We start from the raw sequence: 57,671 nt of genomic DNA, 5'->3' as shown, positions 1-57,671 counted from the left end.
ACACTCTCCAAGCAACAATACCTAATACCCTTCCAGTGGCTACTGGATATGAAGGATATCCAAATGTAAGTGTATATTGGGTTAGAGTGAGGACAAATAATCCAAAGGTTATTGGAACTTGGTCAACAAATGGAGGAACGTCAATTGGTGAAGGGGCTCCGACAGTCAAAATTTTAGGTTCAACCAATATACTAAGTGGTCAGGTTGCCACGCTTACTTTACAAACCGATAAGCTTGCGGGAGGAATAAGTGTGGTTTTAAATAACGGTAGTTCAAATGAAACAATCAATTTTAGTGGTTTGTCAATACCTATTGAAAAATACCCTATTACTACTACCACCTATACTGTTTTGAATGTTGCTAATGGTTGTAATATTAGCAGTACAATTGGAAGCCCCAATAGTGCCACTGTGACGGTAGGAGCCTGTCCACCAAGTCAAATAGTAACTATTACACATACAAGTGGGCAAGTTAAAAAATACGAAACAAGCGGGGCACTTACTGCTATAAATACGATTCAAAGTGGAGCAAATATTACTTATGACTCGCAGAAAGTAATTTTACTAAATCCAGGATTTCAAGTAAACAATAATGCCAATTTCAAAGCACAAATTGATGGCTGCGGAAATTTCTAAAATCATTATCGTAGATTCGTACGATATTTTTTTCAATTTTCTTTGAATCCTGTATCTTTAAGCTGGTAGAAAAACACCTCTTAAATGACCAATTTGCTATTATTAATCATTTGTCTTTCGTTGGGGGGAATCCTCCAACGAATAAAAGGCATACCCAAAGATACACACCATGCCCTAAATGCAATTATTATAAACGTGTGCTTACCTGCTCTAACTTTACTTTATACAACCGAAATTAAGTTTAATATGAGTCAGCTTTTGCCTGTACTCATGCCCTACATCCTTTATATTTGTTCTTTTTTATTTTTCAATGGAATTGCTCCGATTTTTAATCTTGATAGAAGTAGTATTGGAGCATTAACTATTACGGCTGGCATTAGTAGTATTTCATTTGTAGGATTTCCAATTTTTGAAATCCTATATGGAAAAGCGGGTGTTCAAATAGGTATTTTAATGAGTCAAGCGGGCTCTTTTGTTGTTTGTGGAACTTTAGGAATCATTACAGCTTCTTATTATTCATCCTCTGAGCCTTCCATCAAAAAAATTATTACGAATATTTTTACTTTCCCACCGTTTATGGCTTTTTGTATAGCTGCCATATTTAATATTGCTGGCTTTCATTTTCCTGCAATCATTGCTGAAACACTGCAAAAATTAGGTAGTCCGTTTACCGTTCTTGCCCTAATTTCGGTTGGATTTCAGATTAACTTTAAGAGAGAAAACTTTACACAAACGCCGCTTTTATTAGGTTTATTTTTTAAACTATTGCTCGCTCCTTTGATAATCTTTGTATTATACCTTATTTTGCTCAAAGAAAATTCTTGGGTCGGTCAAATGTGCGTGGTTGCAGCGGGTTTAGGCTCCATGAATACCGCCTCAATTATTGCCATAAATCATCGTTTAAACCCGCCTTTAGCCACGATGATGATTGGAATCAGTATTCCGATTTCAATATTAACATCAGTTTGCATACATTTCTTAATTTCAAACTAAACCTAACACTCCCTTTACCTATTGGAGGATTAAACAATGAAAAAACTCTTTACAAATTTAACTTTTTGGGTATTAACTGCCATTTTAGCAGGCGTTTTATTAGGTCATTACAACCCCGAATTTGCCTTAAAACCCTTATTTGAAAAAGGATTTAAGCAAAATTTGTTTATATCAGAATTTGAAATAAAAAATACTTTTAGCGAATTTCTCAGTAGCATATTTATAAGTATTGTTAAACTTTTTATCAACCCAATTATTTTCTTGACAATCACTTTAGGAATCATTTCAATGGGCGATTTGAAAAAAGTGGGAAAAGTAGGTGCTAAAGCTCTTTTATACTTCGAAGTAGTTACTACAATCGCACTTTTAGTGGGTATTGTCGTGGCTAATGTAATTCGTCCAGGAGATGGTGTTGTTACTGACACAATTAAAGGAGGCGATATTTCGAAATACACCAAAAGTGCCAGTGAATTTAGTTGGTTAAAGTTCTTCTTTGACAATGTTACCCTTCAAGTATTAGTCATTGCCATTGCCCTTGGAGTTGGATTAAGTAATTATTCTGGAAGACAAAAAGTCGTTGATTTTCTCAGTCCAATTTCTAAAAAAGTATTTTGGGCTTTGCACAAAGTAATGCTTTTTGCTCCTATTGGTGCATTTGGTGGAATGGCATTCACTATTGCCAAGTATGGTATCCATACGCTTCTACCCTTAGCTAAACTCATGGGAACAGTTTATGTGACAATGGCCGTGTTTATCTTTGTAGTGCTTGCATTAATACTGAGATATTACAAAATTAGTCTGTGGGCCTTCCTCAAATTTATTCGTGAAGAATTATTGATTGTACTTGGCACTTCCTCTTCTGAAGCTGGTTTACCATCATTAATGGAAAAGCTAGAAAAAATGGGTTGTTCCAAATCGGTCGTTGGTTTAGTAGTACCAGCAGGTTATTCATTTAATCTTGATGGAACAACCATTTATTTATCAATGGCAGTAATATTTTTGGCCCAAGTTTTTAATGTTCACCTCGATTTCCAACAAATTCTTACCATAATCGGAATTTTGATGGTCACTTCAAAAGGTGCTGCGGGTGTTACTGGAAGTGGGTTTATTGTGCTTGCCTCTACTCTAACGGCAGTTAAAGTAATTCCAGTTGAAGGATTAGCTCTTTTGTTGGGTGTTGATAGATTCATGTCTGAAGCCCGTGCCATTACCAATTTCATCGGAAATGGAGTGGCTACTATTTGGCTTTCAAACAATGAAAAGGAATTCGACCGCCAAAAAATGAAAACTGCTTTTAGTCATATTTCTGACTATGAAGACATCATCAAGGATAATATCAATAACAAATAATTAGATAAAAGGCTTAGAAAGTGGGCAAAAACTGTTATTTGAGCAAAAAAAGGTTTTTTTTCTTTAACTCTAAGCCTTTTCAGCCTTACCTTCGCATCATCAAACAACCTTTTATTCGAAAATGAGTACTAAAAAGAATTTAAAAGAAGAAGCCCTACATTATCATGCTAAAGGCCGCCCCGGAAAAATTGAAGTAGTTCCGAGTAAAGAATACGCAACCCAACGTGACCTTTCTTTGGCCTATTCACCGGGTGTTGCTGACCCATGTATGGCTATTTACGAGAACCCAGAAGATGTGTATAAATACACCGCTAAAGGAAATCTCGTAGCTGTGATTTCCAACGGAACTGCAGTTTTAGGACTTGGAGATATTGGTCCGGAAGCAGGAAAGCCAGTAATGGAAGGAAAAGGACTTCTATTTAAAATTTATGCCGATATTGATGTTTTTGATATTGAATTAAACACCAAAGATGTAGATGAATTTGTACGTACTGTTAAAATTCTTGAACCTACTTTTGGTGGAGTAAACCTTGAAGATATTTCTGCTCCAGAATGTTTTGAAATTGAAGAACGTTTGAAGGCAGAGCTGAATATTCCCGTGATGCACGATGACCAACACGGAACAGCCATCATTTCTTCAGCGGCTCTTTTAAATGCTCTTGAATTAGTAAACAAAGATATTTCAAAGGTAAAAATTATTATCAATGGTGCAGGTGCCTCGGCCATTTCTTGTACGCGTCTGTATAATTCTTTAGGTGCTGAAAAGAAGAATATCTTTATGTTTGATAGTAAAGGCTTGATTCACCCAAGCCGCACCAATCTTGATGGTAAAAAAATTGAATTTGCCAACGATAATATGCCTGCCGAAACTACTTTAGCAGAAGCTTTAGTAGGTGCCGATGTATTTGTTGGACTTTCTAAAGGTAATATTCTCACTCAAGACATGGTAAAATCAATGGCATCTGATGCGATTGTTTTTGCAATGGCCAATCCTACGCCTGAAATTTCATTCGAAGAAGCCACGGCCGCTCGTGAAGATATTATCATGGCTACTGGACGCTCTGATTATCCAAACCAAGTAAATAACGTACTGGGTTTCCCATACATTTTCCGTGGTGCTTTAGATGTTCGCTCGAAAGTAATCAATGAGGAAATGAAATTGGCAGCGGTTCGTGCATTAGCTGAATTAGCTAAAAAACCGGTTCCAGATATTGTGAATTTAGCTTACGGAGAATCAAATCTTTCGTTTGGAAGAAATTATATCATTCCAAAGCCAGTTGACCCTCGCTTGCTTACCACAGTTGCACCAGCGGTAGCAAAGGCTGCTATGGAAACAGGTGTAGCGAAATTCCCAATTAAAGATTGGGAAGCTTATGATACACAATTATCTAAACGTTTGGGACAAGATAATTCGTTGAAAAAAGCTATCAGAACGAAAGCGAAATTGAATCCAAAACGTATTGTTTTTGCTGATGCTGAAAACTTAACCGTATTGAAAGCAGCACAAGAAGTACAAGATGAAAAAATTGCCACACCAATTTTGTTGGGAAATGTAGCACGAATAACTCAATTATTGGATGAAAATAACATTGATTTACCATACGCTGAAATCATTGACCCACGTGCTGATGAGCAAGAAGAGCGATTAGAAAAATTCGGTGCGATTTTCTTTGAAAAACGTAAACGTAAAGGTTATAATCAATTTGAAGCGAAACAATTAATGCGTAATCGCAACTATTTTGGTGCGATGATGATTGAAACTGGTGAAGCTGATGCCATGATTGGTGGTATGACTCGTAACTACCCTGAAACCATTCGTCCGGCATTACAAATTATTGGTCGTCAGGAAGGTGTGAAAAAAGTATCAGGAATGTATATCTTAATGAGCCGTTTTGGCCCTTTATTCTTAGCCGATACTACGGTCAACTTTAACCCAACAGCTGAGGAAATTGTTGAAATCACTGAATTAGCGGCCAAAGAAGTAGAGAAATTTAATATCAAACCACGTATTGCATTACTTACTTACTCAAACTTTGGTAGTGCAGATGGTGAAGATGCACAAAAAATGCAAAAAGCAGTGGCTATTCTAAAAGACAAGCATCCAAATATGGTTGTTGATGGAGAAATGCAAGCTCACTTACCTTTTGATATTGATTTATTGAAAGAAAATCATCCTTTCAGTGATTTGGTTGATGGAAGAGCAAACACACTCATTTTCCCGAATTTATCTTCTTCAAATATCGCTTATAATATTGTTAAAGAAGTTGCTAATATTGATAAAATCGGACCAATTTTATTAGGTTTGAAAAAGCCTGTACACGTATTACAATTAGGTAGTTCTGTGCGTGAAATCGTTGATATGGTGGCTATTGCGGTCGTAGGAGCTCAAGGTAAATAATTTGATTTCCAGAAATATTAAAGCCTTGCAAATGATATTTGCAAGGCTTTTTAATGACTCTAATAAGAACTCAACAAAAATATCTCTTCAAATGAATTAATTGCTGAGGAATTGGCTTTGAATTCCAATGTTCATGTATAACTAAGGCAGCTCCTAAAGCGGAAGCTTGGGCAATTTCTGAAGCAAATATTTGTTTATTCGCATACGATTCCGCCAATAAATTCATATAAATCTCATTATTCGAAAATCCACCATCTACATAAATCTGCTTGGGCTTACTCCAACCCATAACCGAATTTAATGAAGCTACTTGTTGTGCCACTAAATCAAGCATAAATTGATGATAAGCTTCTTCATAAGATTTGAATAAATTAAGATTTCTTTCTACGAATGGACAATCTTTCAATAAACCCACATCAACGGTTTCGGGTGTTGCTTGTTTGAACTTATTTCTCAAAAACCACACCATCTCGTGGTCATATTTTACTTGCTTATAGTAATCTATTTCCTTGCCAAAATACTCAGCAAGATGTTTGGTTTGACGTTCATGTTCGTTTCCAGCAAAAAGACGTGCAGCTTTTACAGGATTTCCTTGATAATTGAGATAGCAAAGACAGTCTTTTTGTAGCTCGGCATCAGTCAATGGTTCATCATTAAAAGGATTTAAACTTATGGCCCAAGTACCCGTAGAAAGCAGTATAAATCTTTCATCAAATGATTTCAAGTAAGGCACTAATGCAGATGAACTATCATGAATACCTACACCAACGGCAATACCTTCGATATTTGTTGCAACATTCGATACCGAAGGCTTTTGTTGAATTGAATGTATATGTTCTGATTCAAGCCAAGTATGATAATCTTTCTTCTGAAAGTCCCAAATGGCTGTATGACAACCAACACTGGTAATCTCTGAAAGAGGTTGTTTTGTAAATAAATAGCTACAATATTGAGGTAAATGCAGCGAATATTTGATTTGATGAAAAATGCTTGGTTTTGATTCTTTCAACCAATAAAGTTGTAATCCAGAATTCAACATGCCTAGTTCAGGAGATGCAGTTTCTGTAAAAACACCCGATGAATACTTATCTGTAAACGCTTTACTCATTTGGCGAGTAAACGGTTTAAGGTAATTATACAATGGTGTGAGCGGTTTCCCTTCAGAATTCAAATGAACCAAAGTAGCACCGTAAGCGGAAAAATTAAGACCAACTACCTCATAATCAGAATTTTGCTTAATACTTTCAAGCGTTTTTTTAAGCCAAGAACTTAGTTGAATTAAATCATCACAAGGAAAGCCATCGTCGTCTAAAACTTCTTCAAATTGCGATTGTTCTTCTTTTACTATTTGATAATCTTCATTAAAAAGAAGTAATTTCTTATTGGTTTTTCCAATATCAAAAACGGCACAGACTTTCATGAAATAAATTTGAAGCTTATATGAGTAGTTTTATTTCTAAAAAAATATTGCTGTAAAAATACAAATTTATATCATACCTACAAGCCTGTGCCCTACTGCTTTTAAACAAGAAAGCCCTACATTTTCTTTGCAGGGCTTTCAAATTAAACTTTAAAAAATTATAATCTAAAGTTTTTCAAATTATATGTAAAAGTCAACATAAAATATCTCGTAAGCACTTGATTACGAGCATCTTCAATGTAAGCCGTCGAAACATTTCTAGCAATACTATTATTTTGTTTCAAAATATCAAAAACATTTAGTCTAATTTCAGCAGCTTGTTTTTTCAAAAATTTATACCCAAAACCAGCATTCCAAAGTGTAAAGTTTTGATTAAACCCTGAACCTAGACCAGAATACGCCTGATTTAAAACTTCAGATTGTAGCAAAAATCCTTTTCCAAACAACCAGTTAATTTTGAAAGAGGTATTTTGGAAAACATATTTTGTATTGAGCGAAGTTTGTACTGAATTTCTGACAATACTGTAAGTTGGCGTGTATGAAAGCGTAAAATCAACTTTTTCACTCAAATTACTACTCAAAACAGCCCCACCATTAATTCCGTAAGTATTGGTGAAACTTTTTACGTTATTAATCATATTTGGATTTTTGGCATAACTTACCCCGGCACTTAAGTTTAAATTCGACTTAATTTTTGAAACAGGAATACCATAACTCATAAATGTTCGGGCATTTAATGCTCCGTCGAGGTTAATTGGTTTTGTTAGTTGAGAACCTTTAAAAAGTGTTATTCCAGGGGCTAAAATATAATCTTTATCTGCTATGAATGTTGATTGAACAATTGAATTATTCGCGTAAGTCAAATTCAAAAACATCATAATATTTTGAGCGGTTTTAGCATTTGTAATACCATATCTAAACGAAAGATTATGACTATAATCTTGTTTCAAATCTGGATTTCCTGTAGATAGCTGCGTTGGATTACTATTGTTAATTACTCCTTGTAACTGGGTAACAGATGGAGCATTGGTATTGGTACGATAGAAAATTCGAAAGTTTGCATTATTCGTAAAACGATAATTAAACATGGCATTTGGTAAAATACTATTAAATGCATACTTAACATCCTGTGCAATTGGATAGGTTTGTTGACTAGCTAATTGTGCATTTTGGTAGGCCGCTCCTAATGTAAAAAATCCTTTTTTACTTCTCAAACGATAGCTCATACCCGTTCGGTTCGTCAAATACGTATTATCAAAAACACTACTTAAAGAAGTTTTTAGAACACTATATGTAAACAGTTTTTCATCGTAAGCATTTACTTCTCTATCAGAATTACTAAGTGTGTAGTTCACATTATGGTCGAATTGGAGTTGACCCATTTTTCCAACTGGTTCAGTGTAAGTTACTCCAATTGACATACGATTACTATTGGTTTGTGAATTTGTTTGTTGATTAACCAACTGCGTTGTATCTCTTGGAGTAAAATATCTACTAATAGAGTATTGTGTTGTAATGCCCGTTTGGTCACTGACTGTACTTCCTAAATTGACTGAAAATGTACGTCCATTTTTGGCAAAACGATGACGAAATAATAAATCACCCGAAAAATTAAAACCATTATTTGAAGAGTTTCGACTTGTAGCATTTGTATTGATTGTCTGACTATTCAAGAAAGTTCGGCTCGAAAGCGTAGATAAGGCATCGTTTCCTTGCCAGCTAATTCTTGGCGTAAAAACAATAGAATTATTTTTATCAATAGTATATTCTAATCGCACGTTTGCACGATGATTTAGATTTTTATTTTGTGTAGTGCTAGTATCATGATACATTTGAGGTACAGAGCCCAAATATTCACGAGAAGTAATACTTTGATTACCATTGTTGGCTGCATTAAAGAAATAACTTGTTGAAAGTTTTACTTTTTTACCAAGATTATCACTATAATTTAAACCTATTGAAGTAGTTTTTGCGATTCCAGGTTGTTGACCGACCATAAAATTACCAGCATCACCACCGCCACCGCCACCTTGGCCACCGCCAGCACCTCGTGGCCCTGTTCCGCCACCTCCTCCACCTTGTGGACGCATACCACCTCCACCACCTTGGCCACCACCAAAACCACCCATACCTCCGCCACCAGAATTACCTAGTACGCCTAAAATATCTTGGTTAGAAAAGTTTTGTTGGTTAATGTTGTTAGATAAACCAATGATAGTCAAGCGTTGGTCTTTCTTGAAAAAATTAACACTTGCACCAGATTGATAGCGTTGGTCATCGCCTGCACCAGCATAAATTTTACCAAACTGCCCATTATTTTTATTTTGACGAGTAGTAATATTGATTGTTTTTACAGAATTACCATCGTCAAACCCTGTAAACTGTGCTTGTTCACTCAAACGGTCGAATACCTGAATTCTATCTACTACTTCTGCAGGTAAGTTTTTTAGAGCCAAAGCTGCGTCATCGCCAAAGAATTCCTGACCATCAACGGTTACTTTCTTTACTTCCTCACCTTGTGCTTTTACAACCCCATTTTCGATTGTAACTCCCGGCATTTTCTTTACCAAATCCTCAACCGTAGCATCTGGATTTGTTTTAAAAGCACTAGCATTATATTGAATTGTATCGCCTTTTTGTTCAACTCGCACTTGTTTTTCACGAACCGTCACTTCGCCGAGTTGACTAGCATTTTCTGATAATTTTAAAATCCCTAAATCTTTTAATCCATTTCCGAGCGATACCCTTGTTTCAAGATTAGCGTATCCAATTGAAGAAATTCTGAGATTATAGTTGCCAGTTTTTAAGTTGCTCAATTTGAAAGCCCCATTAACATCGGCCAAAACTCCTTTACGCAGTGTAGAGTCTCGTGCATTGATTAATAATATACTTGCTCCAGAAACACCTGTATTATCTTGAGCATCTTTGACAACTCCGGTGAGTTCTGAGTTCTGTGCAAAGACAGAAATACTAACTATTATCAAAGTAAACGTCTGAAGTAACAGCTTTTTCATATATTTTCAGCTAAAATCAATTTTAAAATCAAAACCTATGTTATCAATATTCAATTGATTAGACATATTGAATAAAGCTAAAGTTTATTCTAAAAATTGACTTAAACGACCAAAAGGAGAGTTGTGTAGATAAATCTTTTATAATTGCCCCTTTCTAATCATCAATTGTTTGATAAATCATGCGAGTGAACAGAGCTTCAGAGCCACCATCTAGTGCCGCTTGAGTTTGTTTCATAAGAATCATGATAATTTTTTCTTTTGGGTCAGCCCAATAATTTGTATTAAAATAGCCTCCCCAATTAAATCTTCCAGCACTTCCATTTCCTTTTAACTCACCTATTGGACTAATCACACTAAAGCCCAAACTAAAGAAACTTTCGCCTTTTGGCCCACCATATAAATCGCCCGTCTGATTGGTTGCTGTCAATAAATTCACGGTTGTTCTGCTCAAGAAACGTTTACCATTCATTGTTCCTCCATTAAGTAGCATTTGCAAAAAGGTAGCATAATCTTTTGCTGTTGAAGAAAGACCTGCTCCGCCCGAAAAGAACGTTTTTGCACCTGTAATTGGATAATTTGGGTCGTAAAAGGTTACAGGGAAACGCACCCAAGTCTTTAGGCTATCTGGTTTATGAATGTAAACTAAACGCTCTTTTTTTGATTCAGGAAGATAAAAATAGGTGTCGTTCATACCTAATGGTTCAAACAAATGCGTCCTCAAATATTCATCAAAAGGCATTCCCGATACGATTTCTATAAAATATCCTAAAACATCCAAACCCTCACTGTATGTAAACTTTTCACCCGGATTGTGGTGTAATGGAAGCTTAGCTAATTTCTTAATATTATCTCCAATTTTGACGGGATTAGTTGTGAATAAATCAACAATTCCTGCTTTTTTGTACATAGCCTTAAAACTTTCGTCACCATCAATAACGCCATAACCAATTCCAGAGGTATGAGTAAGCAAATGCCGAATAGTAATTTCAGATTTAGCTGGTTCGCTAGTATAGGTTGTATCAGAGAATCGGAATGATTTTAAAACACGAGGATTTTTAAACTCTGGAATAAACTTCGAAATAGGGTCGTCTAAAGAGAATTTACCTTCTTCATACAACATCATCACTGCTGTGGATGTAATCGCTTTAGTCATCGAGGCAATTCTAAAAATATCATCAACCTTCATGGGTCTTTTAGTCTGAAAATCAGCGTATCCGAATGCCTTTTGGTAAACAATTTGTCCATTTCGAGTAAATAAAGCCACCATACCGGGAAGTTTATTTTGCTCAACTAATTGACCCAAAGCGTTATCTATTCGTTTAAGTCTTTCAGAAGATATTCCTACTTCTTCAGGATTTTTAGCAACAGAAAGAGGTTTAGAAGATACCGAAGAAGTTAGTTGAGTTTGAGCATTTGATTGTATAAAAACAAGTAAAATGCTGAGCAATAGATAAATTTTTCTCATGAGCTTATGGGTTGAATAAGATAAATAATACTACTATTAATAATTATCAGAAAATATTAACACAAAAAAATAACTGAATAAAAATTCACTTACTCTCTTCTTCGGAAATTATCTAAAACTATTGCCGTTGCAATCCCCACATTGAGTGATTCTGCCTCTCCGAACCTTGGAATGGTTATTTTCTTAGTAATTAATTTTTCTACCGACTCTCCTATTCCATTGGATTCATTTCCTAAAACAATATAGCCACTGCTTGGGAATTGGAAATGATGTACATTTTCTGAATCTAAAAAAGTACCAATGATTTCAATATTCCCCTTTTTAATTAACCTTTCGAAGTATTTTGATAGTTCGGTATAGTAAATCTTAATCCTTGTAAAAGAACCCATTGATGCCGCAATAACTTTGGGGTTATAGAAGTCAACTGTTGAGTCAGAACAAATAACTTTTTTGATGCCATACCAATCGGCAATTCTAAGAATTGTACCAAAATTACCAGGGTCACGAATATCATCTAATACCAATACGAACTCATCTTTTTCAGCAGTAAGAGGTGCATTATGACGCATTTTTACAACTGCCAATGCCGCATCATTACTTTGCAGCGTTCCATTTTTTTCAAGTTCTGCTTGTGAAATCTGCTCTACTGATATTTTTTCAAGCTTTTTTTCGTTTTCTGCATAGAACTTAGGTGTACAAAGTAATAGTTCTATTTCCAAATCAGAGTTCAATAATTCTTGAACACTTTTAGCACCTTCTACTAAAAAACGTTGATGTTCTTGTCGATATTTTTTTATTTGCAGAGATTGAACGTACTTTTGTTGTTGTTTTGAAAACATTTTATTTGAATTTACTATTTTAGGGCGGTTGAAACTAAACTTTACTCAACTGACAAACAAGCAATTTATGATTTTGAAAGTAGTCTCATATCTTTTTTATGCATTGCAAACATTTTTTGATAGAAAACTCATTTACAAATCTTTAACTATTTGCTCTATTGTTTTGTTGGCTAGCTCTTGTACACCAAAAGTACAATTAGAGCGAGATGAATATCGTCTGAATAATTTTGAGTTCAAAGGTAATAAACAAATCTCAACTGAGGAACTCGACCTCCTTATTCCTCCTACGCAAAGACCTAATCGTCGAATTTTATACTTACCAGTAGCTCCTTATGTAGGATTTTATAATTTAGGCAAATCATTTTATCGTGACGAAAAAATTAATAAAAGACTAAAAAAATGGCAAAATAGATTAGAAGTATTACCTAATCCAGAAATCTACGATGCTAAAATTGAAAGAAAACGAAAACGCTTTCAAAATAAAATCAATATTTTTAAAGACAGACTGGAAACCAAAGAAAATTGGTGGATGAAAAATATTGGAGAAGCTCCTGCCATAATTACTGAAAATGCCATCAAACGCACGAGCAGTAGTATTCATGATTATTTATACAGCAAAGGTTATTTCGATAATAAAGTTAGCTACAAAATAGATTCAGTAAACACTAACAAAAGAGTAAAACTAACCTATTTGGTAGATGAGAAGAGTGGTTATCGAATTGATAGTATTAAATTCAATGTAGAAGATATCAAAATTGATTCTTTATTGAAAAAATATCAATCAACGAGTTTACTAAAATCAAATAAAAATATTGATTTTGGGAATATTGATGCCGAAAAGATTAGAATTGAATCATTTTTAAAGGAAAATGGCTATTTTAATTTTATCGCTAAAAACTATATCAGTGTTGAGATTGATACAACCGATTATATTAAAAGAGGATACAAAGTAAATCTAGGCTTAAATATCAGAAATCCGCTGCAAAAAGAACAACATGAGCAATTTACCCTCGAATCAGTTAATTTTATTTCAGCCGATGCTTCATCTGATAATTCACTTAAAATTGATACGACGAATATTGAATTAAATAGTATTAGATATACATTTATTGGCAAGAAATTTCCTGCGAGAATCTTAGATAAAAAAATTCTTATTCGCCCTAATCAACTTTTCAAGGCTTCTTTGGTGAATGAAACTAACCGCCAACTTTATGGTCTCGACCAATTTGCGTTTGCGAATGTAAGGTTTACTCAATTACCTGAAAATAAATTGAGGGCAGATATTATTGCTCCAACAAATCCAAAATATACCACAGCCTATAATTTTGACGTCAATAATATCAACAACATTTTGGGCGGTGGAGCTAGTATTTCGCTTCGTGCTCGCAACTTGTTGAGTATGCTTGAAACAACAGAGTTGGGTCTTCGTGCCAATCTTGAAGGTCAACCTGGTTTAGATTCTACCACTCAAAGGAGTCGTGAATTAGGGGCAAATTTGGCCTTAAATATTCCAAAAATTATCTTCTTGGGTAAAATTTCTAATTTATTAAGCCTAAAAAGCCCACGAACACAATTAGCCTTGAGTTTTAATAATTCTAAACAAAGACTATTTGAAAGACAGGTATTTCGCCTAACAGGAAACTATTCATGGCAACGCTCAAAATATGAAACTATTTTAATTTCTCCGTTTGATATTAACCTAATCAACACACCATTTAAAAGTGCTGCTTTTGAAGAAGTTTTAATCAATAATCCAAATCTAAAAGTACTTTATGACCCGCAGTTTGTTTCGAGTATTAATGCAACATATATCTTCAATAACCAGCAACAGGGCAAAAATACACGTGCAAAATATTTTAGACTATTTGTAGAATCGGGCGGAACTACCCTTAATTTCTTCCCAAATAAAAATCAAATCAAATTTATTGATAATATTTTTCCATTAGATACTCCAAAAAGGGCATATTTTCGATTCGTAAAAATAAATTTTGATTATAGAAGATACATTCCTATCAATCAACGTGATTCTTGGGCATTTAGGCTAAATATGGGTGTTGCTCATCCTTACGGTCAAAACCGAGCAATGCCTTTCGAGAAAAACTTCTTTATTGGCGGACCAAATAGTATTCGAGCATGGCAACCTCGCTCACTCGGACCAGGTTCGGCAGCAGGTACAACTATCAACAATCGTTTTTCACAACAACCCGGAGATATTATCTTAGAGTCAAGTGTGGAACTCCGAAAATATATGTTCAGATTTATTGGAAATTGGAATTTAGGGCTTTTTGTAGATGCAGGTAACGTTTGGAAATGGTATCAGATTGAAAGTAAATATAATCAAGCAAATTTTGATTGGGGAAGATTTTATAAAGAAATTGCGGTTGGTACAGGTGCAGGAATTCGTTTAGATTTAGATTATTTCGTGGCAAGAATAGACTGGGGCATAAAAGTTTTCGACCCTGCCAAACCAGTAGGGCAACGCTTTGTTTTAGACGAACTCAAACTAAGCCGAAAACAAGAATATTACCCAGCATTGAGATTTGCCATTGGATATCCTTTTTAAATTGCTAGAGTATGTGACTTTAGTCATTTTGAGTTTAGTAATGTTCGTATTTATTTGTAAATAAATCAAACTAAAATGACTACTTATTATATCGTCGGGGCAATTATTATTCTACATTTCTTAATAGGATTTGGCTATTTAATTTATAAAATTGGCGGACCAAAGAAGAAGAATTAATAAAAAAGACTTCTCTGATTGAGAAGTCTGAAAACAGCAAAATAAAATCTTTAATATATGAAAAAACTTTTCGTTGTATTGATTATCATTTTAGGCTTCAATAAAGCCAATGCTTCACTAACAGATAGTATAAAAGTTTTAGATTTTAAACCTTATAAAATCAATTATCCAAGTAGTTGGCGACTAAAAGCTAATTGTGCAGCCAATGAGTGCACGATTCTTGCACCGGGCGATACCCTTACATGGCCTGATACTTACACAGAAAGTATCAATCTCACTTTCAATCCATTACCTTCTGCCAGCTATACAGTTGACAAATACACGGCATTTTCTATTGATTATCTACCAAAAGTTGTAAAAAATTTCAAGGTGATAGAAAAAAAGAAACTAAAGTCAAATGTGATGCGTATCACCTACACTGGAGAAAAAGATACTTTTCAACAAACATGGAGGCAATATTTTTATGTAAAATCAAGTAAAGTTTATATTGTAACTTTTTCGGCCGAAAGTAAGAAATACAATTATTATCAGCCTTTAATTGAATCATTTTTGAATAGTTTTACGCTCAAATAAATTTAGGCACTTCTTTTTCGATAATTTATAATGGCTAGTGCATTAAAGAAAATGGCAAAAACTACAATTGCTGCAAATTCTGGTAGCATATCTGCAAAGCCACTTCCTTTGATAAATACAGAACGAATAACTTTCACAAAATACATCGGTGGATTACAATAGGCAATCACTTTTGCCCAACTTGGCATACTCTCAATAGGCGTGTAAAGTCCGCTCATGAGTACAAAGACCATCATAAAAAAGAAGGCAAAAAGAGTAGCTTGTTGTTGCGAATCTGAAAAAGTACTTAAAAGTAAACCTATTCCGAGCACACTTAATAGGTAAACACCTGAAAATAAATAAACTATCAAATAAGAACCTTGCGGGATAATTCTAAAAATAGCAAAAGCCACCAACATACCTATCGTTACGGTAATCATTCCTAATACCCAAAATGGTATAAGTTTACCTAAAATAAATTCGTGTTTCTTAATAGGAGTAACATTAATTTGCTCAATCGTGCCTATTTCTTTCTCTGAAACGATATTCAAACTTGCAAGAAAACTACCAACCATTGTAACCAAAATGGCCAAAATCCCAGGCACCATAAACAAATGATAATCAATGTGGGGATTATACCAATTAGCATTAGTAATCAGGATTTGTGGCATATCATTAAATCTAGGCATTCGAATCCATTCTTCACGAATTTCATTATTGAAATCATTGATAATTTGGGTAGCATAAGATGAACCCAAGCCTGCTTTGGTATTACTAACGGCATCGGCCGCTAAAGCTAAAGTTGCCTTATTTTCTTTGATTAAATTACGTTCGAAATGGGTAGGAATTGTTAAAATTAAATCAGTTTTTCCATTTCCAACATTTTCCAGAGCTTTAGCATATGAATTATCATATTGCACCAATCTAAAATAGCCCGATGAAGTAAGCTTTGTTATAAGTCTTTTTGAATAAGTTGAATGGTCTTGGTCAATTACACTAATTGACAAGTGTTTTATCTCATAATCGGCAGCTAATGGAATAATGATGAGCTGAAGAATAGGCATAATAAACATCATTCGGAGAATGGTTTTATCTCTAAAAATTTGCCTAAACTCTTTTTGTAATATAAATGAAAGATTTCTCATGTCAATGTTGAATTAGTTTCTTCAGACTTCGGAAGATTTTCTTTGAAGCCTAATCATTAATGAATCAAATTCCCCTAAGGATTACTCCAATCTAATCTTAAATTTCTTCATGGCTACTGCCAAATAAAAAACAGTCATGGCTACTAATATCAAGGTTTGTTTCCAGATAAACTTAATGCCTAAACCTTTCACCATTATACTACTAACAATACTGTAATACCATTTTGTTGGAACGAGATTACTTATGATTTGCATAGGTAATGGCATATTCTCCAGCGGAAACATGAAACCGCTGAATATCAAAGCGGGCATCATTAAACCTACCAATGATATAAACATGGCGGTTTGTTGTTTGTCAACCAAGTTGGAAATCAATAATCCGAGTGAAAGTGTAGTGAAAATAAACAAGATACTTTCAGCTAAAAGCAGGAATAGATTTCCTCTCAACGGCATTTCAAGAACAGTATAGGCTAAGAGCAAAATCAATAAAACATCAATAAAACAGAGCAAAAGGTAAGGTATTGCCTTCGTTATCACTACCATTAATGGACGCATAGGCGAAACTAGTAAAATTTCCATCGTACCTTTTTCTTTCTCTTTTACAATAGAAACTGAAGTCATCATTGCTCCCAACAGCATCAGAATTAAGGTCATTACACCGGGTACAAAGTTGAAACTACTACTTAGTTTAGGATTATAGAGCATACTACTTTCTACATTAATTTGATAAGGTAGTTTTTGCTCGCCAAACAACTCATTCTGATAATCACGTAAAATTGCCGAAGCATAGTTAATCATGATATTTGAAGTATTCGGGTCGGTGGCATCTCCAACTAATCTAATTTGTGCTTGATTGTAATGAAGTAAACCTTCACGGAATTTTGGTGAAAAAATGACAACCATTCGAAGCTCGTTTTTACGAAATGCTTCTTCGATTTGACTTTCACGCGTTAGATTTTTTGTCACTGAGAAATACCTACTTTGGTCAAAACGATCGGTTAACAACTGGGTAGTTTCATCATGAGATAAATCTAGAACACCAATATTTGAGTTTTTTACTTCGTTTGATAAAGCAAAACCAAACAAAAGCATCATCATGACGGGCATTCCAAGCAAAATCACTAAACTGCGAGTATCGCGAAGTACATGCCAAAATTCTTTGCGTATAAATGAAAAAAATAGTTTCATATTTTGATTAAAGGTCAACTGGAAAAACCAGTAATATTGTATGTATCACCTTTGGAGAAATTCAATTTATAAGGGATTTAATCTCCTCGCTTGGCTTGACGAGCTAGTTTCAAGAATACGCCTTCCATAGAATCGGTTTCAAATTGTTGTTTGAGATTATGTGGGGTATCAAGGGCAGAAATCGAACCATCAACCATTATCGAAACACGATTGCAATATTCAGCTTCGTCCATATAGTGAGTAGTTACGAAAACTGTAATGCCCGAATCGGTAGCTTCATAAATCATATCCCAAAATTGACGACGAGTGATTGGGTCAACACCACCCGTTGGTTCGTCTAAGAATACAATTTTAGGTTGGTGTAAAATGGCCGTTGAGAAAGAAATTTTTTGTTTCCAACCCAAAGGTAAAGAACCAACTAACTTATCGGCCTCCTTCTCCATTCCCAATCGATTAATCAAATCATTTCCTTTTTCTTTCAATTCTTTGCGGGAAAGTCCATAAATCCCGCCAAAAAACTCAATATTTTCTTTAACGGTTAGGTTTTCGTACAAAGAAAACTTTTGACTCATATAGCCAATGTGTCGTTTGATTGACTCATTTTCTTTGTAAACATCATAACCAGCTACCTTTGCCTCGCCCGAAGTTGGCGAAAGCAAGCCGCATAAAATACGCATGGCGGTAGTTTTGCCAGCACCATTCGCTCCTAAAAACCCAAATATTTCTCCCGATTTTACTTCAAAACTGATGGCATTGACGGCTGTAAAATCTCCGAAAGTCTTGGTCAACTTATTCGTTTTTATGACAATTTCTTCGTTAAGCATCTTGCATAAGTTTTATAAAAGTATCTTCAATATCTGGATTAATTGCCTCAATAGAAATATTGGAATGTTGGTGCTCAGTGAGGTATTCACTTAAGTTTTCAATGCTTGATGAGGCATTTTTCACCTGTAAATGATGATGTTGACCAAAAGCAAAACAAGAAACAGCATCGGGATAAGCTCGCAAATCCTTCAAAAGTTGATACATATTATCGCTGCTAACTGCCAATAGATTTTGCTTATTTTTAGTTAAAATTCCATCTAATGTATCCACATCCAAAATCTTTGCATTTTGAATTAAGGCAATTCTATCACAAAGTTTCGCTTCATCCATGTAGGGCGTAGAAACAATTATAGTAATTCCCCGCTCCTTCAATCTTCCCAACATTTCCCAAAATTCTTTTCTCGAAACTGGGTCAACACCCGTTGTGGGTTCATCCAAGAATAAAACTTTAGGTTCGTGAATCAAAGCACAACAAAGTGCCAACTTTTGCTTCATTCCACCCGAAAGTTTACCAGCTAAACGCTTTTTAAAAGGTTCGATTTGCACATATATTTCTCGAATCAATTCGTAGTTTTCTTCTACGGTAGTACCAAAAACAGTTGCAAAAAAGTTAAGATTTTCTTCAATACTCAAATCTTGATACAAGGAAAACTTACCCGGCATATAGCCCACAATTTGCCTAATTTGCTTGAAATCTTTCACCACATCATAACCTGCAACTGTTGCTTTTCCCGAATCAGGAATCAATAGGGTGGTTAAGATTCTAAAAAGGGTGGTTTTACCTGCACCATCTGCACCGATAAGTCCGAATAATTCGCCTGATTTCACTTCAAAACTTACCCTATCTAAGGCTTTTACAGTGCCTTTATCGTAAGTTTTAGTGATATTTTCAATAATGACTGATGACATAGCGGCTTGGTTTAAAATTTCACTTCACCATACATTCCTATCTTGATGAATCCATCATTTTTCACTTTAATTTTGGCTGCATAAACCAAATTTTCACGTTCATCTTTGGTCTGAATGGTTTTTGGAGTGAACTCAGCTTTACTTGAAATCCAAGAGATAGTACCTTGCATTTCTTTGTAAGCATCTTTTCCATTATCAATAAAAATCTTCACTGGTTGATTAACCTTTACTTGTCCGAGTTGTGTACCCGAAACATAGGCACGCAGTGTCATCGTACTTAAGTCAGCAATCTTATAAAGTGGTTTACCCATACCTGTCATTTCATTCGATTCAGCATATTTTACTAATACCGTTCCCGCAATTGGATTAATTACTTTACAATGTCCTAATTGTTCGTCAATTTGAGAGACACGTACTTGCAAAGGCTGAGTTTCGCTTAAAATTCCACGATTTTGGATACTAATTTGTTCTTTCTGCGATGAAATTTGCTGAGAAATTACTTCAATTTGACTTTGAGTGCTTGTCATTTGTTTCTTCAAAATTTCAATTTGACCCACAATGTCATCTAATTGCTTAGTTGGTGCAGCCTCTGCATTGACTAAGTTTTGAAGACGTTTACGTTCTTTTTCTAATAGAGTTAATTGTTCCTTTTGGGTAGCTAAAACAGCTTTTTGGGTTTCAATTTGTTTTTCTAAAATTTTCACTTGTGGAGTAGCCTCATTTTGTTTGAGTTTTAGAGCCGCAATACTAGCCTCTGTTTGAGCTTTTTGAAGGTTGATATTCTGACAATCAACTTGTCCAACCTCCTGCCCTACTGTTAAGGCATCACCTTCTGTTATATTTAAAGCCAGTAATTTCCCATTAGATTCTGACGAAATTATAACCTCTTCTGCTTCAAAAACGCCGGTGGCATCGAAATCTGTTTTTGATGAATTACAAGCCGTAATGCCAAGAGTCAAGGCCACGGCAAAATATGTTTGATAGATTGTTTTCATTGTATGTTTGCTTTTAGCGAATGCTTAGTTTCCTTTCAAAATTTTAATATTATTGATAATCTGCATTTGTTGAATTTGGTGTAAACTCAAATTTTGTTTAGCCATTGATTCGTTATCTACCTCTGTTATATAATCGCTCACGGTAATCATGCCGTTTTCAAGTCGATTTTCAGCAATTTTTTTCATGTATCCACGAATTTCAATCAGTCGTTGGTCTTCTTTGATTTGATCTTGAAGTTTTAGAAAATCTTCGTTCTGAGTGGCCAATTTCAATTGAGTTTGCTGTAAGAAAAGGGCTTTTTGTTGCTCAATTTTCTCTTTATTGATATCAATTTGGCGTAAATCTGATGTTTTGGTTTTCAAATAAAAATTTGAAAGTGGAATACGTAATGAAACTCCACCGATAAAATAAGTAGCAAAATCTGGAGAAAGCATATTCAAACCTGGACGACCATAACCACCCGTGGCAAAAAGATTTAACTTAGGAGCATATTTCGATTTTATACCTAATTTATTTGCTTCAGCTAATGATTTTTGTGCATCAAAATACTTCAATTCTGGACGGTCTATGCCTGCATTTTCAGCCATTGCCAAACGAGGTTCTTCTAAAACTGTATTTTCTAAAAACTCTTTTCCTGTTAAAATTGAAAGTCCTTTTAATGCGGCTAATTTTCTACTTTTAATCTCTCTTTGCTGCTGCTTTAACTCAATTAATCGAGCTTCAAGCATCATTAAATTGCTTTTGATTGCCGTTCCATTGTCTAAGTTTGCACTTTGCTTTTTTAGTTGGCTTTCAATGTCATTTTTAATGATTTCAGTATTTTGAAATTGTTTTTCTGCCAATAAAATTCCAAAATATAGGTTAGAAATTTGCTCACGAATCAGATACAAATTGCTTTCAATATTTCGAGAATCGGCATTTGCAGAGGCAGTTGCTATTTGTTTTTGACTTTTGGTTAAGCCACCGTCCCAAACTATTTGAGTTACTTCTAAAGTTGCCTTATATTGGTCTTTAGAAATAGTAGGAACCTTAATATTGGGCAATGAAATGGGCAAACTTGTTACGGCCGATTGCCAAGTAGCTTGACCACCCACAGAGGTTTGTGGTAGATAATTTTTATTCAATGCTGCTATTTGCAAGGCTTCAGCCTCTGCAACCAATGGTAAAAGTTTAGCTTGAGGATTATTTCTTTCCGCCAAATCAATACAAGATTGCAGCGAAGTTTGCCCCGAAACTAAGAAACCCTTCAATAGCAGCACGAAAGTAAGTAAAGTGCTTAATTGTTTCATTTCTTGAAAATTGTTAAAAATTTGTAAGATTAGATTGATTATTTCTATTCAATCAAGAGTAAATCAACTATTAGGAATAAGAATGTATTTGATATATTGTTGAATTTCAGCAACTCTAAAATTCATGAGCATTTTGAACTGTTCTTCATCAATTTTGGTAATTTCTTTAATAACAGGCCTTGCCATAAACGGAAAAGCACACATGCTAATGATTGAAATGATTAGCTGAATCGGATTTACTTCCCTTACCTTCTTTTCAGATAAATCTTTCATGTAAAGTTCAATTAGTTTTTGATTGAGAGAAACAGGGAGTTTCTTGATAAAATCCTTTCTATCAGCTCGATTGATAGTTGACATCACAAAAAAAGGCATATAAGGATTATCTGCCAGAATCGACACATATTTTTCAATAAATGCACAGATTGTTTCATAAAATGAAAGATTTTGGCCAAATAATTCCTCCATCTTCGGAAACATCACACTTATTTTCTTTTCAAAAATATATTCAAATAAATTATCCTTTGAACGAAAATAATAGTGTAACAATGCCTTGTTAATTCCTGCCAAATCAGCAATATCTTGCATGCGAGCGTCGCCGTATCCATCTCTCAAAAATATCTTTTCGGCAGCTTCTAATATTTTTTCTTCGGTTTGGCTGTTTTGTTGTTTCATTGAATTAACCGATTAGTTTAACTGTTTAGTTAAATTTAATACAAACGTATTATATAGCAAGCAGGTGCACAAATATTTATTCAAAACAATTCAATAAAAAGACATGAAGCGGAAGAAATAACGTCTAAATCAGAATTTAGAAAATTTAAGATTATGCCCAAAATTATAAAACTACAAACTTCAGAAATAAAACCCCTAAAAGCCCCATCACTGAAACTAGTATTTCCATGACTGACCAAGTTTTAAGGGTTTGGCTCATAGAAAGTTGAAAATACTCTCGAAATAACCAAAAACCAGCATCATTTACATGGGAAAACATCATACTTCCAGCTCCGATACTGAGAACCATTAAATGAGGCTCGGTATGAGTAGAAGCCAAAAGTGGAAACATAAAACCAGCGGTGGTGATACCCGCCACCGTTGATGAACCCACCGCTACTCTGATGATAGCAGCCATTCCCCAACCTAAAACAAGCGGGTGCATGGATGAGTTAGACATCATATCAGCAATTGATTGACTTACTCCCCCATCGGTAAGGACTTGTTTTAAAGCTCCAGCCCCACCAAAAATCAAAAACAGCATAGCAACATCTTTAATAGAATCACCAAGTAAGTTAGATACTTCAGTTAATGATTTGTTTTGCTTAATACCTAATAAATAGATTGCCACCACCACTGCAATAAACATACTTGCCACTGGGTCAGCTAAAAAAACAAATAATTGATGAATCAATAAATCCTTGGGAAAATAAGGTAATAAAATGGATGCTAAGCTTATTAATATAATTGGTAGCAGTACTGTAAAAAAACTGCTGAAACTTGAGGGCATTTGCTCATCGGTTAATTCTGGAGCGATAAAAGATTTGTTCGGCAAAACATTATATTTCTTTATAATTGCCCCGAAAAAAGCTCCCGAAACTAAGATTGCTGGAATAGACACAATTATACCATAGAAAAGTGTTAGTCCCATATCAGCATTAAATTGCTTAACTAATGCCAATGGAGCAGGGTGAGGAGGCAAATATCCTTGAGTTACTGAAAGCGATGCCAACATTGGAAGAGCAATATAAACTGCCGAAAGTTTAAAACGATAGGCCACCGTAATTGCTAAAGGAGCCAACAGCATAAAGCCAACCGAATAGAATAATGGTAAACCTACAATGAAACCAGTAACCATAAATGCCCAACGAACACGATTTTTACCAATAACCGACATCATTTGCATTGAAATTCGTTGCGCAGCACCGCTTTGGGCTACTAACTTACCCAACATGGCACCCAATGCAATAATCGCTACAATTGCCCCTAAAGTACTTCCTGTTCCTTGTTGAATTGATTTTAAAATAGCTTCTGGGTTCATTCCCAACGCAATACCTGCCCCGAAAGAAACCGTCAAGAATGCTAAAAAAGTATGAACTTTAAAATATGAAATCAGTAAAATAAGCACTAACAGACTAATTACAGTTACTAGCAGAGGCATGATTGAATTTATTAGGTTGAATGAAAAAGCAAAATAGTAAAAAATAACCATCTATCATATCAATTAGTCGCCTGTAAAACATTCCTTCAAAAATTTAAGTTATTTTAAACTGACAATCTGTCAGTATTGTTGTACTTTTGCATTACAATTATCGCTAATTGTACAATTACCAATTATTTCATTGGCAAGTATTCAAAATAAATATGGAATTAGTTACAAACTCATTAAAGATTCTCAACGAAGAAGATAAGAAAGACTTGGATGTGGCTCGCATTAGCGAAGACGAAATCAGTACGGCAAAACGCAAACTTTATATTGAAAGTTATGGATGCCAAATGAACTTCGCCGATAGTGAAATTGTGGCATCTATTCTAAGAGAAAATGATTTTGCTACCACCTCAAAAATCGAAGAAGCAGAGCTTATCTTACTAAATACTTGTGCCATTCGTGAAAATGCCGAACAAAAAGTTCGTCATCGTTTGCAGCACCTTGTTCCGATGAAACAAAAACGCAAAAATGTAAAAATTGGCATTTTGGGCTGTATGGCCGAGCGTTTGAAAACGAAACTTTTGGAAGAAGAAAAAGTGGTTGATATGGTTGTGGGTCCCGATGCCTATCGTGATTTACCAAACCTTATTAATGAAGTTGAAGATGGACAAAAGGCCGTTAACGTATTTCTTTCTCGTGAAGAAACTTATGCAGATATTACCCCTATTCGATTAGATTCTAATGGAGTTACCGCTTTTATTAGTATCATGCGTGGTTGTGATAATATGTGTAGTTTCTGCGTGGTACCTTATACCCGTGGACGTGAACGCAGCCGTGACCCACATTCTATTGTAAAAGAAGCAACCGAATTATTTGAACAAGGGTACCGTGAAGTTACTTTATTAGGTCAAAACGTAGATAGCTACAAGTGGAAGTCAACAGAAACGGCTCAAGAAAATATTGTTACTTTCGCCAATTTATTGGAAATGGTAGCTTTAGTAAATCCTGATTTACGTGTACGTTTCTCTACTTCACACCCAAAAGATATTACCGATGAAGTACTTTATACAATCAAGAAGTACGATAATATCTGTAAATACATTCACCTCCCAGCACAAAGTGGTAGCAGCCGTATTCTTGAGCTAATGAATCGTACCTATGACCGTGAATGGTATATAGGAAAAATCGACCGCATCCGTGAGATTTTGGGTGAAGAATGTGGTATTTCTCAAGATATGATAGCTGGTTTTTGTACAGAAACAGAAGAAGACCACCAAGATACGCTTTCATTGATGGATTATGTGAAGTATGATTACGGTTATATGTTCGCCTATTCTGAACGCCCAAATACACCTGCTGCTAAAAAATTACAGGATGATGTTCCAAATGAAATCAAGAATCGTCGTTTAGCCGAAATCATTGCCAAACAACGAGAACATTCTTTGGAGCGTAATCAAATGTCTATCGGAAAAGTTTATAAAGTTTTAATTGAAGGATTTTCAAAACGCTCGAATGAACACCTTTCTGGAAGAAACGACCAAAATAAAATGATAATTTTCCCTAAAGAAAATCATCAAAAAGGTGAATATGTAAACGTTATGGTAACTGAATGTTCTTCAGCAACTTTAATCGGACATATCGTAGAATAATCTTTGAAAATAAACCAATAGCTAAAGGCAAACAGCTAAAAGCTAAATAATAATGAGTACAAATACAGAATTACAGTCGGTCAAAAATCGCTTTGGCATCATCGGAAATGCCCCTGCTCTCAACCACGCACTTAGCGTGGCGATTCAGGTTGCCCCTACCGATTTGACTGTACTGATTAATGGAGAAAGCGGTAGTGGGAAAGAATCATTTTCAAAAATTATCCACGCACTAAGTTCACGCAAACACGGTCCTTTCATTGCTATCAACTGTGGAGCAATTCCAGAAGGAACCATCGACTCCGAATTATTTGGGCACGTAAAAGGCTCATTTACAGGGGCAATTGATGATAGAAAGGGTTATTTTGAAACTACTAATACGGGTACTATTTTTCTGGATGAAATTGGTGAAATGCCCGTAGGTACGCAAGCCCGCTTACTTCGTGTACTTGAAAATGGCGAGTTTATTCCAGTAGGTTCTTCAAAAGTGAAGAAAACTGATGTGAGAGTGGTAGCAGCTACCAATGTAAAATTACTTGATGCTGTTGAACGTGGGCGTTTCCGTGAAGATTTATATTATCGTTTGAATACTGTACCAATCAATGTTCCTCCATTACGCGAACGTGGATATGATATTGAATTGCTTTTCAGAAAATTCTCAACTGATTTTGCTGAAAAAAACAGAATCCGTCCTGTAGAATTGACTGATGAAGCAGGGCAAATGTTGATGAATTTTAGGTTTCCGGGAAATATTCGACAGCTAAAAAATATTGCCGAACAAATTACTATCCTAGAAGTAGAACGCTTAATTACACCAGAAATATTATCAAAATATCTACCGCGTGAACAATCGAGTGGCCTACCAACGCTTTTGAAAGGGCTGAATTCAGAATATGATAACGTCTCAGAAAGAGATATTCTTTACAAGGTTTTATTTGACATGAGAAAAGATATGACTGACCTCAAGAAGTTAGTTTTATCACTCATGCAAGGGCAGGCCAATGGCATACCTATGAATAATGATATGATTCAGCAGCATCAAGATTTATTTAGAGGTATTCAAGAAGAAAACATGGCCCTTATGCCGCCAACTGTTTATACGCCTCCTCAAACTACCAATAATTACCCAACATTTCAACCAATTGAAAATCAAGGTGTTATAAAAATAGATAGTCTTCAAGATGACCGAGATAACGTAGAGGATATCTCTCATGAAACTGAAGAAAATTCTTATTCACTGGAAAAGCAAGAAAAAGAAATGATAGTGAGGGCCTTAAAGAAAAATAATTTCAAGCGAAAATATGCCGCACTTGATTTAGGAATTTCAGAACGAACACTTTATCGAAAAATCAAACAATATGATATTGAAGATGAGTAATTTTTTAATGAAAAATAAAGAATGGAAGATGAAGAATGTTAATGATATTTTTTTCAACAAAAAATTAGCCCTTATTCATTATTCATTATTCATTAGCTTATTATTTCTCAGTTCTTGTAAAATTTATTCGTTTACAGGCACAACACTTTCCAAAGATTTGAAAACTATCACCATTCAAAACTTTGTTATGAACACCGCCGGTGGGCCTGCCAATTTAACGCTTACTTTTACAGAGAAATTAAAAGAATATTATCAGCGTAATACAAGTTTAAAACTCAAACCTAATGATGCTGATTTATTACTTGAAGGAGCTATAACTGGTTATGAACTAACTCCCGTATCAGCAACGTCGGGTGATAAAGCGGCACTTAACCGATTAACCATTAGAGTAGAAGTAAGGTTTTTTAATGCAAAAAATGAAGATGAAAACTTTGAAAAAGAGTTTTCGTTTTATCAAGATTTCCCGCAAGAACAAACCCTTGCTCAAGTGGAAGGAAGTTTAGTACCGAAAATTATTGACCAATTGGTACTAAACATTTTTAACGATACCGCAGCTCAATGGTAATTTATTTATGTAAAATGTGTAATATATAGTTTTTAATTATACATTATCCACTAATTGAAACTATGCTTGATAAAAATATTTTTATAGAATACTTAAGTAATCCATCAACGTTATCGCTAAATGATATCATGTTGATGGAAAATGCTACTAAAAAATTCCCCTATTTTCAACTAAGTTACACACTGATTGCAAAAGGAATTTATTCAAAAGCCCCCGAAATTGCACAAGATGCGGTAAGAAAAGCGGCTATTTATGCTTTAAGTAGAAATGCCCTAAGAAAAGTGATTGAAAATGATTTGGATTGGAATAGTGTGCCTAACATCAGAGTAGCTGAATCAACTACTGAAAGTAAATTTTCACCAAATATTATTGAAGACGAATTAAAACGCGAGAAATTGGAAGAGGAGTTAATAGAATCAATTGCAAAACCAGCACTAAAAAATATTCAAGACGAACAATTAGCCCTAATTGAGCAATTTATAAAGAAAGAGCCTCGTATTCAACCAATTAGAATTGCCAATAACAACGAAGAAGTTGAAGACCTTAGCGAACACAGTACAACGCTCAAAGGCCCATTATTAACAGAAAGCTATGCCAAGATTTTGGCACGTCAGGGGCGTTTCGACCAAGCGATAGAAGTTTATCATAAACTTTTATTAAAAAATCCAGAAAAAAATGCTTACTTTGCGGAAAAAATCGCCGACCTGCAAAAGAAGATGTTGTAAAGTAACAATCAATTTTGAATTATAAGCAATTCATTATCAACACTTTAGCAGAGTTTTCGTTTTCTTATTTAAAGAAATTATTGCAAGAATATCATTCATATTTAATCATTTATTGAAAAAATGTACACTACAGTTTTAGTTTTAATGGTAATTATCGCCATCTTATTAGTTTTAGTGATTATGATTCAAAATCCTAAAGGCGGTGGTCTTTCGAGTGAATTTGGTGGTGCAGGTGCACAAATGTTCGGAGTTCAACGTACAGGAGATATACTTGAGCAACTTACTTGGGGCTTTTTTGCTTTCATTATTGTAGGTGCTCTTACTGTAGGCATTTTTGCTGATAAAACTGGTGCTTCTGCCGAAGATAATGGTTTAAATGTTGAAAAAGCACAAGCTCGTCCAACTGCTCCAGCGACAACTCCAGCAGCAGCTCCTGCAACTGGTAACACGCCAGCCGGAACAACTCCAGCTCCAGCAGCTCAACCAAAGTAAGATTCAATTAGTCTCAAAGTAGACTTATTATTGATACATAAAAAAAGGAGTCATCAATGACTCCTTTTTTTTATGTGGTAGTTTGAATTTTCTTTGGTTTATCAAACCGTTTTTTATTGAATGAGCCTTTCTTATTCGGATTAGAGTTTCTATTTTTCTTTCTTCCAAGCGAAGGATTGTATTCAGGTGCTTTACCAAAACCTAAACTTTCTGTAATATTTAACTTTTCAACTTCTCGTTCTAAAAGCTTTTCAATATTTGCTACCCTATATTGGTCTTTTTCATTAATAAATGTAATGGCCGTACCAGTTGTTTCTGCTCTAGCAGTTCTGCCTATTCTGTGAATATAATCTTCTGCATCACGAGGTACATCAATATTGATAACTAAATTCAAATTGTTAATATCAATACCTCTTGAAAGCACATCGGTGGCAACCAATACTTTAAATTGTTTGTTCTTAAAACCTCGTAATGACTCTTCTCTTTCTTCTTGTGAAATATCAGATGAAATTCCTTTAGATTCAATATTATTTCGGTTGAGACTTCTAACAACTTTATCAATCATTGATTTCTGAGAAGAAAAAATAATGACCGATTCCGCTTCAGTATTTTTCATTAAATGCAATAAAAGTGGAAGCTTTTGTTCGTCGGAAGCCAAATAGAATTGTTGGTCAATACCCACCGCAGGTTTAGAGACTGATAAACGAATCTCTTCTGGTGTTTTTAAGATTTTATTGGCAAAATCTCTAATTTTCTTGGGCATTGTTGCCGAAAACATCAAATTTTGTCTTTGAATAGGTAAATGCTTAATGACAAATAAAATATCTTCTGCAAACCCCATATCAAGCATTTTATCTGCTTCATCTAAAACTAAACACTTTAAGTTTTCAAAATTTATTTCACCAGTTTTTATCTGAGCCATTAATCGACCAGGCGTAGCAATAATGATATCTGCTCCATTAACTAAGGCCTTGCGTTGTTGATTCCAATCTTCGCCTTTGCCACCGCCATAAATTGCAATACTTGTTGCTGAAACGAAATAACTAAATCCTTCTATTTGCTCATCAATTTGTTTAGCTAGTTCTCTAGTAGGAACTAAAATTAACGCAGTAGTATAATCACTTGGATTACGAGCAATGAAATCTAAAATTGGAATTAAATAGGCCGCTGTCTTACCCGTGCCTGTTTGGGCTGAAGCAATTAAATCTTTACCAGAAAGTATAATAGGAATAGCTTGTTCTTGAATAGGGGTAGCCTGCAAATAGCTCATTGCATCGATACCCGATAAGACATCGTCGTGTAGGTTAAATTCGTTAAATTGCAATTTTTTTAAATTTGGGATATAAATGAAATTTTTACTATACAAAAGTAATATAAATTTGGAGTTATGCAAGAAAAATTAAAGTAACCAGCTAAGCCATAAAAACAAAGCCCAATGAAAATTTCACCGGGCTATAACTCATTTATAAGAGGTAAATAATGGGCTAATTCTATACTTTTTTTATTTTATTCTCCAGTTCAATTACCATTGGTACTAAAACATGGTCTTCAATAATTGCATGCTTTCTCAATTCAAGTTCAAATAGTTCAACTTGATTTAAAAAAACTTTATACGGTAGTGGGGTTGAATCATCGCTTGAATATTGAAGGATAATTCTACTAACTTCTTTAAGTTCATCTTCTATTGGAGAGTGGCCATCAATAAATTGTTGGATTGAAAACGCTGGGTCAAGGTCTAGTTTTTCAGCACAAACTGGCTTTACTCTTGAAGCAACAATCACTTTACGAATGTATGGGAATAATTGTTTTTCCTCCATACGTATGTGGTCAACTAATTTATTTTTATAATCGTTAAAGAAAATCGCTAAACTTGCTAATAACTGATGGCTTTGCCCATATTTACTAAAAATATGTAACAAAGATTGTTCAATTTCTGGAAGTTTTTTATTCAAATAATACTGGTGCGTTACCTGCAAATAATTAAGTATATCTTCGATTGAAAACTTTTGTAATTTCTCAAACGGAAAATCCTCATCATCGTTGTATAAATCTAAAATTAAGTCAAGTAGTTCATGATTCGTTTCCAATTGGTTGAACTTCTTCGTTTTCGGTGCAGTGTCCAAACGCTCAGTGATTAACTGAAGCATTTTAGAATTATCAATGAGGTCGTTTACTGTTGTCATATCTTTTTTACCTGTCTAAGATTCGAGTAGGCAAATCTATTAAAATTGACAATCTTAAAACATGAGGGATGTCATAATTGAAAACTGATTATTTCATGACAACTAAATAAGTTCGCTTACTAAAAAATCTCCTTCTACTTTTCCCACTTTTGGCGAATATTTGAATACAATAAATTCTTTTGTTCTTCTTAAATGCTAGTAAAATAAAAAAGCATATTGAGTAAAAACTCAATATGCCTTCATTAAATTTATCTACGATAAATTAGTTTGCTTTAAATTCACCCGAAGCACGAAGTTCAACTTCTTCAGAAACAACTGCACTTGGCATAGCTCCTACACCGAAATCAGTACGTTTTACTGTACCTGTAGCTTTAAAACCTACTAATTTCTTTCCATCGCGTGCCGCACCAGTACCAACTAAAGTAAGGTCTAAAGTAACTGGCTTCGTAACACCTTTTAAAGTAAGATTTCCTGTTAATTTATATTTCTTAGGACCAGCAGCTGTAATACCAGTGCTTTTGAATGTCATTGTTGGAAACTTTTCAGTATCAAACATATCAGCCTTTTGTAAGTGACCATCACGCATTTCCTGATTGGTAGTTACTTGCTTCAAATCTGCTGTTAAATCAAAAACTGCATCTGAGAAGTCTTCTTTAGATGAAGTAATTGTAGCATCAAAGCTTTTGAAAACGCCATCAACTTCTGACATTAATAAGTGTGTAACTGTGAAAGTCATTTTAGCGTGAGCTTTGTCAAGCGACCATTTTTGAGCGAAAGATGAAACTGAAGCTAACAAAGCAAAGGCAAGAAGAGTAATTTTTTTCATTTTAAATTGTTTTTTTTGGTTAATACTATATACAAACAGACTATACTTAACAAATGTAATTACATTTAATGTATAAACAAACTCTTTGTGACTTATTAACAATCTATTAACTAAATAGATTTAATAGCCTTTAAGATATTGTTTCTTTAAACAAACGTAAAGTTCGCTCCCAAGCAAGTTTTGCGGCTTCTGGATTATATCTTGTAGGGGCAGTATCGTTATTAAATGCATGATTTGCACCCTCATAAATATAAATTTCATGTTTTATTCCAGCCGATTTTAGTGCTGCTTCATAAGCAGGAATTCCAGCATTCACACGTTCATCTAAACCACCGTAATGCAATTGTAAAGCCGCTTTTATTTTAGGCACATCAACAGCTTCAGCTTGACGCCCATAATATGCTACTGCTGCATTTAGTTTCGGTGAATTTACAGCCAATTGATTGGCCATTCCCCCACCCCAACAAAAACCAACACAGGCAGTTTTACCATTTGACGAAGAAAGTGAACGTAAGTAATCCAATCCTTTTAAAAAGTTGTTGAGATTCTTTTGTGCATCTAGTTTTCCGAATAAACCGCGTGCTTCATCTTCATTAGATGGTGTACCTCCAAAGGGTGAAAGTGCATCAACTCCCAGTGCGATATACCCTGCTTTTGCAACTCTACGTGTAACATCTTTGATATGAGGATTTAACCCACGGTTTTCATGAATCACTAAAACAGTCCCAATTTTTCCATTAATTTTCTTAGGCTTAGCCAGATAAGCTTTCATTACAGCTCCATCGCCTTCGAAAGATACATCTTCAGTAATGATATCTTCATCGTCTTCGGCAATAGTAACTGCATTTGAATAATTAACTTCTAACAAGGGCAAAACTGCAAGTGCAGCGGCAGTACCCCCTGTAAGTTTTGTTAAACGCTGCATAAACTCGCTTCTTGAAAGTGGTTTGTGCGTGTACTCGTCGAATAGGTTAATAATTTCTTGATTCATAGTTTTTTTAGGAGAAAATTTAAGTTAGTACGAATGTAATATTAAAATAGTTGTTTTGGGTTCTTTTCCTTTTAAAAAGAAGGGGCTTGGATAATATCACAAGCCTTCTAATTTTCAACCTAATCAAAATAAAAATCTTTTATATAGCTTTGTCATAATAGCTTTGGAATAATCTACCCCAAAACTATCATAAAATAAGTCGAACTTAGTTATTATTATCACCACCAGACTTCACATCATCATTTTTAACTTTCGATTGCTTCGCTTGCGTAAACTTCATTTTACCAATCTTATAACTGAATGTTAATTTTACGTTTTGGTTATAAAGTTTATTAAACATTTCTTGATTGAATTGTGGCGTAGTTAGTGTACTTCTCATGGTCATTCCAAAGAAATTTTCTGCCGCTAAACCTAAACTTCCTTTTTTGTTAGCAAATTCTTTTCTGACACCAACAGAATACATACCCATACCACCTTGCGTTCCTTGAAGTTGTACACGGTTTCCTCTAAATCCACCAAACGCCTGCACAGCCCATCCTTTATTCAAAGAAATTTGTGATTGTAAACGTCCACTTACTACAATACCTGAATTACTGATTTTAGAAGAAAGTCCGTTCAAGCCAGTTTGTTGTCCTTCTAAGTAGTTATAGAAAATATCAACACCACCATTAATTGTCCATTTTTGAGTTAAGAAGAAGTTTCCGAAAATATTTGTTCCAAACGTTTGTTCTTTACCAATATTTTGGAAAGTAGTAATAATAGCTCCAATAACTGTATCTGAAGGCATTGAAATACGAGTAATAGAATTATTCGTTTGTCGGCCAAAAAGTGAAATATTCAGATAAGTCTTCTTTATATTAGTACTCAAGCTGAATTCAACATTATTCGAAACCTCTGGTTTTAAACTTGGATTTCCAACTGAAATACTTTGCGGGTTCGAAGCATTATAGTTTGGATTTAATTGCTGTAAACCTGGGCGTTGAATACGGTTATTATAAGCCAATTTCAAAGTCGAGGATTTCCCTACACTTTTCGAGATATTTACGCTCGGTACTAAGTTTGCATAAGCTGGAATAGTAATTTTTCCTTTTTGGTCATTGGCGTCAATAGTTGTGTACTCATAACGAGAACCTGCCTTAAAGGTCAATTTATTCTTCGTTGTATATGTATATGAGATATATCCTGCTGCAATGCTTTGGTTGTAATTTAATAAACCTGCCGGGTTACGTGCATCCGTTGAAAAAGAACCAGTTGGATTGGCGATCAAATATTGATAATCACTGTTTACTTCACGCATTACAGTTTTCAAACCAACTTCAAACATTTGATTTTGCTTGATTGGCGTTTGAAAATCTGTTTGCAATGTCATTTCATTATTAAAGTTTTTATTTAGGTTTTTCTGACGACTCACCAGTTCTTGCGAATTACCCAATAAATCGGTGAAGAAATTATTTGTCAATTTATTTTGACTAAATTGCCCTGAAACTGACCATTCTTGAGATGGTTTGAATGTTCGGATATAATCAAGATTAATATCTACGGAATTTGATAAATCACGGCTATCAACATTACGGTAGCTTGTAGAACCCAATACATTATTTGAGTATTGGTTAATCGTAAAATCTTGATTACGACTAAAATTTCGAGTACCAAAAGCAATTGAGGCTGTTAGAGATTGATTTTTAGCCAAATCATAGTCAAAGCCTAAATTATATCTTCCGAACAAACCATTGTCAAAAGCATTAGCTGATTGATTGGTAAGTGTAGAAACACCGTTTCTCAAAGTAGTTTGGTTGAGTGTTACATCTGATTTATTATAAAATGCTCTTCCAAATCCACCTAAAGTTACACCAAGTTTACCTTGGCGATAATTTCCGTTTAAACTTAAATTTGAACCGCGAATACCCACACCCGAGTCAAGATTTAAAGTAAGCCCTTGTAAAGTTGACTTTTTCAAAATAATATTAATGATACCACCCGAACCTTCAGCATCATATTTAGCTGATGGAGAAGTAATTACCTCAACAGTCTTTATTAAATCGGCAGGAATCATCTTTAAAGCATCGGCAATACTACTTGCTACAATTGTGGAAGGCTTATTATTAATCAAAACTTTGATATTCGAAGTACCACGTAATGAAACATTACCATCTAAATCTACTGAGAGCATCGGAACTTTACGAAGAATATCAGCCGCATCTCCACCGCGTGATGTGAGGTCTTTTTCTGCATTATAAACCAAACGGTCAACTTTTTCTTCAACCATTGCTTTTTCAGCAGTAACCGTAACTTCATCTAATTGCTTTACACTTTGAGAAAGTTTAATTACGCCTAAATCATTATCTTTGCCTTTCTCTACTTTCACTTCTATTGATTTATCTTTAAAACCAATAAAAGAAATTACCAAATTATATTCTCCGGCAGCTACACGATTCATAGAAAACTTACCTTTTTCATCGGCAATTGTACCATCGACAACTTTCTTAGTTTCTTTACTGTATAAGGCTACGTTAGCAAACTCAATGGCGGTAGAAACGCTTTCATCTACTATAAAACCAAATACTTTAGAATTTCCTTTTGGGGCATTTCCCTCAATATTAAAACTTGGAGCTTTTTGTGTAGTTTGTGGACGACCATTATTATCGCCTCTTTGACCACCCATTCCACCAGGACCACCGGGGCCAAACTGTGCTAAAGAAACATTCGCTGTTATTAATGAAGCACTGAATAATGCGATTAACTTTTTCATATATTTATTGATTAGACTTTTCAGATTTCTTTGTGTAAAATAATTTCTGCAACAAAGAAATAATAGAAATGTGATACTATTTTTATAAATAGATAACCTAGTTCTTCAACTCGACAACTCGGCCAATAACTCGACAATACCGAACTGCCGAATTGTTTGGTGTGATTATCGACAATTAGTGCCGACTTATAGAAAAATGACACAAAATAGCTTTAAAATGGTGAGTTGAACTTGCAAAAAATCAGTTTTTTAAGCAAACTTTGAGTATTATTTATGAATATTCAATGAGTCGTTCATCTGAGTTTAGTCTAAAACAAGGAAAAAATGCAGAATCTCAATCAACGTAGTTTATTACAAACCAATCGAATCTTGCTTTTGCATCTTTCTTTCTGGGCATTATATTATTCTTTTTTCTTTTACCAAATTACCTTTAGCCGACACGGTGAAGAACCCAACTACCTACGTGCATTTTATGATGCAACGAGTCAGATATTTTTTATGGCATTAATAAGTTATTTCAACTATTTCATTTGCCTCCCAAGGTTTTTAAAGTATAAGAATTTAGGTAGATACGTTATAGAATTTATAATACCTTTTGCCATCATCATTATTTGTCATATTTATCTCAAAAGATATATTTATCTTGAAATCAAGGAAGCAAAAGGCTTTTTATACTCTTCGAAGTTTATTACCCAACACGCCATTGGAGCCATTTTTATTGCCATTTTTATAGGAATGCTTCGATTCGTGAAAGACTGGTTTGAATTAGAAACTAAAAAGAATGAAATAGAAAACGAAAAACTTACTGCTGAGTTAAGATTCTTAAAGGCCCAAGTAAACCCACATTTTTTATTCAATACACTCAATAACCTTTATTATTTAGCGATGATAAATTCGCCAAATACTACTGAAGTAATTGAGAAACTCTCGCAAATGATGCGTTATATGCTTTATGATTCCAATCACCCGAAGGTATCATTAGCGAAGGAAATTGAATACATGAAGAATTATATAAGCCTTGAAAAACTACGATTAGATAATCAAGTGCCTATCAACTTTGAAATTGCAGGAAATCCAGATGAGGTTCAAATTGTGCCACTAATTTTTATTACTTTTCTCGAAAATGCCTTCAAACACGGTGTTAGTAATAGTTCTACTAATGCTTATGTAAACATTTCCATTAATATAGAAGGACAAGAATGTATTTATTCGGTTGAAAACAGTAAATTACCAGCGAATTTGGAGACTACCAACGAAAAATCTGGAATTGGTCTTCAAAATGTAAGCCGACGACTAGACTTAAGTTATCCAAATAAATATGATTTGGAAGTAAATGAAGATGAGAAAGATTATAAAATTGTATTGAAACTAAATTTGGCTTGATAATAAAATCATGATGCTAACTTGCATAATTATAGAAGATGAGCCACTGGCGAGAAATCTAATGGAAGCCTACGTAAATAAAGCTCCTCATCTTCAATTGTTGAAATCATTCTCAAGTTCGTTAGCAGCATTAGATTTTCTTCGTGAGAATGCGGTAGATATTTTATTTTCAGATATTCAAATGCCCGAAATTACTGGTATCACTTTACTGAAAATTCTACAAAAAAAACCACTAGTTATTCTTACAACCGCTTACTCTGAATACGCCATAGAAGGATACGAACTCGAAGTATTCGACTATTTATTGAAACCCATCAGTCTAGAACGATTTTTAAAAGCAGTTGAAAAAGCAACCATTCGTCTAACATCGGCTCAACCTGTTGTACAAGAGAAAGTTATTCAGGAAATTACGGTAAATGCTGAAAGCAGCCAATCTTTTATATTTGTAAAAGATGGAACTAAATTAGTGAAGGTTCGGCTCAATGAAATACTTTACATTGAAGGTTTAAAAGATTACGTCAGTATTCATGTGAAAGAGCGAGATACTCCCAAAGACGCTCCAACCAAGAAAATTGTCACGCTACAAACAATGAAAAGTTTAGAAGGACAACTTCCCGAAAGCCAGTTTATACGCATACATAACTCCTACATTATTGCTTTTGATGCCATTGATGCCATCGATAAAGAAAAGGTACAAATCGGAAAAGCTTTTTTACCTATAAGCGATACCTACCGCAAAGCATTCAAAGAATTTATTGAGAAGAAACAGGTTTCTTAAATTTGTCATCATTATTGCTCCTAAAAATACTCCACTTAGGCATAATTTAGGTCTATAAAGTTTTGTCTGAGAATCAGTTCAAAAATAAAAAGATACTCAGACAAAGAACTACTTTATCAAATTATCACTTAAACTTTGCACTCAAAGTAATGATATTTGCCACCATTCCATTACTTCGGTTATAGTGCCCGTAGCGAAGTTCGGCCGTATTCCAATGCTTAATTCCTAAGACGCCGTCTGGCGGAGCAATTCTTATACCTGCTCCCCAAAAAGCACTTCTAAAATCAGAAATATCGAAATCGGAAGTGTAATATGACTCTGTTAACTTGTGCGTGTTTATTGGAGCAAAATATTTTACCGCAGTTTGACTATTAAAGCGATAATGTGGTGTAACAGAAACAAATGAGGTAATTTTTATCGGAACTTCAAAGCTAAGGGTATGAGCTTTCATTCCCCAATTATCTTGATAATAACGATAGAAAGAACGAATAATGAATCTATCTCCTAAGAAATAACTTGCTCTTAAACCAACAGGGAGTTTGGCACGAGTACCCGGTAGTTTTTCTACTTTTAGTGTTCCATCAGTAAAATACACTCGGTGATATGGCGTACTCAAAAGACCCTCTTGAAAAGAAGGTTCGACAACCGCCATTACCTGTAAACGTTTATTGATAATTTGGGAAACCCCAATAGAGAGATTATATGAATTTCTACGTTTATAATCAATATTATTATCTCCTTCAGCTCCTGAACCATAACCATCAGGTCTAACCTCATAAGGTAAAATAACCGACCAAGTATCGAAAAAAGCACCCAATTTTAAGCTTAATTCTGTATTATTATCTTTTGAAGATTTCGAATAACTTAAATTTCCGCCGTAAGATTGATAATCCCATTCTGTAGAATACGAAAAACTTGCCCCAACTGTGTTATGGGTTTTATCATTTTTTCTACTCCAAGATAAAGTTGGATAAAAGTGTGTATCCGTCATTGATGCTGAAGAAATCGAACGGGGGTCAATTTTATCAGAGGAAGCAGATGAGTAATAATCAACGGATGCTTCACCAATAATTGAATTTTTGCGTCCTTTTCTATCTGTAAATGACAATTTCAAATCTATCGAATTGGCAAAGTCAATCAATTTTTCTGTACCAATTCCACCTGTAACAGCCGAGTGATTGCCATCTTGATTATAGTAAGCCGAAACAAAGTTCACCTCATCAAGTTTTAAAGTTCTAAAGCCACTTTCTGCCACTGGCTTGGAGCTTAACTTATATTTTTTACTCGAAGTTGGAATTGAACTTTTACCAGTTTCAGTATTTCTGTTCTTAAAAATATATTTAGTTTCATCATATTGGGCATGAGCTCCGCTCAAAATGCCTACGTACAAACCAATAGCTAATGTTACTTTTTTCATAGAGGATTTTGATTTATAGTCGAAAAACTATCAACGACTATTCAAATTTAAATCATTGGGTCTAATTGATGCCCTTTAGAATTATTAATTACAACCACACCCACCACCACTTTTACCACCATTTGCACCTGAAGCCCCTTCACGATAAAGATAAAAACTGGTTTCAAATTTTTCTGCTTTGCGTGCGGCCAATTCCATTTCAGAATCATTGATTCGATTTTTTTGGTATTCTTTTACTGTTACGCATGAAGCCATAGACCCAAGTAGGAAAACCATCAGTGCTAATATTTTGATTGATTTCATTCTTATAAAATATTAATGTTAGAAGATGTATATATTTGATTGTCGTCGTCGATAATAATGCAGGCAATCCCTTTCATTTGATTGATAAGTCCAAGACCAGCATCAACTCCAAGAACTGTTATGGGAGTTGCCATAGCATCAGCAAGTTCGGCATTTGGGCAAATGATGGTCACACTTTTTATTCCTGACACGGGATAACCTGTCTTTGGGTCAATCGTATGTGAGTACTTTTTCCCATCAATTATCACAAACTTTTCATAATTCCCTGAAGTAGCAACTGCCACATCGCTAATATTAAGAAATGAAAAGGCCTGATTTTGAGCATCGGGGTCAGCCACCGCAATTGTCCAAGGTTTTCCATTGGGTTGATTTCCCCAAGTAGTTAAATCACCAGCAGCATTGATAATTCCACTTTTTACTCCATTACGAATCAACAATTGTTTAGCTCTTTCAGCAGCATATCCTTTACCAATTCCTCCGAAACCAATTCTCATCCCTTTTTCTTTCAAAAACACCGTTAGATTTTGAGAATCTAAAATTACATTCCTGTAATTGATGAGTTTAATGGTTTCTTTGGCAGTTTCTGGGTCTGGTAAAGCAGTCATTGATCTATCAAAATTCCAAAATCTTTTATCAATTGAGCCGTAGGTGATATCAAAAGCTCCATCGGTCAAAACTGAAATTCTCAATGAACGCTGGATAATATCAAAAACTTCTTGGTCAACTTTTACTGGCATAATACCAGCATTAGCGTTAATCTGATTAGTTTGGCTATCATTGTTGAAGGTAGTCAAGAGTTTTTCAATTCGACTAACTTCGGCAATGGCTTCATCAATTTGCTGTTCGGCCCATTGAGCATCTTCCTCTACAACCGTAATCGTAAACCGATTACCCATCAAGCGGAGCGTCTTATGATGAACATTATTTCTTTGCATTTACAATCGACTGAATTTCTTGAATAAATGCTTCAGTTGTAATTCCTGCTGGGTAACCATCCCATTCTTTCACGACCTTTCCTTCTGAATTAAGCAACACAGTAAAAGGAAATTTACCTTCTTGATTGTATTTTTCTGCTAAAGACTCGTTTAAAGCTGTTTGCTTCTTATCCAATTGGTTTTTCTTGAGTCTCGGGAAATCAGCACGAACAAGTGCCAAATTGGTAGAAGCATAGTTCAAGAACTCCTGAGAATCAAGAATATCTCTTTTTAACTTAATACAAGGTCCACACCAATCAGAACCCGAAAAGTTTATTACAATATATTTGTGGTTTTGAATAGCATCTGCTTTTGCCTTATCGAAGTCACTTCCCCACTGTGGAGCTCCTTCAAGCAATAAAAATGTTAGAAGAATGCTTAATAATTTCATTTGTTTCTAAGTTTAAAATTTAAAAATACTCAAAAATAATAGAATTAATAGACAACGAGGGTTTTACCATCAGTTGCTACTTTATAGACTGTTAAGCCAGCTCTTCCATTGCCATTTAGTCCAGCTCCAGTTAGTGAAAATCTCGCTCCATGTGCCGTACAATACCACTCATTATTGTAATAAATAACTTGTTTCTTAGGTTCATGCGAGCATACTACCGTTGCTGCAATATAAGTATTAGCTATAGAAAGTGCCACAACAATATTACTAATAACCATATATCCGCCTACTGTCATTAGTTTGGCGTAAGTAGTTGAAGTTAAATCTAGTTTTAATTTAGTATTTGTAATTTTATTTAGTTCTTCCGTAGAAATTATTCCTGTTACATTAACTGGTGTAGTGGTTGTTCCAGTTGTGGTTGTACCTGTCGTGGTCGTACCTGTTGTTGTAGTTCCTGTATTTGATCCAGTAGTAGTAGTGCCAGTTGTTGTGTTTGTCCCCGTATTTGTAGTTCCATCGGGGGCTACCGTTAAAGCATTTACATATTTATCATCTTCTCTTACACATGAAGTGAGCAAGGTCATTAAAGCTCCACCGCTAAATCCAAGAGATTTTAAAAATTCAAAACGAGTCATAACAGTTTTAGTTTACTTAAATAATGGTTATATTTATATTACGTAATACCTTATGATAAGGTGGGGTAAAATCAAGTTTTTTTATTAAAGACGAATTTGATTTTCGATTGGTTGACAAAATATTCTATTTCTTTTTACCTTCATCCAAAAACTTCACAAAATCTTCAACACTTGAATAACCCACAGGATTTACTATCGTTTTGCCGCTGGCGTCAACTACAGCATAATAAGGTTGAGCATTATTATTGAATTTAGTAATCTCCAAATCCATATTTTTATCACCAATGGTTGTTTTCAATTCATCATCGTACGAAGATTTATAATGTTTCTCTTTGGGTAATTCTTTCTTATCATCCACATAGAGCGACGCAATTACATAATCATTTTTCAACCTCTCCAAAACTTCTGGCTTAATCCATACATTTTCTTCCATTTTACGGCAATTGGCACAAGCATATCCTGTAAAATCAACCAAAACAGGCTTATTTACTTCTTGGGCATAGGCCAAAGCATCATCAAAATCACTAAAACCAGTCAGACCATGCGGCATTGGACGAAGCTTTTCAGAAGGAACACCCGCTAATTCTGATTGATTATCTTGAGGCGGTAATATTCCTGATAATAAATCAAGTGGTTTTTCTTGAACTATCCCCGGAATCAAATAAAAAGTAAACACAAAAAACAACATACTAAAAACTACTCTCGACCAATGATACGATTTGACCTTACTATCTTTAGGTAGGCGAATAAACCCAGAAATATAAAGTGCAATTAATCCAAAAATAACAATCCAAATCATAAGAAATGTACTTCGATGCAAAAGGTTGAAGTGATAAGCTTGGTCGATATTACTTAAAAACTTTAATGCTAAAGCAAATTCTGCAAAACCCATTACGGCTTTCATTTCGTTCATCCATCCACCTGATTTTGGCATACTTTTTAACCACTGTGGAAACATAGCCAATAGGGTAAAAACTAAGCCAAATGGCAAACCAAAGGCTAGCATTCCCCAAAGCGGACGCCAAACTTCACCTTGTGCCGCTAAAATTAATAATGACCCGACAAAAGGGGCAGTACAAGAGAAAGAGACAACAACCAAAGTGAGTGCCATAAAGAAAATGCCTAACCAACCTCCACTTTCCGACATTCCATCAATTTTATTGACAAACTGATGGGGAAGAACAATTTCAAAAGCCCCCAAAAGTGATACTCCAAAAATGATAAAAATAACAAAGAAAACTAAATTTGGGAGCCAATGCGTGCTGATAAAATTAAGAAACGGGGCTCCAAATGCCATTGTTACAAATCCAATGATTGCAAAAACAAACATGATTGAAATACCATAAAACATAGCTTTACGAGCTCCGTCAGTTTGTTTCGTAAAGAAACTTACAGTCATGGGCATTATTGGATAAATACAAGGCATAAAAAGGTTGGCAACTCCTGCCAAAAATGCCACAGAAAGAAAACCGAGCAAAGACTGTTGTTCGTGCATGAGTATCTAATTATTTGAATAATTCGTTTAGGGAGCCTTTAATTTTAGCTCATAAATAATAGGGTAACAAGAGGAGAATTTGAATCAATAATCGAAGTGTTTTTTAGATTAGTATTTGCAAAAAGATTGCTTACCTGATTTAGACGAAAACATTTATTAAAATGGTTGCATGATATAGAAAAACTTCCTGAAAATTTCAGGAAATTTGACCAATCACAAAAATAAAAATATTGTTTGTGTTATTCTTTTATCCGTGCTTTGGACCTTTCTTAGGTTTATGACCAAGTGAATCTAACTTTGGTGGTTTAGTTTTCAAAGAGTCTAATTTAGGAGGTTTTACTCCGAGTGAATCTTTTGGTGGTTTATGACCTAATGAATCTCTCTTTATACCTAAAGAATCCTTCTTAGGATGCTTATGCTTAGTTGAGTCGGCGGTTGCAGCCGATTTAATATCGTTAGCAATCGAATCAGGAGAGAGTGCTTCTTTATTACAGGCAGTCATATATACAGCCGCCATAACAAAAGCAGCCACAACTACTATTTTTTTCATTGGTATAATAAATTTAGAATTAGAAATGATTTTTACAGCGAAGCTTCAATTAGTAATTACTGAAATGAATGACGTCTGGGACGTAATAAATGGTTGCACGACTAATTAAAAATTTATTAATTATCAGTTTTCTTTTTTGATTTTTTTGATAAAGCATAATCAAAAATACCAAGTTTCAATCCAACATTCGCAGAAAAACCTTTATAATCAGAACTTAATCCATTATTATCAAAAGCAAATCGGTAATTTGCCCCAACAAAAATCTTTGCAAATCGCATAAGATTTGCCTCAGCTACCACTCCTGGTTGTACTACACTATAATAATTTTTCGTAAAATTATTTCTATCAGGAAACCGTCCTTGCGTACCATTAGCGGCATTTGGGTCAAAATTTGAATCAGGCATTCCCCTATCACCACCCCTGAAGCCATCATGGTGTTCACCAAACTCACCAAAGCGAAAGGCATCACTGGCTACGCCAAACATTAATGGAAATGAAACGTGAATAGCCGCATCAGGCATTACTGTATATTCAGTTTTTAGGCCCGCAAACATTCCATTAACATTATTTTGAGTACCTCTTACAGTACTATAACCTGTGAATCCTAAAGCTAATTTTTTATTAAACTGTAACATTACAGAACCTCCTGTTAAAGAAGTAAAAGAACCACCTACTTGCCCAAACTGATACTCGGGAGCCACATACAACCCTAAATATCTGAGTTTTAGGGGTGATTTTTTTCCAGAAAAAACTGTCCGAATAGACGATTTTGTTGAGTCTTGCCCTAAAACTGGTACTGATTTTATACCAATCAACAATGCCAATACAATCATTAACTTACTCAAGCGAATCATAGGTAATATTTGTTTAAATGAGAAATAGTGTTTGATAGGCTTTACGCAACAGAAAATAAAAACGTGGGGTAAACTCAAAAAAAATGTTTTTTTTTATTTATACCCCACCATTTTTTTTAGCCTAACGTAACTACCTTTACAATACCTTTCAAACCATCTAATTACATTGTTTTTTAAGAAAAGTACATTTTCGGAAGATAATCTAGAGAGCGTAATTAAAGCTTGCATTAATAATAATAACCAAGCCCAACGTACGCTTATCAAACTTCATTTGGGGTTTGCTAAGAGTATCTGTTCAAGATATTCGAGCAATGACCAAGAAGTTGAAGAGATGGTAAATGATGGCTTTTTAAAGATTTTCAATAATCTTTCAAAATATGATGCTTCGCAACCTTTCAAAGCATGGGTTCGAACAATTATGATAAATACTGCCATTGATTATTACCGAGCAAATAAAAAATACCAATTACATGTTGCCATTGATGAAGTTGAAATTACTGATTTTGATGATGATGTCATTAGTAAACTTTCCACTGAAGAAATCATGAGTCTCGTACGCAAACTCACGCCAATGTATCGTATGGTATTTATGCTATATGTAATTGAAGGATATAAACATAAAGAAATTGCCGAACAATTAGGTATTCAAGAAGGTACTTCAAAATCGAATCTTCAAGATGCTCGCATTAAGTTACAGGAAATGATTCGTATTCATTATCCACATTTATTTGATATTTACTCATCGAGAAAAAATAAACTCAATGAACACTGATAAATTTGATGAAGCCTTTCGACGCAAGGTTGAGAGTTTTCATCCACCATTTTCCGAAAATGAAGTTGACCGAATTCAAGGGTATATTACACAACATTTGCCTCTGAGTTTTTGGCAGAGATTTGGGCATGTTTTTACCTATTCGGTAAGCACATTATTAATCGTTTCGCTTATAACTACTACTTTATATCAATTGAATGAAAATAAAATTTTACTAAATAAAATTAACGAATTAAATACCAAATTGGAGCAAAAAAAAATGCTTTCAACCACTACTATTCCGCTCAAAAAGAAAGTAATTGTTGAAAAAATTGACACAGTTTATGTTTTGAAACATATTAGAAAAGACGTTTTATTAAATGACCCACAAGAGATTAATTTTTCGGAAGGCAATCTAAGTGAGACAAAATCAAACCCAATTAGTGAAGTAGAAAATAACAATGATAATTCATTTGAAAGTATAGAGGCTACTAATGGCTCCAAGAGTAATAAAAATGAAAACAGAAAAGTAGGTATTTTTATTAAAACCCCTAAAAAAACGATTGTTAAGAGAAATATAAATTATGAGAAGGAATCTGCACAGGAGATAAGTAACCAAGGTGAATATACTCCTAAAAATAGCAACGTTACCGACAATGCAATTACTCTTGATAAACAAGCAGAAATTTCTAAACAAATCAATTTGAATGAAGTTAGAAGTAAGGGCTTCCTTCCTTTGAGCTTATCTTCCGCAACACTACTTAGAGAACCTATACTTAAATCATACGATACAAAAGCATTGGTAAAAAATAAGGAATTCAAACTGCCTTCCATCAAATTACCACCTCTCAAATATAGAATTGGAATTGGTGCCAATATGGATAACCAACAAATTGGAACTAGCATTTTGGCTGAATTTCTTTTAAGTAAAAAATGGAGTGCAAACACCGGTGCTTCTGTCAATTTCTTGGGATTTGAGCATTTCGGGAATGAAGATGAATTTAAACGAAAAACAACCAAAGATTTTAGAGAAGAGCACAAAGTAGACTTTCCTGTTGGGGTTCCAATCGAAAACATTGAAGCTCGCCAAATTCTATTCCGAATTCCATTGTATCTCAATTATAGAATAGCCCTTCGAAATGATTTCACTTTCACTTTGGGTGGCGGAACTGACTTTGATTTACATTTACAAAAACTAACCTCATTTTCGCGTCATAATTATGATGATTCGCCAAATGCCTTTTCTGAAAAAATTAAAGTAACAGCATTTAATAATTTGATGTTTTCTACAGGTATTGAGAAACGTTGGAAGAAATTTTCTTTACAGATTAGTCCATATGCAGCTTATCAATTTAAAACACTTACCTATAAACCCACAGATTGGACCTTCGGGATCAAGCTAAATAGTTTTTATCGAGTCAAATAATAATCAACTGAATGTAAAATACTAATTGGTTCGTAATTCTCTTTACAACAATTAGTATTTTATTATTCACCATACAAAACAGTCCTAAACACTACTTTTCAGATTCGATCTTTAGTAGTTTGAGCCAGTTTTGCATATCATTTTCGAGGATTTTATTGAACGTTTTTTGCAAAATACTTACTAATAAACCCTCCATACTTTCCTCTACCAAGATAATCGTTAGGTTCTCAAAGAAGTAAGAGTCCAGTTATGAATAGCAAACATGCCTAATGTCTTACCCGTCCAGCCAAATTTTTAAGTAACCTCAAAGGAATGAAAAGTCGAATGAATACTTGCTCCGCCAGTCTTCCAGTAGAAGGTTGTCCCTACTTCGAAAACACCATTTAGTTTAGGTTTCGTAATATCCGACTGCCATTTAGACCAGTCATTGATATTTATTGGTCATAATTTCCCAAACTTTATAAGTAACGGCGTTTATAATTATGCTTTTACTAAATTTTACTGGTGTGTTGTTATTAATGCTTCTCATTGAATTTTGGTTTTATGCAAAATCACTTTGATTTTGCAATGATTGAAATTTTTGTCTATTGTTCGACTCATTAAGTTCTACACAAAATCAAGGCTTGCTCTTGACAAAAATCAAGAAGTTTTCTTCAACGCTTTTTTTCGTATCCGACTAAAAGTTTCGGGAGTCATACCCAACATTGAAGCCAAATATTGTAGCGGTACTTGGTTGAAAAACTCTTTTTTGAAGGCGAATAATTGCTCGTAGTGTTCTTCGGCCGAAAGGGAAAGATGCTTCAAAATTCGTTCTTCTAAAACCATAAAACATCAGACTATAAAGAGCTTTTCGAGTTCGGTCATTTATCAGAAAAGATTGAATTGATACTAAATATAAAAATAAATCTTACCATTAGAAAGAAAATTAGGTTAAATATAACCCAGTACTATATACATTCAATACATTGTTTTTTCAAACGAGAATTTTTTAAACAAAGAACTAATAACCCATAATTTGGATAAATCAGTCAGCCACCCGACAAATCAATTTTTCAGCCATTGATACCTTTGTTGCATAAAATCAACAAAGGTATGTCTGAATCATTGGCAATATTATTATTAACTGCACTCATTAGTTTTGTAGGTTCGGTTCATCCGGGGCCAGTCAATTTGGCGGTTGTGCAAGCAACGCTTTCTCGGAATTTTAAAGCGGGTGTTTGGGTAGCCATCAGCGGCACGCTTCCTGAAATCATTTACACAATCATCGCACTCAAAAGTCAAGTTTTTTTGACCAAAAATCGAACAATTCTCGAAATTTTAGAAATAGCCATTATTCCTTTTTTCCTGATAATTGGCGTCCACAGTTTTTACTTTAGTTCAAAATCAAACAAAGAATTTAACCTAAGCAATAGGCCAAAAGAAATAATTGGTGGATTCGTCAGTGGCATTCTCAACCCTCAGTTATTGCCTTTTTGGGTAGTGGTATTGGTGTATCTTAACACTTTTTTTAGCCTAAATTCAATAAGTTCGCAAGTTTCGTTTGTGTTGGGAGCCGCTTTGGGTGCGTTTCTGATTTTATTGATTTTTGCGTATTTGGCAAAGCGTTTTCAAATCAAAATACTCGGTCTATTCCGCCGCTATTCCATCGAAAAAGTCATCGGATTATTTTTTATTTCGATGTCTGTGTTTCAAACTTTCAAAATTCTTCTCTGAATTGTCAACCAGCCGACAATTCGTTTTTTACCAATCCACCAACTTTGTGATGTAAATTTTAAATCTTTATCAAAATGAAAAACAAATTTAGTGCGATAATTTTCTTCTTTCTACTCGTTTCGAGTGGTGTTTTTGCACAAGAAAAAGCCATTTTTGTCAAAAATGGAATCGCTATCAATGGCTATGATGCCGTAGCGTATTTTACTGAAAGTAAGGCAGTTGAAGGCAAAAACGATTTTAGTTTTGAATGGAACGAAGCCAAATGGTTGTTTAGTTCACAAGCCAATTTAGATGTTTTCAAAACCAATCCAACAAAATATGCTCCGCAATACGGCGGCTTTTGTGCTTACGGCGTGAGCGAAAACCACAAATCGCCAACCGACCCAAATGCTTGGACAATTGTCGATGATAAACTTTACCTCAATTATAGCAAAAAAGTAAAAGAATTATGGTCGAAGGATATTCCGAGCCGTATTCAGAAAGCGAATGAACTTTGGCCTTCTCTCAATAAATCTAACTAACCCAAAACCATCACCAAAATGAAATTCCGATTTTTAACCTTATGCTTTTTAGTGGGATTCTCCACCCAAATTTTTGCCCAAACAGCCGTTCGAACCAAACAATTTAACCTTGAAAACGGCTTGGCGATTCAAGGCTACGACCCTGTGGCGTATTTTACACAAAACAAGGCCATTGAAGGCAACAAGCAATTCAGTGCCAATTTTGAAGGTGCAACCTACCGATTTGCCAGTGCAGCCAACAAAGATGTATTTTTGAAAGACCCTAAAAAGTATGAACCACAATACGGTGGTTGGTGTGCGTATGCGATGGGAGCCACGGGCGAAAAAGTAGAAATCGACCCCGAAACTTTCAAGATTTTGAATGGAAAACTCTACCTTTTTTATCATTCTTGGGCAAATAATACATTGCCAAAATGGAATAAAGATGAAGTAAATCTTAAATCGAAAGCCGATAAGAGTTGGATGAATATTTTTCACTAATTTAACCCAAAACACAATGAACCTTTCTAAAATAAGCTCTTGGATTTTACGAATCGTTGCCGCTGTGATTCTTTTACAAACACTTTATTTCAAATTTACAGCTCACCCTGAGTCGGTTGAGTTGTTTAGCAAACTCGGCGTTGAACCGTGGGGAAGAATCGGAACGGGTGTTTTGGAGTTGATTACTGGTATTTTATTACTCATTCCTGCTACGGCCTTTATTGGTGGATTTCTCGGTATGGGACTCATGTTTGGAGCAATTGCTTCGCATTTATTTGTCATCGGAATCGAGTCGAAAGGCGATGGCGGTCAGCTTTTTATGTTGGCTATTATAGTATTAATTTGTTCGATTTTTATTCAAATTATTCACCAAAACGAAGGGAAAAGGCTTATGCAGAAGTACTTTCCTAAAATATAAAATGAGAATTTTTCGAGTTATTCGGAGTATTCGAGAAATTCCATTCAATTAATAAAAATAAATTCATGAAAATTCCTCTTTCAATTATTAAAATCTTCAATTACGAATACTGGCCTTGGTGGGTTTTCTACCTACCAATGGCTCCATATTGGCTTTATTTATCGGCTAAAACTCGTTCGCTTACTTTTTTCACTGCCGTAAATCCGGGAATCGAGGCGGGCGGTTTTTATGGTGAAAGTAAAATTGACATTCTGAAAAATATCAATTCTCAATATTTGCCCAAAACTGTTTTCGTTGATAAAATACAAGATTTTGAAAAAGCCATTAAACAATTAGAAATCAATCAGTTGACTTTTCCATTAATCGCAAAACCCAATATTGGCGAAAGAGGGACAAATGTCGCAAAAATCGAATCATTGGAGCAATTAAAGGTCTATCATTCACAAACACCCGAAGATTACATCATTCAAGAATTCATCACGTATCCCATTGAATTTGGCGTACTTTTTAGTCGCTTGCCCAATCAATCACGTGGCAAAGTTTCGTCATTGACGATGAAGGAACTTTTGACTATCACAGGCGATGGGAAATCAACGATTAGAGAATTGATAGAGCAATCTACCCGAGCCAGATTTCAGTTGGAAGTCTTAGAAGCAAAGTTAGGCGAAGGCATGAATGAAGTTTTACCGAAAGATGAAAAACGACTCCTCGAACCCATCGGAAATCATTGCCGAGGCACAAAGTTTATCAATGCAAATTGGATAATCAACGAAAAATTAGACGAGGTTTTCAGCAAAATTGCCGAAAGCTTTGAGGGTTTTTATTACGGTCGTTTCGATATGAAAGTGGCAAGTATCGAAGATTTGTACAGAGGCGAAAACATCAGAATCTTGGAACTCAATGGCGTTAGCTCCGACCCCGGACATATCTACGACCCCAACTACCGACTTTGGCAAGCCTACCTAGATTTACGTTGGCATTGGAAACGTACGGCCGAAATCAGTATTCAAAATCAAAAAAGAGGTTTTTCACCTTTACCTTTCAGTGAAGTTTGGGCAATAATTAAGAAACATTTTTTGTAGGGAACTGAATGTTTTCACAGTCAGTAATTCACAACATGAAAAAAGTATAGAAAATAGATTTAGTAAGGAGACAATGAAAGATAATATAATTAGAAAAGTACAAATTAAAGACCTAAAAGGCTCAAAGAAGTTTTAGATTCAAGTGAACTATTCCCATCTGAATATCTTGACGATATGATTTCAGATTATTTTAATAATACGGAGACTGAAGAAATCTGGTTCACATGTATCGAAAATAATAAACCCATAGCGATTGGCTATTGTGCCCCAGAAAAGCTAACAAACGGAACATATAATCTCTATGCAATTGCAGTCAGAAAGGAGTTTCAAGGTCAAGGGATTGGTCATAAAATGATGCACTTTATAGAAGATTTGCTCTTAAAGAATGGTAAAAGAGTATTGATTGTTGAGACTTCAAGTATTGACCAATATACATTAACACGAAAATTTTATCACAAACTTGGCTATCGTCAAGAGGCTGTTATCAAAGATTTTTGGGATGATGGCGAGGATAAAGTAATATTTTGGAAGAAATTGTGCTGAAAATAAGTAATTGAATATAGTAAATATTATAATAATGATGTTTAAATTGATACTTTAGGAATCTTTGGTATCAATTTCTATTTTTTTAATACAAATATTTGTTCAAACCTTTTTTGTATATTTGATAGTACTACCTAAAAATACTGATGAACCTCGACACAAAATATTGGTACCTCAGAGACCACAAACTTTTTGATGTACTTTCTTCCACAGAATTGAAATCAATCTGTATGATTACCAATTTCAAATCGGCGAAGAAAGGCGAAATTATTTTGTTTTCGCACGATGAAAACACAAGAGTTTATTTCTTGAAAAAAGGCACATTGAAAATTGTAGAAATCGACGAAAAAGGCAACGAAATTGTTAAAGACATTATCCAAAAAGGCGATATTTTTGGCGAATTTACCTTGACCGAAACGCAGTCTGATGAATATGCAGTAGCCGTTTCGGATAATGTGATTTGTTGCAGTTTTAAGATGGATGATTTTGAAAAACTTTTAGAGAAAAATCCTCAATTGGGGCTTTCTTACACGAAATGGATGGGTTTTAGGTTTAAAAGACTACAAAATCGTTACTCAAATTTGATGTTTAAAGATGTTCGTACACGCTTCAAAAGTTTTTTAGACGAGTGGGCAGCAAAAGAAGGCACGGCGTCGGCCAATGAGGTTATACTAACAAATTACCTTACGCATCAAGACATCGCCAGTTTGATTTGTAGTACTCGTCAGACGGTTACACAACTATTCAACGAGTTCAAAGAAAAAGGTATTTTAGATTACTCACGCACCGAAATTATTTTGAAAAAAGCCGCCTAATATTTTCATAGATTTTTTGTTTAGGTCGTCCAGCCGACAATCCAATTTTCAGCCAACGCTGATATTTGTATTGTAAAACAAAAAACTATGAAAACAATCATCGCTCTTATTGCCGCTGTGTTTTTGGCTGGATGCCAGAAAGACGATATTCTCGAAAATACTGATACAAATTTTACCACCAACTCAATAGTCAATAACATGACCACGCAAACGAATTTTAACACAGCTGGTCAGACACTTGTACTACAAGGGAACTTCGAAAGTGCCGTTCACGCTACGTCGGGAATTGTAAAAATCTACGAAGATAAAGACAAAAAACGCACTCTGGTTTTTGAAAATTTTAAGACCGATGCTGGTCCTGATTTAAGGATTTACCTCGCCGAAGACCGCTCGGTTACCAATTTCATTCAGATAAGCGATAAAGTACAAAATGGTAATCTTTCCTTGGCAATACCTACTAATGCCGATTTGAAAAAACAAAATCACGTACTGATTTGGTGCCGACAATTTTCGGTTTTGTTCGGCTTTGCGGCTTTGAAGTGAGGTACGTTTACCTCATCCCCAGCCCTTCTCCTCAAGGAGAAGGGAGCAAAAGCAAAACCAACAGTAACAAACTAATCATTTTTGAAAAGCACTAACATGAAAAAAACACTCATATTATTATTAATAAGTAGCTCATTATCAGCACAATATCAGTACACCAAAACCCAAAGAAATCTCGATTTGGCTCTTGCCTTTGGAACAGCAGCTTCGCCTTCGATTTCTTATCAAAAACTCTACGGAATCGGTAAATCTGACCGTTTTAAAATTGGTTGGGGTGTACGTCTAAATACATTTTTTAGCGGACAGCAAAACTACATTACTGCACCAGCAAATCTGACTTCGGGTACGCAAAGCATTGTGGCTTTGTTTACCGAAAACATTGCCAGCAACCTAGATACACTACAACTAACCAAATCGGCTTTGGGTAGTTTAAATGGCAAAGTTGTGCTACAATACAGTTTCCGAAAACTCGATGTTGGGTTCAATATTGATGCCGTAGGATTCTCGTTTGGCAAAAAACAATCGGGTAAATTTGTGGCAAATGAGTCAAAATCGCTCAATAATTCTACTCAAACTGCCAAACCAACGCCATTTAATCTTTTGCTGATTAGCGATAGCGACATTGGAAGTTTGAACTCAGAATTATATTTTCGGTATTGGGTAAATGACCGTTTTGGGGTGCGTGCAGGAGCGAGTTTTCAGTTTTTGGAATACACAACCGACAAAGTATTAACCTTTGAAAACGACCGTTTTCGCCACAAATCCTTGCTCCCGTTTGTAGCTATCACTTATTCACCATTTAAAAAGATTTACAAAGATGCTCGCTAAGTTATCGAAAAGTATTCTTCTGTTGTTTGTCATCGTGCAAGCCACATTGAGCCACGCCCAAAATTGGAAGCCCACGACCGCGGCCGTAACATTCAATATAAAACACGCATTGGGCTCTACTGCCGATGGTTCTTTCAAAGGTTTTTCGGGAACGGTGGTTTTCGATGCCAATAATCTTGCGGGTTCTGCACTAAAGGCAAGTATTGACACCAAAACCATTGATACAGGTCTGGGGCTTCGTGATAAAACCCTCAAAGGTAGCGATTACTTTGATGTAGAAAAATACCCGAAAATCTCGATGGTTTCGACCAAAATTGAAAAGGGAACAAAAGAAAACGAATACATCAGCTATTTTAATCTGACGATTAAGAAAACGACAAAAAATGTAAAAATTCCTTTCACTTTTATCCAAAATGGCACAAATGCCCAACTGAAAAGCAACTTTCAAGTCAATAGATTAGAGTATGAGGTTGGAGAAAAAAGCTCGCTTTTGGGCAATGTTGCCACGGTTTCTATCACTTTAAACGTTCAACAATAAAATGACTATAAATGCCTCCCTCTCAGTTCTTAACCAATTAAATGACCTACTTTCACAACTAAAACCGATTGAATATACCCAAAAACTATCGGTTTTTAATGGAAGTAGCATCGGGCAACACGTGCGGCACACGGTAGAGTTTTTTCAGTGTTTACTCGAAGGTTTCGACACTGGTACGATTGATTACGATGCAAGAAAACGGAATATACTCATCGAAACCGACTTAAATTATACGCTCACATTGGTTGAAATGATTCAGCAAAAAATCAAAGGTATTTCTAATACTTATTCGCCAATTCAGCTCAGAGTTAGATACGGAGAAATTGATTTTGAGCTAATAGAAACCAATTTTATGCGTGAATTAGTCTATCTCATCGAACACTCAATTCATCATTTTGCCTTAATTCGAATTGGGATTCAGGAGAATTTCAAACAAGTAACTATCGAAACAAATTTCGGTGTGGCATATTCTACAATAAAATTCAAAGAAAAAATCACTGTATATAGTAATTAAATTATCATTTCCCTACCCAATCATTTATTTTTATACGGTTATTTAATAATCTTAAATTATAGCCAAATGTGTGTTCTGACTTATATTCCGACCAAAAATAACGGATTTATCCTCACCTCAAACCGAGATGAAGCAGTTTCTCGTGAACCAGCTATACCACCACGAAAATATAACCTCCACGGACAAAATGTTTTCTTTCCAAAAGACCCCAAAGGTGGTGGTACTTGGATAGCAAGTAGTGGCGAAATTACGCTTTGTTTGTTGAATGGTGGAATTGAGAAACATATCTCCAAACCGCCATATAGACAAAGTAGAGGTAAGGTAGTTCTAGATTATTTTGAGTATCAAAATATAAACGACTTTGTAAATCGTTATTTTTTTGAAGGAATAGAGCCTTTTACACTTATAGTGATTGAAAACAACCAAGAAATAAATATTCATGAATTAAGATGGAGCGGAGAAAGAATATATTTATCACAAATAGATAATACCAAACCACGTATCTGGTCGTCGGTTACGTTATATAGTCCTCAAATAATTAAACAAAGAGAAGAGTGGTTTAAATATTATTCTTCTCTTGAAAAAGAACCAAACTCTTTATCAATATTAGACTTCCATCATACAGGAGGAAGTACCGATAGTAGAAATGCAATCAAAATGAATCGTGATGATACACTTAAAACCATTTCTATCACTCAGTTTATCATTAACGAATTTGATTTTACCATTTCTTACCAAGACCTTCAAGCTAAAACCACCTTCATGTATCGTGTATTTAGAGAACTTACCTCATGATACTTTATCAAAAATCTTCGATAAATTAGATAAAATTTCAAGAATTTGAGTTTTATTTACATAAAAATTAGTCAACTAATCATTAGTATGAAAAATCTTAATATAAAACATTATTTGCTTATACTTGGGTGCTTACTAGCTTCATTTATTGAAACTAATGCCCAATATTATGGTGGTGGTGGATATGGAGGGTATGGAGGATACGGCGGATATTATAACAGAGGATACAACAATGCCTTCAACAATCCAAGTTTTAATAATGGCAAACCTAAGCCGCCACCAGACCCAGATGAAGTAGCTAAAGAAGAAACTCGAGTCATGGTTAAAAAACTAAAATTAACCGATGAACAAGAAATTCTGATTTCTTCGCTTAATGAAGATTATGCTTACCAGAGAAAAGGTTTGTATGAACTTCTTAAAAAAGAATTTGGTAATTCACAACCTACTCCGGCTCAAGTGGATGCTGCAAGAGAAAAAATGAATGCTTTGGAAGCAAAAAAGGATAAAGAACTTGAAAAGATTTTAACTCCCGAACAATTTCAAACATATCAAGAGATGAAAGAAAAGAGTCAGAAAGCGAATAAAGGAAAAAATAATCATTAAAAATAAAAGATTTTCAGAAAAGCCCTATTTTTGTTTAAAATAAGGCTTTTTTTATGCACGAACATCATCACGAAGAACACTTAGGTAGTTCTGAATTTATCACTGATATTGTCATCGGAATGTCTGATGGTCTAACTGTTCCATTTGCTTTAGCTGCAGGTCTCAGTGGTGCGGTTCACACAAACGATATCGTCGTTACAGCGGGTATCGCTGAAATAGTTGCTGGTTCTATTGCCATGGGCTTGGGTGGTTATTTAGCTGGAAGAACTGAAATAGAACACTATGAGTCTGAACTTAAACGTGAATATGAGGAAGTTGAACGCGTTCCAGAACGTGAAAAGCAAGAAGTGCGTGATGTTTTTGCTGAATATGGCCTAAGCAAACACCTTCAAGATGAAATTGCCGATGAACTTGCGAAGGATAAGAAAAAATGGGTTGATTTCATGATGAAATTTGAGCTAGGGCTCGAACAACCCAACCAACACAGAGCAACCAAAAGTGCAGCAACCATAGGCATTTCATACATTATTGGAGGACTTATCCCACTTTCACCTTATTTCTTTACAACAAACCCAATTGATGGCTTAAAATATTCTTGTATAGCAACATTAATTTGTTTATTTGTGTTTGGATACTTTAAGAGTAAAGTAACTGGGCAACCTCCATTCATTGGTGCTTTAAAGGTTACTACTATTGGAGCAATTGCAGCAGCTGCAGCCTTTTTTGTAGCAAAAGCTCTTGAATAAAATATCTACCAACCAAAACACGTTAAATGGTTTGACTGAAAAAACCTTTGTGATAAAAAGACTACAAAAATATAGTATCCAAAACAAAAGACAAACTCTATATTTGGGGTTTTTGTTTTTATCGTTGAGTTATTCTACTTCTATTGGACAGACTCTTGATTCGGTCATTGTTAGGTTCCCCGATTCTCTTCGTGCAAGGTTAAGTTACACCATAAACTGGGACGCAAGAAGTTCAATAATTAGAGAAAAAAGAGTAAACATCTGGGGCGTAAATACAGGAATAATTGTAGGAAAAAAACGCCATCAAGTAACTTTTGGATATTATTGGCTCAACTTCAATTCGTATCAGAGATTAATTGATTTAAGAAAAAGAGCAGCTAAAAGAGTAAATTTAGACTATTATACGAAAACTGATTTATACTTTTTTAGTCTAATGCACTGGCAAAATTTTATTAATAATAAAAGATGGCAAGTAAGCATGCCCATTGAAATTGGCATTGGTGCAACAAAAAGTCAAAATGTAAATATTTTTGATGAAATTCAGATTTGGAGAAGAAAAGATTATTTCATGCCAATTCAGGCTGGCCTTTATGTAGGATGGAAAGCCACGCGTTGGGGAGGTCTTTCAGTACAAGGCGGCTATCGTTTTGCTCTTTACAGTAAAAATTTTCCTGAAAGCTATAATGGGCTTTACTATAGCTGGGGGGCCAATATGCGACTAGCAATTCTAAGCGATTTATATAATTGGGTAATAAAAAATAAAAAACCAAGAAATATTATCAACTAATTTTAGTAAACCTATTTTTGAATAACAAATTTCCCTACCTTTGCTTAAGGTGAAACAAACCACAACCCTTCCAAACATGATTCTAAAAAAAGGGGTATTTAGAAGATATATTTTTTGGGGTTTCACGAAAATTTATTTCTAAGTTTTTCACAAATAATCAAAAAAATAAAAAAAATATTTGTATCAACATACAATTTTGTTTTATCTTTGAATCAAAATTAGAAAACGCAAATATTTTCATAATTTATTGCAACCATTGGCAAGGCAATTCTGTTATTCATATAGAAATAAAATATTAAAGATAAAAGTTGTGTGGATTTAGTAGCGGGAAAGGC

At 34.7% G+C, this 57,671-nt stretch carries 55 protein-coding genes and 1 pseudogene (1 of these 56 running past the window's edge); 30 read left to right on the top strand and 26 right to left on the bottom strand.

Annotated elements, in window-relative coordinates:
- The 4 genes from A6M55_RS05895 to A6M55_RS05880 all read left to right on the top strand — a co-directional run.
- A protein-coding gene (locus tag A6M55_RS05895; RefSeq protein WP_064196883.1) for a 3-coathanger stack domain-containing protein crosses the window boundary here: on the top strand, positions 1-635 show its 3' end. Its footprint begins 3,877 nt before the window's first position; only the last 635 of its 4,512 coding nucleotides appear in the window; the start codon falls outside the window, past its left edge; its stop codon occupies positions 633-635.
- Positions 636-719: 84 nt separating this feature from the next.
- Positions 720-1,628 (top strand): AEC family transporter, encoded by a 909-nt coding sequence (locus tag A6M55_RS05890; RefSeq protein WP_015030416.1) that lies wholly within the window; start codon positions 720-722, stop codon positions 1,626-1,628.
- A 36-nt stretch (positions 1,629-1,664) separates the two neighbouring features.
- The gene (locus A6M55_RS05885) at positions 1,665-2,978 is read left to right on the top strand and encodes a cation:dicarboxylate symporter family transporter (RefSeq protein WP_015030415.1); all 1,314 of its coding nucleotides are present in this window, start codon (positions 1,665-1,667) and stop codon (positions 2,976-2,978) included.
- 121 nt (positions 2,979-3,099) lie between these two features.
- Positions 3,100-5,376 carry an NADP-dependent malic enzyme gene (locus A6M55_RS05880; RefSeq protein ID WP_015030414.1) on the top strand — a complete coding sequence of 759 codons (2,277 nt, stop codon included), beginning with the start codon at positions 3,100-3,102 and terminating at the stop codon, positions 5,374-5,376.
- 70 nt (positions 5,377-5,446) lie between these two features.
- Here A6M55_RS05880 and A6M55_RS05875 read toward each other — a convergent pair whose 3' ends face one another.
- From A6M55_RS05875 to A6M55_RS05860, 4 genes are all read right to left on the bottom strand, one after another.
- Positions 5,447-6,796, bottom strand: a complete 1,350-nt coding sequence (locus A6M55_RS05875; RefSeq protein WP_064196882.1) for an FGGY-family carbohydrate kinase — start codon at positions 6,794-6,796, stop codon at positions 5,447-5,449.
- 158 nt (positions 6,797-6,954) lie between these two features.
- Positions 6,955-9,810 (bottom strand): TonB-dependent receptor, encoded by a 2,856-nt coding sequence (locus tag A6M55_RS05870; RefSeq protein WP_064196881.1) that lies wholly within the window; start codon positions 9,808-9,810, stop codon positions 6,955-6,957.
- A 154-nt stretch (positions 9,811-9,964) separates the two neighbouring features.
- Positions 9,965-11,275 (bottom strand): serine hydrolase, encoded by a 1,311-nt coding sequence (locus A6M55_RS05865; protein ID WP_015030411.1) that lies wholly within the window; start codon positions 11,273-11,275, stop codon positions 9,965-9,967.
- An 89-nt stretch (positions 11,276-11,364) separates the two neighbouring features.
- A complete protein-coding gene (locus tag A6M55_RS05860; protein WP_015030410.1) occupies positions 11,365-12,114 on the bottom strand; it encodes an RNA methyltransferase in 750 nt (249 codons plus the stop codon).
- A 67-nt stretch (positions 12,115-12,181) separates the two neighbouring features.
- Here A6M55_RS05860 and A6M55_RS05855 point away from each other — a divergent pair, with 67 nt between their 5' ends.
- Both A6M55_RS05855 and A6M55_RS05850 read left to right on the top strand, forming a co-directional pair.
- Positions 12,182-14,677 carry a BamA/TamA family outer membrane protein gene (locus A6M55_RS05855; RefSeq protein WP_064196880.1) on the top strand — a complete coding sequence of 832 codons (2,496 nt, stop codon included), beginning with the start codon at positions 12,182-12,184 and terminating at the stop codon, positions 14,675-14,677.
- Positions 14,678-14,911: 234 nt separating this feature from the next.
- Complete coding sequence (locus A6M55_RS05850) at positions 14,912-15,427, top strand: hypothetical protein (protein WP_015030407.1); 516 nt, start codon at positions 14,912-14,914, stop codon at positions 15,425-15,427.
- 2 nt (positions 15,428-15,429) lie between these two features.
- Here A6M55_RS05850 and A6M55_RS05845 read toward each other — a convergent pair whose 3' ends face one another.
- From A6M55_RS05845 to A6M55_RS05810, 8 genes are all read right to left on the bottom strand, one after another.
- Positions 15,430-16,551, bottom strand: coding sequence for an ABC transporter permease (locus A6M55_RS05845; RefSeq protein WP_064196879.1), 1,122 nt, complete (start codon positions 16,549-16,551; stop codon positions 15,430-15,432).
- 81 nt (positions 16,552-16,632) lie between these two features.
- A complete protein-coding gene (locus A6M55_RS05840; protein WP_064196878.1) occupies positions 16,633-17,739 on the bottom strand; it encodes an ABC transporter permease in 1,107 nt (368 codons plus the stop codon).
- Positions 17,740-17,816: 77 nt separating this feature from the next.
- The gene (locus A6M55_RS05835) at positions 17,817-18,563 is read right to left on the bottom strand and encodes an ABC transporter ATP-binding protein (RefSeq protein ID WP_015030404.1); all 747 of its coding nucleotides are present in this window, start codon (positions 18,561-18,563) and stop codon (positions 17,817-17,819) included.
- Positions 18,556-19,473 (bottom strand): ABC transporter ATP-binding protein, encoded by a 918-nt coding sequence (locus tag A6M55_RS05830; RefSeq protein WP_064196877.1) that lies wholly within the window; start codon positions 19,471-19,473, stop codon positions 18,556-18,558. The genes A6M55_RS05835 and A6M55_RS05830 overlap by 8 nt, the downstream gene beginning before the upstream one ends.
- An 11-nt stretch (positions 19,474-19,484) precedes the next feature.
- A complete protein-coding gene (locus tag A6M55_RS05825) occupies positions 19,485-20,468 on the bottom strand; it encodes an HlyD family secretion protein (protein ID WP_064196876.1) in 984 nt (327 codons plus the stop codon).
- 24 nt (positions 20,469-20,492) lie between these two features.
- Positions 20,493-21,758, bottom strand: a complete 1,266-nt coding sequence (locus A6M55_RS05820; protein ID WP_064196875.1) for a TolC family protein — start codon at positions 21,756-21,758, stop codon at positions 20,493-20,495.
- A 63-nt stretch (positions 21,759-21,821) separates the two neighbouring features.
- On the bottom strand, positions 21,822-22,430 hold the full coding sequence (locus A6M55_RS05815; protein WP_015030400.1) for a TetR/AcrR family transcriptional regulator: 609 nt from the start codon (positions 22,428-22,430) through the stop codon (positions 21,822-21,824).
- 163 nt (positions 22,431-22,593) lie between these two features.
- The gene (locus tag A6M55_RS05810; RefSeq protein ID WP_064196887.1) at positions 22,594-23,910 is read right to left on the bottom strand and encodes a gluconate:H+ symporter; all 1,317 of its coding nucleotides are present in this window, start codon (positions 23,908-23,910) and stop codon (positions 22,594-22,596) included.
- A gap of 203 nt (positions 23,911-24,113) precedes the next feature.
- Between A6M55_RS05810 and miaB the strand changes: the two genes are divergently transcribed.
- From miaB to secG, 5 genes are all read left to right on the top strand, one after another.
- The gene (miaB, locus tag A6M55_RS05805) at positions 24,114-25,547 is read left to right on the top strand and encodes a tRNA (N6-isopentenyl adenosine(37)-C2)-methylthiotransferase MiaB (protein ID WP_064196874.1); all 1,434 of its coding nucleotides are present in this window, start codon (positions 24,114-24,116) and stop codon (positions 25,545-25,547) included.
- A 52-nt stretch (positions 25,548-25,599) separates the two neighbouring features.
- Entirely contained in the window at positions 25,600-26,922 is a 1,323-nt protein-coding gene (locus A6M55_RS05800) for a sigma-54-dependent Fis family transcriptional regulator (RefSeq protein ID WP_064196873.1), read from the top strand.
- A complete protein-coding gene (locus tag A6M55_RS05795; RefSeq protein WP_305953143.1) occupies positions 26,903-27,487 on the top strand; it encodes an LptE family protein in 585 nt (194 codons plus the stop codon). The genes A6M55_RS05800 and A6M55_RS05795 overlap by 20 nt, the downstream gene beginning before the upstream one ends.
- A gap of 62 nt (positions 27,488-27,549) precedes the next feature.
- Positions 27,550-28,212: a hypothetical protein gene (locus tag A6M55_RS05790; RefSeq protein WP_015030395.1), complete on the top strand. Its 663-nt coding sequence runs from the start codon at positions 27,550-27,552 to the stop codon at positions 28,210-28,212.
- 120 nt (positions 28,213-28,332) lie between these two features.
- Entirely contained in the window at positions 28,333-28,704 is a 372-nt protein-coding gene (secG, locus tag A6M55_RS05785; protein ID WP_015030394.1) for a preprotein translocase subunit SecG, read from the top strand.
- Between the two features lie 70 nt (positions 28,705-28,774).
- Here the strand turns inward: secG and A6M55_RS05780 are convergent, their stop codons facing one another.
- The 5 genes from A6M55_RS05780 to A6M55_RS05760 form a co-directional block, all read right to left on the bottom strand.
- Positions 28,775-30,028, bottom strand: a complete 1,254-nt coding sequence (locus A6M55_RS05780; protein ID WP_064196886.1) for a DEAD/DEAH box helicase — start codon at positions 30,026-30,028, stop codon at positions 28,775-28,777.
- A gap of 166 nt (positions 30,029-30,194) precedes the next feature.
- Entirely contained in the window at positions 30,195-30,887 is a 693-nt protein-coding gene (locus A6M55_RS05775) for a hemerythrin (RefSeq protein WP_015030392.1), read from the bottom strand.
- Positions 30,888-31,149: 262 nt separating this feature from the next.
- On the bottom strand, positions 31,150-31,713 hold the full coding sequence (locus A6M55_RS05770) for a YceI family protein (RefSeq protein WP_041693626.1): 564 nt from the start codon (positions 31,711-31,713) through the stop codon (positions 31,150-31,152).
- Between the two features lie 130 nt (positions 31,714-31,843).
- A complete protein-coding gene (locus tag A6M55_RS05765; RefSeq protein ID WP_064196872.1) occupies positions 31,844-32,704 on the bottom strand; it encodes a dienelactone hydrolase family protein in 861 nt (286 codons plus the stop codon).
- Between the two features lie 205 nt (positions 32,705-32,909).
- On the bottom strand, positions 32,910-35,453 hold the full coding sequence (locus A6M55_RS05760) for a TonB-dependent receptor domain-containing protein (RefSeq protein WP_064196871.1): 2,544 nt from the start codon (positions 35,451-35,453) through the stop codon (positions 32,910-32,912).
- Between the two features lie 324 nt (positions 35,454-35,777).
- On the opposite strand from A6M55_RS05760, the gene A6M55_RS05755 reads away from it, so the two are divergent.
- Both A6M55_RS05755 and A6M55_RS05750 read left to right on the top strand, forming a co-directional pair.
- Positions 35,778-36,836 carry a sensor histidine kinase gene (locus tag A6M55_RS05755; RefSeq protein ID WP_064196870.1) on the top strand — a complete coding sequence of 353 codons (1,059 nt, stop codon included), beginning with the start codon at positions 35,778-35,780 and terminating at the stop codon, positions 36,834-36,836.
- Between the two features lie 10 nt (positions 36,837-36,846).
- Positions 36,847-37,614 carry a LytTR family DNA-binding domain-containing protein gene (locus tag A6M55_RS05750; RefSeq protein WP_064196869.1) on the top strand — a complete coding sequence of 256 codons (768 nt, stop codon included), beginning with the start codon at positions 36,847-36,849 and terminating at the stop codon, positions 37,612-37,614.
- A 124-nt stretch (positions 37,615-37,738) separates the two neighbouring features.
- On the opposite strand, the gene A6M55_RS05745 is transcribed toward A6M55_RS05750, so the two are convergent.
- The 8 genes from A6M55_RS05745 to A6M55_RS05710 all read right to left on the bottom strand — a co-directional run bounded on the left by A6M55_RS05745 (position 37,739) and on the right by A6M55_RS05710 (position 44,233).
- On the bottom strand, positions 37,739-39,031 hold the full coding sequence (locus A6M55_RS05745; protein WP_064196868.1) for a DUF3570 domain-containing protein: 1,293 nt from the start codon (positions 39,029-39,031) through the stop codon (positions 37,739-37,741).
- Between the two features lie 84 nt (positions 39,032-39,115).
- Entirely contained in the window at positions 39,116-39,334 is a 219-nt protein-coding gene (locus A6M55_RS05740; protein ID WP_015030385.1) for a DUF4266 domain-containing protein, read from the bottom strand.
- Positions 39,335-39,336: 2 nt separating this feature from the next.
- Positions 39,337-40,269: an FAD:protein FMN transferase gene (locus A6M55_RS05735; protein ID WP_064196867.1), complete on the bottom strand. Its 933-nt coding sequence runs from the start codon at positions 40,267-40,269 to the stop codon at positions 39,337-39,339.
- Positions 40,256-40,699 (bottom strand): thioredoxin family protein, encoded by a 444-nt coding sequence (locus A6M55_RS05730; RefSeq protein WP_064196866.1) that lies wholly within the window; start codon positions 40,697-40,699, stop codon positions 40,256-40,258. Before A6M55_RS05730 ends, A6M55_RS05735 begins: the two co-directional genes overlap by 14 nt.
- Before the next feature lie 44 nt (positions 40,700-40,743).
- A complete protein-coding gene (locus A6M55_RS05725) occupies positions 40,744-41,334 on the bottom strand; it encodes a hypothetical protein (protein ID WP_064196865.1) in 591 nt (196 codons plus the stop codon).
- A gap of 124 nt (positions 41,335-41,458) precedes the next feature.
- Positions 41,459-42,829 carry a protein-disulfide reductase DsbD gene (locus tag A6M55_RS05720; protein WP_064196864.1) on the bottom strand — a complete coding sequence of 457 codons (1,371 nt, stop codon included), beginning with the start codon at positions 42,827-42,829 and terminating at the stop codon, positions 41,459-41,461.
- A 247-nt stretch (positions 42,830-43,076) separates the two neighbouring features.
- The gene (locus tag A6M55_RS05715) at positions 43,077-43,379 is read right to left on the bottom strand and encodes a hypothetical protein (protein ID WP_015030380.1); all 303 of its coding nucleotides are present in this window, start codon (positions 43,377-43,379) and stop codon (positions 43,077-43,079) included.
- Positions 43,380-43,495: 116 nt separating this feature from the next.
- A complete protein-coding gene (locus A6M55_RS05710; protein WP_015030379.1) occupies positions 43,496-44,233 on the bottom strand; it encodes a hypothetical protein in 738 nt (245 codons plus the stop codon).
- A gap of 166 nt (positions 44,234-44,399) precedes the next feature.
- Between A6M55_RS05710 and A6M55_RS05705 the strand changes: the two genes are divergently transcribed.
- Complete coding sequence (locus tag A6M55_RS05705; RefSeq protein WP_064196862.1) at positions 44,400-45,005, top strand: RNA polymerase sigma factor; 606 nt, start codon at positions 44,400-44,402, stop codon at positions 45,003-45,005.
- Positions 44,995-46,410, top strand: coding sequence for a hypothetical protein (locus tag A6M55_RS05700; protein ID WP_064196861.1), 1,416 nt, complete (start codon positions 44,995-44,997; stop codon positions 46,408-46,410). The genes A6M55_RS05705 and A6M55_RS05700 overlap by 11 nt, the downstream gene beginning before the upstream one ends.
- A gap of 639 nt (positions 46,411-47,049) precedes the next feature.
- Here the strand turns inward: A6M55_RS05700 and A6M55_RS05695 are convergent.
- Entirely contained in the window at positions 47,050-47,235 is a 186-nt protein-coding gene (locus A6M55_RS05695) for a hypothetical protein (RefSeq protein ID WP_197491668.1), read from the bottom strand.
- Positions 47,236-47,502: 267 nt separating this feature from the next.
- Here A6M55_RS05695 and A6M55_RS05690 point away from each other — a divergent pair, with 267 nt between their 5' ends.
- The 15 genes and pseudogenes from A6M55_RS05690 to A6M55_RS05620 all read left to right on the top strand — a co-directional run bounded on the left by A6M55_RS05690 (position 47,503) and on the right by A6M55_RS05620 (position 57,336).
- Positions 47,503-48,123 (top strand): LysE family transporter, encoded by a 621-nt coding sequence (locus A6M55_RS05690; RefSeq protein ID WP_064196860.1) that lies wholly within the window; start codon positions 47,503-47,505, stop codon positions 48,121-48,123.
- Between the two features lie 74 nt (positions 48,124-48,197).
- Positions 48,198-48,644, top strand: coding sequence for a YHS domain-containing (seleno)protein (locus A6M55_RS05685; protein ID WP_082892937.1), 447 nt, complete (start codon positions 48,198-48,200; stop codon positions 48,642-48,644).
- A gap of 18 nt (positions 48,645-48,662) precedes the next feature.
- Positions 48,663-49,124 (top strand): YHS domain-containing (seleno)protein, encoded by a 462-nt coding sequence (locus tag A6M55_RS05680; protein ID WP_064196858.1) that lies wholly within the window; start codon positions 48,663-48,665, stop codon positions 49,122-49,124.
- Positions 49,125-49,140: 16 nt separating this feature from the next.
- On the top strand, positions 49,141-49,542 hold the full coding sequence (locus A6M55_RS05675; RefSeq protein ID WP_015030373.1) for a DoxX family protein: 402 nt from the start codon (positions 49,141-49,143) through the stop codon (positions 49,540-49,542).
- 65 nt (positions 49,543-49,607) lie between these two features.
- Positions 49,608-50,624, top strand: a complete 1,017-nt coding sequence (locus A6M55_RS05670) for a hypothetical protein (RefSeq protein WP_064196857.1) — start codon at positions 49,608-49,610, stop codon at positions 50,622-50,624.
- 162 nt (positions 50,625-50,786) lie between these two features.
- Positions 50,787-51,167: pseudogene (locus A6M55_RS05665) on the top strand (GNAT family N-acetyltransferase); the annotation flags it as partial.
- Positions 51,168-51,313: 146 nt separating this feature from the next.
- Positions 51,314-51,982, top strand: a complete 669-nt coding sequence (locus A6M55_RS05660; protein ID WP_064196856.1) for a Crp/Fnr family transcriptional regulator — start codon at positions 51,314-51,316, stop codon at positions 51,980-51,982.
- Positions 51,983-52,069: 87 nt separating this feature from the next.
- On the top strand, positions 52,070-52,525 hold the full coding sequence (locus tag A6M55_RS05655) for a DM13 domain-containing protein (RefSeq protein WP_064196855.1): 456 nt from the start codon (positions 52,070-52,072) through the stop codon (positions 52,523-52,525).
- A 96-nt stretch (positions 52,526-52,621) separates the two neighbouring features.
- Complete coding sequence (locus A6M55_RS05650; RefSeq protein ID WP_064196854.1) at positions 52,622-53,353, top strand: hypothetical protein; 732 nt, start codon at positions 52,622-52,624, stop codon at positions 53,351-53,353.
- Positions 53,343-53,891 (top strand): YceI family protein, encoded by a 549-nt coding sequence (locus A6M55_RS05645; protein WP_015030368.1) that lies wholly within the window; start codon positions 53,343-53,345, stop codon positions 53,889-53,891. The genes A6M55_RS05650 and A6M55_RS05645 overlap by 11 nt, the downstream gene beginning before the upstream one ends.
- A 1-nt stretch (position 53,892) precedes the next feature.
- Entirely contained in the window at positions 53,893-54,405 is a 513-nt protein-coding gene (locus A6M55_RS05640) for a DinB family protein (RefSeq protein ID WP_015030367.1), read from the top strand.
- A gap of 66 nt (positions 54,406-54,471) precedes the next feature.
- Positions 54,472-55,200, top strand: coding sequence for an NRDE family protein (locus A6M55_RS05635; protein ID WP_064196853.1), 729 nt, complete (start codon positions 54,472-54,474; stop codon positions 55,198-55,200).
- An 87-nt stretch (positions 55,201-55,287) separates the two neighbouring features.
- Positions 55,288-55,803, top strand: coding sequence for a hypothetical protein (locus tag A6M55_RS05630; protein ID WP_041693623.1), 516 nt, complete (start codon positions 55,288-55,290; stop codon positions 55,801-55,803).
- A gap of 53 nt (positions 55,804-55,856) precedes the next feature.
- Positions 55,857-56,549: a VIT1/CCC1 transporter family protein gene (locus A6M55_RS05625; protein WP_015030364.1), complete on the top strand. Its 693-nt coding sequence runs from the start codon at positions 55,857-55,859 to the stop codon at positions 56,547-56,549.
- A 49-nt stretch (positions 56,550-56,598) separates the two neighbouring features.
- The gene (locus A6M55_RS05620; RefSeq protein WP_156510989.1) at positions 56,599-57,336 is read left to right on the top strand and encodes a hypothetical protein; all 738 of its coding nucleotides are present in this window, start codon (positions 56,599-56,601) and stop codon (positions 57,334-57,336) included.
- Positions 57,337-57,671: the final 335 nt, after the last annotated feature.

This window comes from Emticicia sp. MM (genome assembly GCF_001649495.1).
This window is presented reverse-complemented; position numbering and strand designations above follow the sequence as displayed.

What these genes read in the sequence shown, in the direction of transcription:
- A6M55_RS05890 (WP_015030416.1), top strand. Translation starts at nt 720, where the DNA reads ATGACCAATTTGCTATTATTAATCATTTGTCTTTCGTTGGGGGGAATC.
- A6M55_RS05885 (WP_015030415.1), top strand. Translation starts at nt 1,665, where the DNA reads ATGAAAAAACTCTTTACAAATTTAACTTTTTGGGTATTAACTGCCATT.
- A6M55_RS05880 (WP_015030414.1), top strand. Translation starts at nt 3,100, where the DNA reads ATGAGTACTAAAAAGAATTTAAAAGAAGAAGCCCTACATTATCATGCT.
- A6M55_RS05875 (WP_064196882.1), bottom strand. Translation starts at nt 6,796, where the DNA reads ATGAAAGTCTGTGCCGTTTTTGATATTGGAAAAACCAATAAGAAATTA.
- A6M55_RS05870 (WP_064196881.1), bottom strand. Translation starts at nt 9,810, where the DNA reads ATGAAAAAGCTGTTACTTCAGACGTTTACTTTGATAATAGTTAGTATT.
- A6M55_RS05865 (WP_015030411.1), bottom strand. Translation starts at nt 11,275, where the DNA reads ATGAGAAAAATTTATCTATTGCTCAGCATTTTACTTGTTTTTATACAA.
- A6M55_RS05860 (WP_015030410.1), bottom strand. Translation starts at nt 12,114, where the DNA reads ATGTTTTCAAAACAACAACAAAAGTACGTTCAATCTCTGCAAATAAAA.
- A6M55_RS05855 (WP_064196880.1), top strand. Translation starts at nt 12,182, where the DNA reads ATGATTTTGAAAGTAGTCTCATATCTTTTTTATGCATTGCAAACATTT.
- A6M55_RS05850 (WP_015030407.1), top strand. Translation starts at nt 14,912, where the DNA reads ATGAAAAAACTTTTCGTTGTATTGATTATCATTTTAGGCTTCAATAAA.
- A6M55_RS05845 (WP_064196879.1), bottom strand. Translation starts at nt 16,551, where the DNA reads ATGAGAAATCTTTCATTTATATTACAAAAAGAGTTTAGGCAAATTTTT.
- A6M55_RS05840 (WP_064196878.1), bottom strand. Translation starts at nt 17,739, where the DNA reads ATGAAACTATTTTTTTCATTTATACGCAAAGAATTTTGGCATGTACTT.
- A6M55_RS05835 (WP_015030404.1), bottom strand. Translation starts at nt 18,563, where the DNA reads ATGCTTAACGAAGAAATTGTCATAAAAACGAATAAGTTGACCAAGACT.
- A6M55_RS05830 (WP_064196877.1), bottom strand. Translation starts at nt 19,473, where the DNA reads ATGTCATCAGTCATTATTGAAAATATCACTAAAACTTACGATAAAGGC.
- A6M55_RS05825 (WP_064196876.1), bottom strand. Translation starts at nt 20,468, where the DNA reads ATGAAAACAATCTATCAAACATATTTTGCCGTGGCCTTGACTCTTGGC.
- A6M55_RS05820 (WP_064196875.1), bottom strand. Translation starts at nt 21,758, where the DNA reads ATGAAACAATTAAGCACTTTACTTACTTTCGTGCTGCTATTGAAGGGT.
- A6M55_RS05815 (WP_015030400.1), bottom strand. Translation starts at nt 22,430, where the DNA reads ATGAAACAACAAAACAGCCAAACCGAAGAAAAAATATTAGAAGCTGCC.
- A6M55_RS05810 (WP_064196887.1), bottom strand. Translation starts at nt 23,910, where the DNA reads ATGCCTCTGCTAGTAACTGTAATTAGTCTGTTAGTGCTTATTTTACTG.
- miaB (WP_064196874.1), top strand. Translation starts at nt 24,114, where the DNA reads ATGGAATTAGTTACAAACTCATTAAAGATTCTCAACGAAGAAGATAAG.
- A6M55_RS05800 (WP_064196873.1), top strand. Translation starts at nt 25,600, where the DNA reads ATGAGTACAAATACAGAATTACAGTCGGTCAAAAATCGCTTTGGCATC.
- A6M55_RS05795 (WP_305953143.1), top strand. Translation starts at nt 26,903, where the DNA reads ATGATATTGAAGATGAGTAATTTTTTAATGAAAAATAAAGAATGGAAG.
- A6M55_RS05790 (WP_015030395.1), top strand. Translation starts at nt 27,550, where the DNA reads ATGCTTGATAAAAATATTTTTATAGAATACTTAAGTAATCCATCAACG.
- secG (WP_015030394.1), top strand. Translation starts at nt 28,333, where the DNA reads ATGTACACTACAGTTTTAGTTTTAATGGTAATTATCGCCATCTTATTA.
- A6M55_RS05775 (WP_015030392.1), bottom strand. Translation starts at nt 30,887, where the DNA reads ATGACAACAGTAAACGACCTCATTGATAATTCTAAAATGCTTCAGTTA.
- A6M55_RS05770 (WP_041693626.1), bottom strand. Translation starts at nt 31,713, where the DNA reads ATGAAAAAAATTACTCTTCTTGCCTTTGCTTTGTTAGCTTCAGTTTCA.
- A6M55_RS05765 (WP_064196872.1), bottom strand. Translation starts at nt 32,704, where the DNA reads ATGAATCAAGAAATTATTAACCTATTCGACGAGTACACGCACAAACCA.
- A6M55_RS05760 (WP_064196871.1), bottom strand. Translation starts at nt 35,453, where the DNA reads ATGAAAAAGTTAATCGCATTATTCAGTGCTTCATTAATAACAGCGAAT.
- A6M55_RS05755 (WP_064196870.1), top strand. Translation starts at nt 35,778, where the DNA reads ATGCAGAATCTCAATCAACGTAGTTTATTACAAACCAATCGAATCTTG.
- A6M55_RS05750 (WP_064196869.1), top strand. Translation starts at nt 36,847, where the DNA reads ATGATGCTAACTTGCATAATTATAGAAGATGAGCCACTGGCGAGAAAT.
- A6M55_RS05745 (WP_064196868.1), bottom strand. Translation starts at nt 39,031, where the DNA reads ATGAAAAAAGTAACATTAGCTATTGGTTTGTACGTAGGCATTTTGAGC.
- A6M55_RS05740 (WP_015030385.1), bottom strand. Translation starts at nt 39,334, where the DNA reads ATGAAATCAATCAAAATATTAGCACTGATGGTTTTCCTACTTGGGTCT.
- A6M55_RS05735 (WP_064196867.1), bottom strand. Translation starts at nt 40,269, where the DNA reads ATGCAAAGAAATAATGTTCATCATAAGACGCTCCGCTTGATGGGTAAT.
- A6M55_RS05730 (WP_064196866.1), bottom strand. Translation starts at nt 40,699, where the DNA reads ATGAAATTATTAAGCATTCTTCTAACATTTTTATTGCTTGAAGGAGCT.
- A6M55_RS05725 (WP_064196865.1), bottom strand. Translation starts at nt 41,334, where the DNA reads ATGACTCGTTTTGAATTTTTAAAATCTCTTGGATTTAGCGGTGGAGCT.
- A6M55_RS05720 (WP_064196864.1), bottom strand. Translation starts at nt 42,829, where the DNA reads ATGCACGAACAACAGTCTTTGCTCGGTTTTCTTTCTGTGGCATTTTTG.
- A6M55_RS05715 (WP_015030380.1), bottom strand. Translation starts at nt 43,379, where the DNA reads ATGAAAAAAATAGTAGTTGTGGCTGCTTTTGTTATGGCGGCTGTATAT.
- A6M55_RS05710 (WP_015030379.1), bottom strand. Translation starts at nt 44,233, where the DNA reads ATGATTCGCTTGAGTAAGTTAATGATTGTATTGGCATTGTTGATTGGT.
- A6M55_RS05700 (WP_064196861.1), top strand. Translation starts at nt 44,995, where the DNA reads ATGAACACTGATAAATTTGATGAAGCCTTTCGACGCAAGGTTGAGAGT.
- A6M55_RS05695 (WP_197491668.1), bottom strand. Translation starts at nt 47,235, where the DNA reads ATGGTTTTAGAAGAACGAATTTTGAAGCATCTTTCCCTTTCGGCCGAA.
- A6M55_RS05690 (WP_064196860.1), top strand. Translation starts at nt 47,503, where the DNA reads ATGTCTGAATCATTGGCAATATTATTATTAACTGCACTCATTAGTTTT.
- A6M55_RS05685 (WP_082892937.1), top strand. Translation starts at nt 48,198, where the DNA reads ATGAAAAACAAATTTAGTGCGATAATTTTCTTCTTTCTACTCGTTTCG.
- A6M55_RS05680 (WP_064196858.1), top strand. Translation starts at nt 48,663, where the DNA reads ATGAAATTCCGATTTTTAACCTTATGCTTTTTAGTGGGATTCTCCACC.
- A6M55_RS05675 (WP_015030373.1), top strand. Translation starts at nt 49,141, where the DNA reads ATGAACCTTTCTAAAATAAGCTCTTGGATTTTACGAATCGTTGCCGCT.
- A6M55_RS05670 (WP_064196857.1), top strand. Translation starts at nt 49,608, where the DNA reads ATGAAAATTCCTCTTTCAATTATTAAAATCTTCAATTACGAATACTGG.
- A6M55_RS05660 (WP_064196856.1), top strand. Translation starts at nt 51,314, where the DNA reads ATGAACCTCGACACAAAATATTGGTACCTCAGAGACCACAAACTTTTT.
- A6M55_RS05655 (WP_064196855.1), top strand. Translation starts at nt 52,070, where the DNA reads ATGAAAACAATCATCGCTCTTATTGCCGCTGTGTTTTTGGCTGGATGC.
- A6M55_RS05650 (WP_064196854.1), top strand. Translation starts at nt 52,622, where the DNA reads ATGAAAAAAACACTCATATTATTATTAATAAGTAGCTCATTATCAGCA.
- A6M55_RS05645 (WP_015030368.1), top strand. Translation starts at nt 53,343, where the DNA reads ATGCTCGCTAAGTTATCGAAAAGTATTCTTCTGTTGTTTGTCATCGTG.
- A6M55_RS05640 (WP_015030367.1), top strand. Translation starts at nt 53,893, where the DNA reads ATGACTATAAATGCCTCCCTCTCAGTTCTTAACCAATTAAATGACCTA.
- A6M55_RS05635 (WP_064196853.1), top strand. Translation starts at nt 54,472, where the DNA reads ATGTGTGTTCTGACTTATATTCCGACCAAAAATAACGGATTTATCCTC.
- A6M55_RS05630 (WP_041693623.1), top strand. Translation starts at nt 55,288, where the DNA reads ATGAAAAATCTTAATATAAAACATTATTTGCTTATACTTGGGTGCTTA.
- A6M55_RS05625 (WP_015030364.1), top strand. Translation starts at nt 55,857, where the DNA reads ATGCACGAACATCATCACGAAGAACACTTAGGTAGTTCTGAATTTATC.